Source organism: Prevotella sp. ICM33, from assembly GCF_000517825.1.
In the GTDB taxonomy this organism is placed as follows: domain Bacteria; phylum Bacteroidota; class Bacteroidia; order Bacteroidales; family Bacteroidaceae; genus Prevotella; species Prevotella melaninogenica.
The window spans coordinates 1-57,671 of the sequence record NZ_JACD01000001.1; the positions used below are offsets into that span (position 1 = coordinate 1).

62 protein-coding genes (1 of these 62 running past the window's edge) are annotated in these 57,671 nt (G+C 42.8%); 52 read left to right on the forward strand and 10 right to left on the reverse strand.

All coding sequences use genetic code 11. From position 1 onward, the window contains the following. Positions 1–420 precede the first annotated feature (420 nt). Positions 421–1,323 carry a hydrogen peroxide-inducible genes activator gene (locus tag HMPREF1505_RS00005; RefSeq protein ID WP_036920717.1) on the reverse strand — a complete coding sequence of 301 codons (903 nt, stop codon included), beginning with the start codon at positions 1,321–1,323 and terminating at the stop codon, positions 421–423. Between the two features lie 624 nt (positions 1,324–1,947). Here HMPREF1505_RS00005 and ahpC point away from each other — a divergent pair. Further along, positions 1,948–2,514: an alkyl hydroperoxide reductase subunit C gene (gene ahpC, locus HMPREF1505_RS00010; RefSeq protein WP_004361409.1), complete on the forward strand. Its 567-nt coding sequence runs from the start codon at positions 1,948–1,950 to the stop codon at positions 2,512–2,514. Positions 2,515–2,629: 115 nt separating this feature from the next. After that, on the forward strand, positions 2,630–4,183 hold the full coding sequence (gene ahpF / locus HMPREF1505_RS00015; RefSeq protein ID WP_036920719.1) for an alkyl hydroperoxide reductase subunit F: 1,554 nt from the start codon (positions 2,630–2,632) through the stop codon (positions 4,181–4,183). A 258-nt stretch (positions 4,184–4,441) separates the two neighbouring features. On the opposite strand, the gene HMPREF1505_RS00020 is transcribed toward ahpF, so the two are convergent. The 7 genes from HMPREF1505_RS00020 to HMPREF1505_RS00050 form a co-directional block, all read right to left on the reverse strand. After that, entirely contained in the window at positions 4,442–4,642 is a 201-nt protein-coding gene (locus HMPREF1505_RS00020) for a helix-turn-helix transcriptional regulator (RefSeq protein ID WP_025837777.1), read from the reverse strand. Further along, positions 4,632–5,123, reverse strand: coding sequence for a hypothetical protein (locus HMPREF1505_RS00025; RefSeq protein ID WP_036920722.1), 492 nt, complete (start codon positions 5,121–5,123; stop codon positions 4,632–4,634). Before HMPREF1505_RS00025 ends, HMPREF1505_RS00020 begins: the two co-directional genes overlap by 11 nt. Before the next feature lie 136 nt (positions 5,124–5,259). Continuing rightward, positions 5,260–5,853 carry a hypothetical protein gene (locus tag HMPREF1505_RS00030; protein ID WP_036920725.1) on the reverse strand — a complete coding sequence of 198 codons (594 nt, stop codon included), beginning with the start codon at positions 5,851–5,853 and terminating at the stop codon, positions 5,260–5,262. A 449-nt stretch (positions 5,854–6,302) separates the two neighbouring features. Beyond that, positions 6,303–8,180 (reverse strand): heavy metal translocating P-type ATPase, encoded by a 1,878-nt coding sequence (locus HMPREF1505_RS00035; protein WP_036920729.1) that lies wholly within the window; start codon positions 8,178–8,180, stop codon positions 6,303–6,305. A 113-nt stretch (positions 8,181–8,293) separates the two neighbouring features. Beyond that, the gene (locus tag HMPREF1505_RS00040) at positions 8,294–8,530 is read right to left on the reverse strand and encodes a hypothetical protein (RefSeq protein ID WP_036920732.1); all 237 of its coding nucleotides are present in this window, start codon (positions 8,528–8,530) and stop codon (positions 8,294–8,296) included. Then, on the reverse strand, positions 8,530–9,003 hold the full coding sequence (locus tag HMPREF1505_RS00045) for a DUF3990 domain-containing protein (protein WP_036920735.1): 474 nt from the start codon (positions 9,001–9,003) through the stop codon (positions 8,530–8,532). The genes HMPREF1505_RS00040 and HMPREF1505_RS00045 overlap by 1 nt, the downstream gene beginning before the upstream one ends. Then, positions 9,000–9,218: a DUF3791 domain-containing protein gene (locus tag HMPREF1505_RS00050; protein WP_036863052.1), complete on the reverse strand. Its 219-nt coding sequence runs from the start codon at positions 9,216–9,218 to the stop codon at positions 9,000–9,002. Before HMPREF1505_RS00050 ends, HMPREF1505_RS00045 begins: the two co-directional genes overlap by 4 nt. Positions 9,219–10,011: 793 nt before the next feature. On the opposite strand from HMPREF1505_RS00050, the gene dusB reads away from it, so the two are divergent. Beyond that, complete coding sequence (gene dusB, locus HMPREF1505_RS00055) at positions 10,012–10,971, forward strand: tRNA dihydrouridine synthase DusB (protein ID WP_036921019.1); 960 nt, start codon at positions 10,012–10,014, stop codon at positions 10,969–10,971. 313 nt (positions 10,972–11,284) lie between these two features. Here the strand turns inward: dusB and HMPREF1505_RS00060 are convergent, their stop codons facing one another. After that, positions 11,285–11,650, reverse strand: a complete 366-nt coding sequence (locus HMPREF1505_RS00060) for a helix-turn-helix transcriptional regulator (RefSeq protein ID WP_036855745.1) — start codon at positions 11,648–11,650, stop codon at positions 11,285–11,287. A gap of 157 nt (positions 11,651–11,807) precedes the next feature. Here HMPREF1505_RS00060 and HMPREF1505_RS00065 point away from each other — a divergent pair, with 157 nt between their 5' ends. The 48 genes from HMPREF1505_RS00065 (at position 11,808) to HMPREF1505_RS00305 (ending at position 56,964) form a co-directional block, all read left to right on the forward strand. Further along, positions 11,808–12,005, forward strand: coding sequence for a helix-turn-helix transcriptional regulator (locus tag HMPREF1505_RS00065; protein ID WP_036855742.1), 198 nt, complete (start codon positions 11,808–11,810; stop codon positions 12,003–12,005). Positions 12,006–12,122: 117 nt separating this feature from the next. Continuing rightward, positions 12,123–12,377 (forward strand): hypothetical protein, encoded by a 255-nt coding sequence (locus HMPREF1505_RS00070; RefSeq protein ID WP_036920738.1) that lies wholly within the window; start codon positions 12,123–12,125, stop codon positions 12,375–12,377. Between the two features lie 383 nt (positions 12,378–12,760). Next, complete coding sequence (locus HMPREF1505_RS00080) at positions 12,761–13,645, forward strand: recombinase family protein (protein ID WP_081722894.1); 885 nt, start codon at positions 12,761–12,763, stop codon at positions 13,643–13,645. Further along, on the forward strand, positions 13,633–13,998 hold the full coding sequence (locus HMPREF1505_RS00085) for a hypothetical protein (RefSeq protein ID WP_036920745.1): 366 nt from the start codon (positions 13,633–13,635) through the stop codon (positions 13,996–13,998). Before HMPREF1505_RS00080 ends, HMPREF1505_RS00085 begins: the two co-directional genes overlap by 13 nt. Before the next feature lie 38 nt (positions 13,999–14,036). Next, entirely contained in the window at positions 14,037–14,438 is a 402-nt protein-coding gene (locus HMPREF1505_RS00090; RefSeq protein WP_036920746.1) for a hypothetical protein, read from the forward strand. A 5-nt stretch (positions 14,439–14,443) separates the two neighbouring features. Next, positions 14,444–18,415, forward strand: a complete 3,972-nt coding sequence (gene dnaG / locus HMPREF1505_RS00095; RefSeq protein WP_036920747.1) for a DNA primase — start codon at positions 14,444–14,446, stop codon at positions 18,413–18,415. Positions 18,416–19,006: 591 nt separating this feature from the next. Then, complete coding sequence (locus HMPREF1505_RS00100; RefSeq protein WP_036920749.1) at positions 19,007–19,534, forward strand: hypothetical protein; 528 nt, start codon at positions 19,007–19,009, stop codon at positions 19,532–19,534. 53 nt (positions 19,535–19,587) lie between these two features. Further along, entirely contained in the window at positions 19,588–19,941 is a 354-nt protein-coding gene (locus HMPREF1505_RS00105; protein ID WP_036921025.1) for a hypothetical protein, read from the forward strand. A gap of 52 nt (positions 19,942–19,993) precedes the next feature. After that, on the forward strand, positions 19,994–20,983 hold the full coding sequence (locus HMPREF1505_RS00110; protein ID WP_036855706.1) for a S49 family peptidase: 990 nt from the start codon (positions 19,994–19,996) through the stop codon (positions 20,981–20,983). Between the two features lie 27 nt (positions 20,984–21,010). After that, positions 21,011–23,014, forward strand: coding sequence for a hypothetical protein (locus HMPREF1505_RS00115; RefSeq protein ID WP_036920751.1), 2,004 nt, complete (start codon positions 21,011–21,013; stop codon positions 23,012–23,014). A gap of 109 nt (positions 23,015–23,123) precedes the next feature. Then, positions 23,124–24,125, forward strand: a complete 1,002-nt coding sequence (locus tag HMPREF1505_RS00120; protein WP_036920753.1) for a hypothetical protein — start codon at positions 23,124–23,126, stop codon at positions 24,123–24,125. A 54-nt stretch (positions 24,126–24,179) separates the two neighbouring features. Then, entirely contained in the window at positions 24,180–24,707 is a 528-nt protein-coding gene (locus HMPREF1505_RS00125; protein ID WP_036920756.1) for a hypothetical protein, read from the forward strand. 32 nt (positions 24,708–24,739) lie between these two features. Continuing rightward, entirely contained in the window at positions 24,740–25,171 is a 432-nt protein-coding gene (locus HMPREF1505_RS00130) for a hypothetical protein (protein ID WP_197017479.1), read from the forward strand. 108 nt (positions 25,172–25,279) lie between these two features. After that, positions 25,280–25,774 carry an HU family DNA-binding protein gene (locus HMPREF1505_RS00135; protein WP_036920759.1) on the forward strand — a complete coding sequence of 165 codons (495 nt, stop codon included), beginning with the start codon at positions 25,280–25,282 and terminating at the stop codon, positions 25,772–25,774. Positions 25,775–26,136: 362 nt separating this feature from the next. Next, the gene (locus HMPREF1505_RS00140) at positions 26,137–26,364 is read left to right on the forward strand and encodes a hypothetical protein (RefSeq protein WP_036920762.1); all 228 of its coding nucleotides are present in this window, start codon (positions 26,137–26,139) and stop codon (positions 26,362–26,364) included. After that, positions 26,340–26,519: a hypothetical protein gene (locus tag HMPREF1505_RS13050; protein ID WP_155948895.1), complete on the forward strand. Its 180-nt coding sequence runs from the start codon at positions 26,340–26,342 to the stop codon at positions 26,517–26,519. The genes HMPREF1505_RS00140 and HMPREF1505_RS13050 overlap by 25 nt, the downstream gene beginning before the upstream one ends. A gap of 131 nt (positions 26,520–26,650) precedes the next feature. Then, the gene (locus HMPREF1505_RS00145) at positions 26,651–26,842 is read left to right on the forward strand and encodes a hypothetical protein (protein WP_155948896.1); all 192 of its coding nucleotides are present in this window, start codon (positions 26,651–26,653) and stop codon (positions 26,840–26,842) included. Then, positions 26,839–27,483, forward strand: coding sequence for a hypothetical protein (locus tag HMPREF1505_RS00150; RefSeq protein WP_036920771.1), 645 nt, complete (start codon positions 26,839–26,841; stop codon positions 27,481–27,483). The genes HMPREF1505_RS00145 and HMPREF1505_RS00150 overlap by 4 nt, the downstream gene beginning before the upstream one ends. Next, a complete protein-coding gene (locus HMPREF1505_RS00155; RefSeq protein ID WP_036920774.1) occupies positions 27,476–29,248 on the forward strand; it encodes a hypothetical protein in 1,773 nt (590 codons plus the stop codon). Before HMPREF1505_RS00150 ends, HMPREF1505_RS00155 begins: the two co-directional genes overlap by 8 nt. Positions 29,249–29,516: 268 nt before the next feature. Continuing rightward, the gene (locus HMPREF1505_RS00160; protein WP_036921031.1) at positions 29,517–29,834 is read left to right on the forward strand and encodes a hypothetical protein; all 318 of its coding nucleotides are present in this window, start codon (positions 29,517–29,519) and stop codon (positions 29,832–29,834) included. Then, positions 29,831–31,300: a hypothetical protein gene (locus HMPREF1505_RS00165; RefSeq protein WP_036920777.1), complete on the forward strand. Its 1,470-nt coding sequence runs from the start codon at positions 29,831–29,833 to the stop codon at positions 31,298–31,300. Before HMPREF1505_RS00160 ends, HMPREF1505_RS00165 begins: the two co-directional genes overlap by 4 nt. Further along, positions 31,297–32,175, forward strand: coding sequence for a hypothetical protein (locus HMPREF1505_RS00170; protein ID WP_036920780.1), 879 nt, complete (start codon positions 31,297–31,299; stop codon positions 32,173–32,175). Before HMPREF1505_RS00165 ends, HMPREF1505_RS00170 begins: the two co-directional genes overlap by 4 nt. Continuing rightward, on the forward strand, positions 32,175–33,143 hold the full coding sequence (locus HMPREF1505_RS00175; RefSeq protein ID WP_036920784.1) for a hypothetical protein: 969 nt from the start codon (positions 32,175–32,177) through the stop codon (positions 33,141–33,143). Before HMPREF1505_RS00170 ends, HMPREF1505_RS00175 begins: the two co-directional genes overlap by 1 nt. After that, positions 33,140–33,721, forward strand: coding sequence for a hypothetical protein (locus tag HMPREF1505_RS00180; RefSeq protein WP_036920788.1), 582 nt, complete (start codon positions 33,140–33,142; stop codon positions 33,719–33,721). The genes HMPREF1505_RS00175 and HMPREF1505_RS00180 overlap by 4 nt, the downstream gene beginning before the upstream one ends. Positions 33,722–33,971: 250 nt before the next feature. Further along, positions 33,972–34,919 (forward strand): amidoligase family protein, encoded by a 948-nt coding sequence (locus HMPREF1505_RS00185; protein WP_036920790.1) that lies wholly within the window; start codon positions 33,972–33,974, stop codon positions 34,917–34,919. Continuing rightward, entirely contained in the window at positions 34,913–35,149 is a 237-nt protein-coding gene (locus HMPREF1505_RS00190) for a hypothetical protein (protein WP_036920793.1), read from the forward strand. The genes HMPREF1505_RS00185 and HMPREF1505_RS00190 overlap by 7 nt, the downstream gene beginning before the upstream one ends. Before the next feature lie 230 nt (positions 35,150–35,379). Continuing rightward, positions 35,380–35,538 (forward strand): hypothetical protein, encoded by a 159-nt coding sequence (locus tag HMPREF1505_RS13230; protein ID WP_036920796.1) that lies wholly within the window; start codon positions 35,380–35,382, stop codon positions 35,536–35,538. Positions 35,539–35,601: 63 nt separating this feature from the next. Next, a complete protein-coding gene (locus tag HMPREF1505_RS00200; protein ID WP_036855650.1) occupies positions 35,602–35,856 on the forward strand; it encodes a DUF5053 domain-containing protein in 255 nt (84 codons plus the stop codon). Positions 35,857–35,970: 114 nt separating this feature from the next. Then, positions 35,971–36,516, forward strand: coding sequence for an HIRAN domain-containing protein (locus HMPREF1505_RS00205; RefSeq protein WP_036920799.1), 546 nt, complete (start codon positions 35,971–35,973; stop codon positions 36,514–36,516). A gap of 348 nt (positions 36,517–36,864) precedes the next feature. Then, positions 36,865–37,173 carry a hypothetical protein gene (locus tag HMPREF1505_RS00215; RefSeq protein ID WP_036921034.1) on the forward strand — a complete coding sequence of 103 codons (309 nt, stop codon included), beginning with the start codon at positions 36,865–36,867 and terminating at the stop codon, positions 37,171–37,173. Then, positions 37,170–37,631, forward strand: a complete 462-nt coding sequence (locus HMPREF1505_RS00220) for a hypothetical protein (protein ID WP_036920805.1) — start codon at positions 37,170–37,172, stop codon at positions 37,629–37,631. The genes HMPREF1505_RS00215 and HMPREF1505_RS00220 overlap by 4 nt, the downstream gene beginning before the upstream one ends. Continuing rightward, entirely contained in the window at positions 37,628–38,038 is a 411-nt protein-coding gene (locus HMPREF1505_RS00225; RefSeq protein ID WP_036920810.1) for a hypothetical protein, read from the forward strand. The genes HMPREF1505_RS00220 and HMPREF1505_RS00225 overlap by 4 nt, the downstream gene beginning before the upstream one ends. Beyond that, positions 38,035–38,373 carry a hypothetical protein gene (locus tag HMPREF1505_RS00230; RefSeq protein WP_036920812.1) on the forward strand — a complete coding sequence of 113 codons (339 nt, stop codon included), beginning with the start codon at positions 38,035–38,037 and terminating at the stop codon, positions 38,371–38,373. Before HMPREF1505_RS00225 ends, HMPREF1505_RS00230 begins: the two co-directional genes overlap by 4 nt. Then, a complete protein-coding gene (locus HMPREF1505_RS00235; RefSeq protein ID WP_036920817.1) occupies positions 38,370–38,765 on the forward strand; it encodes a hypothetical protein in 396 nt (131 codons plus the stop codon). The genes HMPREF1505_RS00230 and HMPREF1505_RS00235 overlap by 4 nt, the downstream gene beginning before the upstream one ends. Beyond that, entirely contained in the window at positions 38,762–39,055 is a 294-nt protein-coding gene (locus HMPREF1505_RS00240) for a hypothetical protein (protein WP_036920822.1), read from the forward strand. The genes HMPREF1505_RS00235 and HMPREF1505_RS00240 overlap by 4 nt, the downstream gene beginning before the upstream one ends. After that, the gene (locus HMPREF1505_RS00245; protein WP_231480307.1) at positions 39,052–39,324 is read left to right on the forward strand and encodes a hypothetical protein; all 273 of its coding nucleotides are present in this window, start codon (positions 39,052–39,054) and stop codon (positions 39,322–39,324) included. The genes HMPREF1505_RS00240 and HMPREF1505_RS00245 overlap by 4 nt, the downstream gene beginning before the upstream one ends. Positions 39,325–39,336: 12 nt before the next feature. After that, positions 39,337–39,612 carry a hypothetical protein gene (locus HMPREF1505_RS00250; protein ID WP_036920824.1) on the forward strand — a complete coding sequence of 92 codons (276 nt, stop codon included), beginning with the start codon at positions 39,337–39,339 and terminating at the stop codon, positions 39,610–39,612. A 118-nt stretch (positions 39,613–39,730) separates the two neighbouring features. Beyond that, positions 39,731–40,168 (forward strand): hypothetical protein, encoded by a 438-nt coding sequence (locus HMPREF1505_RS00255; protein WP_036920828.1) that lies wholly within the window; start codon positions 39,731–39,733, stop codon positions 40,166–40,168. Between the two features lie 2 nt (positions 40,169–40,170). Then, positions 40,171–43,824 (forward strand): hypothetical protein, encoded by a 3,654-nt coding sequence (locus HMPREF1505_RS00260; RefSeq protein WP_036920830.1) that lies wholly within the window; start codon positions 40,171–40,173, stop codon positions 43,822–43,824. Positions 43,825–43,844: 20 nt separating this feature from the next. Further along, a complete protein-coding gene (locus HMPREF1505_RS00265) occupies positions 43,845–45,941 on the forward strand; it encodes a hypothetical protein (protein WP_036920832.1) in 2,097 nt (698 codons plus the stop codon). Between the two features lie 148 nt (positions 45,942–46,089). After that, a complete protein-coding gene (locus tag HMPREF1505_RS12575) occupies positions 46,090–49,542 on the forward strand; it encodes a hypothetical protein (protein WP_051412279.1) in 3,453 nt (1,150 codons plus the stop codon). 17 nt (positions 49,543–49,559) lie between these two features. Continuing rightward, entirely contained in the window at positions 49,560–49,841 is a 282-nt protein-coding gene (locus HMPREF1505_RS00275; RefSeq protein WP_036920835.1) for a hypothetical protein, read from the forward strand. A gap of 13 nt (positions 49,842–49,854) precedes the next feature. Beyond that, a complete protein-coding gene (locus tag HMPREF1505_RS00280) occupies positions 49,855–50,352 on the forward strand; it encodes a hypothetical protein (RefSeq protein WP_036855613.1) in 498 nt (165 codons plus the stop codon). A 1-nt stretch (position 50,353) separates the two neighbouring features. After that, positions 50,354–50,806, forward strand: coding sequence for a D-Ala-D-Ala carboxypeptidase family metallohydrolase (locus HMPREF1505_RS00285; protein ID WP_036920837.1), 453 nt, complete (start codon positions 50,354–50,356; stop codon positions 50,804–50,806). A 42-nt stretch (positions 50,807–50,848) separates the two neighbouring features. Further along, entirely contained in the window at positions 50,849–51,451 is a 603-nt protein-coding gene (locus tag HMPREF1505_RS00290) for a hypothetical protein (RefSeq protein ID WP_036920839.1), read from the forward strand. A gap of 8 nt (positions 51,452–51,459) precedes the next feature. Next, positions 51,460–51,681 carry a hypothetical protein gene (locus tag HMPREF1505_RS00295; RefSeq protein ID WP_036920841.1) on the forward strand — a complete coding sequence of 74 codons (222 nt, stop codon included), beginning with the start codon at positions 51,460–51,462 and terminating at the stop codon, positions 51,679–51,681. A gap of 1 nt (position 51,682) precedes the next feature. Further along, positions 51,683–54,991, forward strand: coding sequence for a hypothetical protein (locus HMPREF1505_RS00300; RefSeq protein ID WP_231480308.1), 3,309 nt, complete (start codon positions 51,683–51,685; stop codon positions 54,989–54,991). A gap of 2 nt (positions 54,992–54,993) precedes the next feature. Next, positions 54,994–56,964 (forward strand): hypothetical protein, encoded by a 1,971-nt coding sequence (locus tag HMPREF1505_RS00305; protein ID WP_036921045.1) that lies wholly within the window; start codon positions 54,994–54,996, stop codon positions 56,962–56,964. On the opposite strand, the gene HMPREF1505_RS00310 is transcribed toward HMPREF1505_RS00305, so the two are convergent. Then, positions 56,955–57,353, reverse strand: coding sequence for a leucine-rich repeat protein (locus HMPREF1505_RS00310; protein ID WP_036920844.1), 399 nt, complete (start codon positions 57,351–57,353; stop codon positions 56,955–56,957). The genes HMPREF1505_RS00305 and HMPREF1505_RS00310 overlap by 10 nt on opposite strands. A gap of 150 nt (positions 57,354–57,503) precedes the next feature. Here HMPREF1505_RS00310 and HMPREF1505_RS00315 point away from each other — a divergent pair, with 150 nt between their 5' ends. Beyond that, a protein-coding gene (locus HMPREF1505_RS00315) for a hypothetical protein (protein ID WP_155948897.1) crosses the window boundary here: on the forward strand, positions 57,504–57,671 show its 5' portion. The gene runs 162 nt beyond the window's last position; 168 of the gene's 330 nt are visible here — the first part of the coding sequence; its start codon is at positions 57,504–57,506; the stop codon falls past the right edge of the window.

The following is a 57,671-nucleotide window of genomic DNA, read 5'->3' on the forward strand; positions in this document are numbered from 1 at the left end:
ACATGCTCTTTTGGCTTCTTAAAGACGCCTAATTGACTTGCAAAAGGTGCCCTTTTGAAGTCCAACTAACGCCCTTTTGAAGTCCAATTAAGCACCTTTTCTTCTACTATTTTATAACTAACTGATTTCCTGTTGGTTGCAGTCTTGCTCTTCATACGTATTTTTATCCCTATTCATAGATGATTTATTCGAAGTTGTGTAATGATTTTTCAAAACCTTATCAGTGGATTTTCGAGTATTAAAAAGAAAAAGGTTTCTGTGACGGAGGATGAAAAAAGAATAGATAATTGATGTCCTTGGCTATGCTTTTCTTTAATGAGTAAGTTCTGTTCTTCCGCTAACGCTATACGAAAAGTATCCACACGTTTAACGGAAGAACCTTTTTATTCTTATTACCTCCTATAGGAAAACTGCCAAGATTTAACTTTGGAAATCATCAGGTAAGGACTCTTTAATCCTTTCTGCAAGCATATGGAGCAATGTATGACGAATGAAGTTAGGCGATGTCATCAGTATTATCTCACGAGAAGGCACTGGATGGGCGAAAGGACGCACTAAACGATGCTGTTCCTTTGTGAGTTGTGAGAGTGCAAGCTGGGGTATAAAGGTTACTCCCTTACCATTCTCTACGATACGCATAAAGGTCTCTATGCTTCCTAAGTTATAACTTTTCTTACTTAAAGCAGCCGACTTTAGCTGGCAGAACTTCACCAACTGGTCACGGAAACAATGTCCTTCGTCCAGCAACCACAAGTACTCTCCCGACAAGTCAGCAGGACGAATAAACTCCTTTTCAAACAATGGGTCGCCTTCTGCTACATAACCGAAGAACTGTTCACGATAAAGCGATGTACACGACATCTCCTCCAGTCCGTCGACACGTGCCAAGATACCAGCATCTATATCGCCCCTACGAAGTGCCCTGCGCATATCCTCGGTTTTCATCTCCGTAATCCTCACATCCATCTCAGGATGTTCATTCATCAACTGTGGGAAGAATCGCGGAATAAGATAAGGTGCAATTGTCGGTAGCACACCCACCTCAAAGGTACCAGTAAGCACCTGCCGTTCCTCGTCGATTATCTGCTTGAGTTTCTTTGCACGATTAAGCACCCTCCAAGCCTCCTCAATCACCTTCATACCCGCTTGTGTAGGCTGTATCGGTTGACGCTTACGGTCAAAGATTTTCACACCTAATTCGTCTTCTAACTTTTGAATCATCGAACTAAGTGTAGGCTGTGTGACGCTGCAATCATCGGCTGCCTTTGCAAAATGTTTGAGCCGATAAACTGCCATTACATATTCTAATTGTTGTAGTGTCATTCTTCTAATACCATGTATAGACTATGACAAAAATAGATAAAAAAAGCCAAATAGCCGTCTTATCATCCTGTTTTTATGCTTTATACTCGTCTTTTTCATCCTTTATAGTGAGTGTATACACGCCCAATCACTATAAATAAGTATTATTCTTCACCACCTTATAAGTTTCATATCAGTGTTCCTCACCACCTAACATCTAACATTCACCACATGTGCGAAGGCTTAGCACCAATGGTGCGGACGCCTAACACCACGCGTGCTCACGGTTAACAGCCTTATTATATATGATTATGCTGACTACAACTTGTTACCACCTAAGGGTTATTTAAGCCAAAGTAACCTGCATTTATTAGTTTATCAAACTTGCTTTTCAACTGTTATACGAGTTTGTTTGATTGTAAAGAGAAGGTATCAAGTAGTTATTTTGTATAAGTTTTATCAGATGCTAATCTTTTAATCTACCAAATATAAGAACATAACTTATTGATAATCAACGCATAATACATCTTGATAGATTTTATTAATCAGCACATAGATTTTATCTATTGCTTGTAATGATTACAAATACTAACTTTGCATTGCAAAACAAAAAGATTTAATCACATAAATAGTTTTAAGTAAGATATGGAACCAATTATTAATGCACACGCACCAGAGTTTACCGTTCAGGCTTTCCAGGACGGACAGTTTAAGACCGTTTCAAGTAAGGATATCGAGGGCAAATGGGCACTCTTCTTCTTCTATCCAGCTGACTTCACTTTCGTATGTCCTACAGAGTTGGAGGATTTGGCTGACAAGTACGAGCAGCTCAAGAGTCTTGGCGTAGAGGTTTTCTCAGTAAGTACTGATACTCACTTCGTACACAAGGCATGGCACGATGCTTCAGATAGAATCAAGAAGATTAAGTACACTATGCTTGCTGACCCAACTGGCGTATTGAGCCGTGGCTTCGGTGTATACAAAGAGGACGAGGGTTTGGCTTACCGTGGTACATTCCTCGTAAACCCAGAGGGTCTCGTTAAGATTGCTGAAATCCAGGATAACAGCATCGGTCGTAACGCTGATGAGTTGGTACGTAAGGTTGAGGCTGCGTTGTTCGTTGCTTCTCACGAGGGTGAGGTTTGCCCAGCTAAGTGGAAGCAGGGCGGCGAAACATTGAAGCCAAGCATCGACCTTGTTGGTAAGCTCTAAGACTTAGTTTCTGTAATAACAGACATAAAAGTGTCATAGAAGTTATGGTGGAGAGATAAGTCTTCGGACTTTGTCTCTCCATTTTTTATAATATATAGAGAAATTTACAAGCCCCATGTTAGATTCAAGCATACTCGAACAGGTGAAGGGCGTCTTTGCTTCGCTCTCATCTGATATAACCCTTAGCGTTACTCGCAACAGTAATGACGAAAACTCAGCAGAGTTCTCGTCTTTCGTAGAGGATATTGCCTCTACTTCTGACAAGATAAAGACGGTTTATCAGGAAGGAGAACACTTCTCCTTCAGCATTCTTCGCAATGGTGAAGAGACTGGTATCAGCTTCCGTGGTATACCAAATGGTCACGAGTTTACCTCGTTGCTCCTTGCTATCCTTAACTCTGACGGACAGGGTAAGAACCTTCCAGACGAGGCGATAGCTGCACGTATCAAGTCGCTGAAGGGTGAAATCCGCCTTCAGACCTACGTATCACTCACCTGTACAAACTGCCCTGACGTTGTTCAGGCACTCAACGTAATGGCGCTTATCAACCCAAATATTAGCAATGAGATGGTTGATGGCGGTCTTTATCAGGATGAAATACAACGTTTGAACATACAAGGCGTACCTTCTGTGTACGTTAATGGGGAGCCATTACACACTGGTCGTGGTGATCTTGGTATCCTTCTGCAGGAGTTGGAGGACAAGGTTGGTACCAACCATGATGAAAATGCGGTGCAAACAGTACGTGAATATGATGTTATCGTACTCGGTGGTGGCCCTGCTGGAGCATCTTCTGCTATCTATTCTGCCCGCAAAGGCTTGCGTGTAGCTATCGTTGCTGAGCGCATCGGAGGACAGGTAAACGACACAACAGGTATCGAAAACCTTATCTCTGTTACCAAAACGACAGGTACACAGCTTGCTGCTGACCTCCGCACCCATATCAATGAATATTCAATAGATGTATTCGACAATCGTAAGGTGGTATCAACCAACTTGAAAGAGGCTATTAAGACTGTTTCAGTACGTGGTGGTGAAACCTTCACCGCACCTGCTATCGTAATCGCAACAGGTGCAAGTTGGCGCCGTCTTGGTCTACCAGATGAGGATAAATACATCGGTCATGGTGAGCATTTCTGTCCTCATTGCGATGGTCCTTTCTACAAAGGTAAGGACGTAGCAGTCATCGGTGGTGGTAACTCTGGTATCGAAGCAGCCATTGACTTGGCTGGTATCTGCCGCCACGTGACCGTACTTGAGTTCGCTGATGCTATGCGTGCTGATGAGGTTCTACAGCAGAAAGTAGCCAGTCTGCCTAATGTTGAGGTGTTCCTTTCTACCCAGACAACAGCCCTCTTGGGTGATGGTCAGAAGCTATCGGGTATCAGAGTGAAGGACCGCACCAATGATGAGGAGCGCGATATAGCCTTAGATGGTGTCTTTGTTCAGATTGGCTTGTCGCCAAACAGCAATGCTTTCAAGGATCAAGTAGAGGTTACTCCTCGCAATGAGATTATCGTTGACGCAACCAACCGCACTAATCTAAGTGGCGTATATGCTGCCGGTGACGTTACAACGGTGCCTTACAAACAGATTACAATTGCTATGGGAGAAGGTGCAAAGGCTGCCCTTTCAGCCTTTGATGACCGTATCCGTGGCGTGATTTAAGAATAATATCTTCTCTGACTTGAGTATATGTTGAGCCCGATGAGGCAAGTGTGATATTTCTTCACCTTGTCCATCGGGCATTTTTCGGTTAATTCTAAATTCACAATTCAGAATTCATAATTATGATTAGCCTTAATTCATAATTCACAATTCAGAATTCATAATTATGATTACTTTGATAATTCAAAATTCATAATGCACAATTCTGAATTATGATTAGCAATGATATCGAAAATAAGGGATTATAAATACAAGGCTTTAATCGCCTTCTTCCAATTCAAAAATATCATCTACACGCTTATCGAAAACACGTGCAATCTTTAAACTGAGAACTGTTGAGGGAACATACTTCTCGCTTTCGATAGCGACAATCGTTTGACGAGATACCCCAATAAGTTCTGCTAATTGCGCTTGGGTCATACGCTTTATTGCTCGTTCTACCCTTATACTATTCTTCATTATCTATTCTCCTTTTATGTAGTTCGTAAAGAAAACGGAAGTGAAACAGCAGAAATATGCTGAACATTGATAGCATTAACAACGTGATATAAACCATTCCAAAGCAGAACCACGTGAAGATTACAAAGAAAATCGTATTTACTTTCAGTGCCCATACTAATGAACGCATACGGAGATGTTCAACATATTCATCCTCAACACTTTCCTTTGAAAATGCTATCATATAGAGAGAGGTAAAGGTCAAACAGTAGACAATTTCTGAAAACATGTCTTCCTGCGCAAAATAAAAGAATGAACGTCCCTCTTGTTCAGAAGCAAAGAAATTCAGGTTTCCAATGTGTAAGGTAATAAAACTCAGTCTGTCATCATTAAACCAGTCATTAATACCTAACCAAGAAACCATAATCATGACACTACAAGGGATAAAAATAAACCAACCAACCTTCCTAAAGATGTGGGGTAAAAGATAATCTGTTTTCATAAAGTAGCTTTTTTAATTAATAAGTAAAGATATCTATCACACCACAAAAGTAATATTTACTTTTCTAAAAGTCAAGTAAACTATACAAAAAGGTTGCTTTAGTAATCTAATAATTAACCTATATTCACATTAAAAGCTATTTCTTCAGCTCTTTTTGCTCATTCTTTTTCTGAATAGAATCAGCTTTTAGTTCCTGCTGTGTTTGTCGGTAAGCTTTGAGGATAGGGTCTTCCTTATCCTCTAAACCGTCCATTTTCTTGAAAACTTCACGTAGCTTTTCAACATGCCTACGGTCTCTACGGTATCGTTTGTCAAGTATAAGACCTAAATCGAAACCACCAAGTCCACCAGACGGGCGTTTTTCTAAGATGTCTCGCTTCGGCATCTTCTTCAACAGTTCACGCCCATCAACAACCTGTTTACCTATCACCACCACCTCATCCAAATAATGTTCTGCAGGAAAAAGGAAAACCGTATCTCGCAATACCTCACTCCGAAATAACTTCTCTGGCGCATAGCCTTTCTTCTTAAAGGAGGCTGTTTGGAACGAATCAGGTAGGTTAATGATTCCTTGCCATGTAGTAAGTCCCACATTCTTCCCATCCACACTGACCAATACATCACGTATCGGAAAGCGCGTTGCCCCATCACAAACCAGCACTTTCTGTGCTTGAAGTGACGAGAGGGGTAGCAAAAGCCACAAGAAAAATAGAAATAATCGTATCTGCATAGCAATCAACTCTCTACTGCAAACTTACACAAAAGTTTTCTTATTCGGCTTTTTTCGTAATTATTTTTATCGTAAAAGCAGAAGGTTGTAACATTGTTTAAGAGTGAAAGAGTTCATGTTTTATCAACGTGCGAAGGCTCAGCACCAATGGTACGGATGGTGAGCACCAATGGTGCGGACGCTGAACACCAATAGTGCGGACGGCAATGTCACACCGAATCACTAAGCATAAGAAACCTTATTAATAACATAATAACTCAAAGGAAATCAAATGTTTGCATCACAAAAATCAATAGTAGTATCATTCGAAATGCCGGATAAGCCGAAAGAGAACACTCTATTGCTTTATCAAATTATGCTTTTCACACTATTAAAAAAGGCATCTGCGTAGCTACTTTACGACAGATGCCAAATTATTTTCATGAAAATAAATCACGAAGAACGCCTTTCTATCTTGCTCTCATCGCATTAAGAACGGCAAGAACCATAACGCCAACATCAGCAAAGACAGCTAATCCCATGCTTGCCATTCCAAAGGTGGCAAGAAGAAGGACTGCAACTTTAATACCGATGGCGAACCATGCGTTCTCCTTTGCTATGAAAATAGTACGGCATGAGAGTTCTATGGCAAGTGCTATCTTCGAAGGTTTATCGTCCATCAGTACGACATCGGCTGCCTCGATAGCTGCATCACTTCCCAAAGCACCCATAGCAATGCCCACATCAGCACGTGCCAACACTGGTGCATCATTGATTCCATCACCAACAAAGGCGATAGTTTCACCTGCATTTTTCTCTGCAATGAGACGCTCAACATGCTTTACTTTGTCAGTAGGGAGCAGTTCGGCATAATATTCCGTCACCTTTGTCTGCTCGGCAACTTGCTCAACAACTTCCCTCTTGTCGCCACTCAGCATAACTGTCTTACTAACCCCCAACTGCTTCAGAGACTCTATAGCCTTCACAGCATCAGCCTTTAACTGGTCAGAGATAACGATATGACCTGCATATTCACCATCAATCGCAACGTGAACAATCGTACCCGCATGGCTCGTACAACGCTTACAGGTAGGGATTGTAATACCTAATGTTGCCATTAAACGGCTGTTACCAACACTTACTTTCTGATTATTAACAGTGGCAGTAATGCCCTGTCCCGCTGTTTCTTGTATATCTTCAACAGTGCAATTATCCTTTTCATTCGCATATGCCATACGGAGAGCAAGGGCGATTGGATGAGTAGAATAACGTTCAACATGGGCTGCTAAATGGAGTAACTCATGCTCAGAGAGTTTCTCTGGGTGGATAGCCTCAACATCAAAAGTACCACGTGTCAATGTTCCTGTCTTATCGAATACTACCGTAGAGAGCTTTGCCAAAGCATCCATATAGTTACCACCCTTAATGAGGATTCCCTTATGAGAAGCCCCACCGATACCCGCAAAGAAGGTAAGAGGAATAGAAATAACCAAAGCACATGGGCAACTTACAACCAAGAAGGTCAATGCACGATAGAGCCAAACACCAAAGGCTGGTGCGTAACTATCATAGAAGAACGGAGGAATAACAGCCAAAGCAAGGGCAGCAATCACCACAATAGGCGTATAGACACGTGCAAAACGACGAATGAACGACTCACTGCGTGACTTGTTATCACCTGCCTCTTCAACGAGTTGGATAATCTTTGCAGCGGTAGACTCGCTATATGCCTTTTCAACTTGTACTTTCAACACACCCGAAAGGTTAACACAACCAGAGATAACTTCCATGCCTGCACTTACATCACGTGGCATACTCTCACCCGTAAGGGCTACGGTATTAAGGCTGGAGCTGCCCTCAAGCACCCTTCCATCTAATGGAATCTTCTCTCCCGGCTTAACAATCACAGTCTCACCAATCTTCACTTCCTCTGGACTTACGCTCGCTACCACTCCGTTTCGCTCCACGTTAGCTACATCGGGACGGATATCCATCAGCTCAGAGATGGAGTCGCGCGCCTTATCTTCCGCATAATGTTCAAAGAGTTCGCCTAATTGGAAGAACAACATCACGAAGACTCCTTCGATAAATTGTGGTTCGGCACCAGGAAGGAAACCGATGAGCAATGCTCCAATAGTCGCAATACTCATAAGGAAATTCTCGTCAAAAGGATCGCCTTCCATGATTCCCTCAACCGCTTCACCTAATACATCATAACTGATAACCAGATAAGGGACCAAATAAACAAGCAGCACCTGCCACATTGGAAGTGCTGTGAAATGCTCTACTAACCATGCTCCAGCGAGGAGTACAGCCGTAAGAATGATTCTTATAAGTTTCTTTTTCATAATCTAAAACCTGTTACTGCATTAATATTCTGCTGCAAAGATAAAGATTATGTTTTGCAACTCAGTTGCAAAGATGGCTGTAAATTAAATTTATATAATCGTTTTAATAAAGATTAGTTGACTTGTGGCAACTGTCCAGTCTTATACTCTTTCTTGAGCAAATGATACACATAGCCTGGACTCTGGTCATAAAGTCCAGTCCGCTTGTTCTGCAGAAGTTCAAGTGTCTTTGAAGAATAAACAATATTCAAAGCTTCTGCTGTATCCAAATGGAAGTCTTCTATAAGATAAGTTGTCAGCTCATCAATAGTGAAATTGACAAGGTGATTAAATCTTTCTTGTTGTGTCATTACTTTATTCTATTTAATAATTTTACAGCCTTTTCAGTACCAAAGAAATACTGATCACTGAGCTTCTTAAACTTAAGCATCCTTGTAAACTGTGCCAAAGTGACTGCTCCCGTCGTGTATTGGTTAATAAGAAAGGCTACTCCGTCATCTGCTATAGGTCCGACAACGATATCATAATCATGATGATAGTTTTTGTTTCTTGACCTATTATTAAAGATAAATGTTGCCCATTCAGGGGTAGTTCCTTCAAAAATCAGCACTTTCAAATCACCTTTATGTAAGAAACTCTCATCGAATTCATACTCTTGTACAATGGCTTTGCCCCCCAACGCTTCGTGTTTTCGTTTCGCCATTCGTTCTGCCTGCTCACGTATTGTCGTCAAGTAAAAGCCTTGTCCGAAGTCTTTTAGCGGGAAAGACTTTGCAAGATCAATCTCTGAAAAATCAATATTAGTACCATGATAGAGTCTCATGCTAATTCTCCTCCATTCTTTTGACAAACTTTGATAAGGTCATCTACCGTATCATCTATAGACAATGTATGTTCCACGTCATAATACTCTAAAAGAAATTGTATTCCTTTAAAGTTATAAAGATAGCGGAAAGATTGCTGTACCGTCAAGTTAAAGCGATTGCCAAACGTTCTGATAACAGCGTTCAAATAGGGGATTTTATACTGATCATCCATAATACGTGAACTTTATATTGCAAAAATACTACATATTTTGTGTAGTACAAAATATTTAAGATTGAAAAATATCATTCCCTTTTTCTTCCCTTTCCTTTTCATTTCCCTACCCTATTAGCTTTTAAAAACAGTTCTTCCGTTAAATGCGTAGATTGTTAACAGAATGAGATTCATCCGCATACATAGTATGATTACCTCTAATTAGATGGTTTTACAAAGGGGGATAAACTACATGATAAATGTAATTAGCTGCAATGTCTATCTGTCATCTACTATCAACGCATTCCCTTATCAGTTGAAATTTGTAAATTATTTTCGTGCTACTCAAAACCAATACATGCTCTTTGGGCTTCTTAAAGACGCCTAATTGGCTTGCAAAAGGTGCCCTTTAAGACCCTTACTAACGCCCTTTTGAAGTCCAATTAAGCACCTTTCATCATACCGTTTTATAACTAACTGATTTACTGTTGGTTGCAAACCTGCTTCTTATATATGTTTTTGCCGTTAGTTATAGGAGTTTTCTTTAAAATCATGTAATGATTTTTCAAATCCTTATCTACATATTTTCGAAGTCTTAAAATGAAAAGGTTTTCAATAAAAGAGGATTATAATAGGATAGAATGTTGACAGTCTTAGCCAAGTTTTTGTTTAATGAGTAGCTATGGTTCATACGTTAAAGCAATACGAAAAGCGTCCATACATTTAACGGAAGAGCCTTAAAACTTTCCCTCCTTTTACTTTTTTGCCTTCTTACTCCTTTACTATTCAAAGCCTTTTCGTTACCTTTGCACCTATGAAAATAGGAACAATAGATTTGGGGGAACGCCCACTATTCTTGGCTCCAATGGAAGATGTGACAGATGTTGGCTTCCGCAAGATGTGTAAACGCTTCGGTGCAGCCATGGTATATACGGAGTTTGTGTCGGCTGATGCCGTCATCCGTAGTATCAAGTCGACACTTTCAAAATTAGTCATTGACGATAGTGAGCGTCCTGTAGGAATACAGATATATGGCAGGGATGTAGCTTCAATGGTTGAAGCAGCTAAGATTGTTGAACAGGTAAAGCCCGATGTGATTGACATTAACTTTGGTTGTCCAGTGAAGAAGGTGGCAAACAAGGGTGCTGGCTCTGGTATGTTGAAGAACATCCCACTGCTACTTGACATCACAAGAGAGGTCGTAAAGGCTGTCAACACACCAGTCACAGTAAAGACCCGATTAGGTTGGGACAACGACAACCTCATTATCACCGATCTTGCTGAGCAACTGCAAGACTGTGGTATACAGGCATTAACCATTCATGGACGCACTCGCGCACAGATGTATACAGGCGAAGCTGACTGGACACTGATTGGTGAGGTGAAGGACAATCCACGCATTCATATCCCCATCATTGGCAATGGTGACGTGACAAGTATTGAGGAAGCGCACGAGAAGTTTGACCATTATGGTGTTGATGCGGTGATGATTGGCCGTGCAACCTTCGGTTGTCCGTGGTTATTCAATCAAAGTGAGAAGCAGCTGACTATCGATGATAAGATCGATATACTTGAAGAAATGCTACGCATTAATGTGGAGCGTATCGACGAGCATCGTGGTATTCTACATACCCGCCGACACTTAGCTGCATCGCCAATCTTCAAAGGAATCCCCGATTTTAAGAAGACACGCATCGCTATGTTGCGCACAACAAAGATGGATGAGTTGATGGCTATCCTTGAAGATTGTAGGGAAAAGCTAAGAGAAGAATGAACAATTAGGCTTATAAGGCCAATAAACCTAATAAGGCTAATTAGCCCAATAAAACCAAAAAGGGAAGAAACCAAACGGCTTCTTCCCTTTTTCTGTCGGGATGACCAGATTTCAGATTTCTTTTTTTACATTTCTAACTTGCTGATATTCAATAGGACAATTTTTAGTTCTTAGTTAATTTTCACCGAGTTTTCACCGACAATATAAATCTTACATTGTCTTCGCTATCAAACATTTGAGTGATTTTTTAATTAAAATGTTTGAATAAAAACACCGTAAAAACACTCTTAAACACCTCTAAGGCGCATCTTGATTATACGGCATTTGCCACTTTTTTAACAGAATCTTCAGATACATTTTCAACGAGCTTCGCTGTTAATCGGTCTATTGTTCTCTGTTGATTCTCTATGGTTTTCTGTTGCATCGAAATAACAGAATAAAGTTTATCCTCATTAGTTTCTTCTCGTCTTTCCTGCCCCATTATCAACCAGTTAGCATCAATGTTTTCAAAACTCGTTAAAATCTTAACTATGGTTTCATAGTTAGGTGCGTTGCGACCAGTGATGATATTATTAGCTGAAGTCCAAGAGATATTCAATTTTCGAGCGAACGTATTTATCGTATGTCCTTCTTTGTTCATCAATTGAGCGATGCGATTAGTAATAGTTTCTTCTTCCATTTTCATTATTTTTTTAATAAATGAGAGAAATAATCTCTCATTTATTTTGTTATTTCAAATAAATGTTAGACCTTTGCGCTACGCAAGTATTACTTGCGCCACGAAAATAATAAAAATATATCGAGGGCGCAATAAAAAGAATATAAAAAAAATAAAAATGAGATTCAAAGAGTACATATATTCTCTTCCTAATCAGCGCAAAGAAGAGATATCAAAGATAATGGAGTTATGCCGTGTTAATGAAAGTACTGTCTATAGATGGTTAAGGGGCGACTTTACTCCAGCCCCACAGAAGAGAAAGGTAATCTCAGACTATCTTAACATACCCGAACACGAGCTCTTCCCAGATGCATAGAGAATGTCTACAATGCGATTCTCATCGCATGTGCATAAATGGTATTTACTGTAACTTACTTGAAAAGTATGTTCAGTATTCTACGGAAAAAGAATGTAAAACAAATAAAACAATCTTATGAAAACAAAGGAATTTGAAAAAGCAATTGACGCATTAAACTTAGGTATCGTAATCGACGAGATGAAGCTAAACCATTCGAATGTTCGTCAAGTAACTGGTCACCTTGAGAATGAAGGTGTCATTTGGAATGAGAAAGGAGAGGCTTTCTCCACTGATTTTGAATGGAGAGAAAATAAAGAAGATGGTGACCTCGTTGGAGTCTTTGGTAGCTCGCTGGAAAGAAATAAATTGTATGACCTTAAATTTGAATAACTATGCCCAGCATTAGAAAAGTTAGAAAAAAGGCTATCCGCAAAATGGGATTTAGGATGTCTTTTCAGTTTCATTATAAGGATCCTAATCAAAAGTTAAAATTAACACCAACGACACGAAAGAAAATCAGACAGGGAGTAACAGAATATCTAAGAAAGAAATGTTTATAGATAAAGATAAGTGGGGAAAATTCTCCATACAAGACCTTTCAGAGCGAGAACTTCGATTATTACACGAAGCACTTCGAGTATATGTTCAGAGTCAACTTGGGAGTCTTCATCCAACTGACAACATAATGATTATGCGGTTTGATAGTGAGTATATAGCTATATGTTTGCAAGGAAAAAACTTTCCAAAAATGGTTTGATTTAAGATATATAAATATGATATACGGATATTTAAGAGTGTCTTCTGATGAACAAGATGTAAATTCCCAGAAACAAGGGGTTGAGTCATTTTGTATGAAAAACGGATGGGTTATAGATAAATTTATTACTGATGAGGGTGTTAGTGGTGGCAAAGACCCTGATAAGAGAAATTTAGGACCACTTCTTAAGCTGGTCCAAAAAGGCGATAAAATTGTTTGTTCTGAGATTTCTCGACTTGGACGTGATTTATATATGGTAATGGATATTCTTCATTTTTGTATGGAGAAAGAATGTGTTATATATACAGTAAAAGATAAGTTTGTTCTTGGCGATGATATAAGTAGTAAGGTCCTCGCCTTTGCTTTTGGTTTGTCTGCTGAGATAGAAAGACAGATGATTAGACAGAGGACTAAGGAGGGCTTGCGTCTTAGAATGAAGATGGGCGTATTGCTTGGTCGTCCTATCGGGCGATGTAATTCTGAGGAAGCGCAGAAGTTTGGAGCGTGGAAAGACAAGCTAAAGCAGATGGTTGAATGGCAGATGAGTCCACGTCAGATAGCTGCTGTTATTGGATGTGATAGGAATACCGTCTCACGGCTTATCCAACGGTGGGGATATTCTAAGGTGTGGAAATATAAGTCAGATTGGGCAAAATCTGAAAATAAAGAACGAGGACATAAAAGAGTTCCTACTTATAAGGATGGAGATTATGCTATTGTCGAATTAGATAGAGATAAGGTTGTTTCGCTTATTAAGGCGGATTTAACGATTCCGCAAATAACGGATGCGATGCCTAACTTTACGTACGAGCAAATTTATGATACTATTTTGTGTGATAGCGAGTACAACGCATTGTATAGAAAACACGGACAATTAAAGGTAAAAAAATGGAAACGTTAAGAGACTTATGGAATAAAACGTGCATGTCGGCTAATATCCCAGCAATAAGTATGGATACATGTGCGAGAATTCTTGCAGTTGTATACGTACATGGTAATAACGAATCTTTTGTTTATAACAAGTCTTTCCTTTCGGATTTACAATATGTAAAAGAAAGATTTAGACTGCAAGGGGGAGAAATTCCCGATGCTGATTTTTGCGAGTTAGTAAAAAAATATGTGGCTAAACTTGAGAGTTACATAGAAGATCATAAAAGTGATAATTGTAATAATTCTGCGATATTCAAATCACACATACCCAATTGGGCTGTAGAGCTTTTTTATGATAGGTATAAGATTAAATTAATAAATTAATCTTTCGAAGAAATATTCTAACTAAAAGTCGTAAAATTATGAAAGCTGCTAATAAACGGTGGACAGAAGAAGATGCTACCTTTGTTAAGAACAATCTTGGTAAACTGTCATTTGAACAGATGGGAAGAGCATTGAACAGAAGTGCTATGTCTGTTCGCCTCTTTGCATTACGCAATCGCCTTACTGTCGGATTGCAAGTCAAGCGCAATATCCTTATGGAGATGTTGAAGATAAAGTTTCGCCACCCAGAAGACTTCACACCAACAAGAACCTTTTACACGGAAACAGGAATAAATCAACGTCGATTTTGGGACTTGTACTATGGACGAAAAAACATCAGCAGCAAAGAGTATGCTGCGGTAGCTGAATACTTAGGCGTAACCTTACAAGAGGCACTTGAATCACGCCAGTTGGATTTGTTCGAGGAAAATGAAGAATAAGGAATATGATAGATAAGAATTTCATTGAAAAGGTAAAGTCAGCTCTAAACATTGTAAATGTAATAGAAACCTTTACTCGCCTGCACAAGACAGGTGCGAACTATAAGGGTGTATGCCCTTTTCATGATGACCACTCACCATCTATGGTCGTCAGTCCATCAAGACAGACTTATCACTGCTTCGTGTGCGGAGCAAGTGGAGATGTTATATCCTTTGTACAGCATCACCTAAACCTAAGCTTCATAGAGGCTCTGCGCTGGTGTGCTAATCAAGCAGGCATCGAGTTTCCTACCAAGGAACTCACACCTGAGGAAGAAGCTGCCTACAAGAGAAAGGAAGCGCAACGTATCGCAATAGATGCTGCTGCAAAGTTCTTTCAGAAGAACCTTGGACAAGCAGAGAGTTTCCTTGCATCACGTGGATATAGTCTTTCTGACAAAGCATTGACCGACTTTGGTGTCGGTTATGCTCCAATGGGTAACCTTGCTCTTGCAGAACTTTCAAGAGCCGGCTATTCGCAAGAATTACTGCAAGAAGTAGATGTACTTGGAAATAGTGAAGGTCGCTTATACGACAGATTCCGTGACCGCTTAATGTTTCCTTTCTACGACATGCAAGGTCATATCATAGGATTCTCTGGTCGAATCGTGACTCCAAACGATAAGACTGGTAAATATGTAAACACAGGCGAAACACCTCTATTTACGAAAGGTAAGCACATCTTCGGATTATACCAGGCTCGCAAGAGTATTGGTAAGACAGGCTTCGCTTATCTTGTCGAAGGTCAGTTTGACGTAATGTCTCTGCATAAGGTAGGTGTCGAGAATGTTATAGGTGGAAGTGGTACCGCATTCACTGAAGATCAAGTGAAATTACTACTTCGCTTCACAGATGATATCATAATGATTTACGATGCAGACCCTGCTGGTGTCAAGGCTTCGTTAAAGAACTGTGAACTGCTCTTGAAAGCTGGGGCAAAGGTACGCTGCATCCGTCTTGAAAAAGGTATGGACCCAGACGAATTCGCTAAAGCACACGGCAGCCTTACAAGCAAGAAGTTAAAGGAACTCACAGAACCTTTCCCAAAAGCGTTCAAGCGTATGATTCTTCCACGAGGCTGCAAGGATGAGACAGTTATCACAGACTGCTTAAATTCCATCTGTTCTCTCGTAGCGTGTGTACAAGACTCTGTTCTGCGTTTGGAGTACATCAAATCAATTGCAGAAGATTTCCGAAGTAAAATCGGACTCATCGATAATAAGGTGCGAAGCATTCGTACTCAACTAAAAGAATCTGTCGCTAATACAAATACACAGGCTGGTATCTTCGGTATCGATGCGCTAAAGGAGAATATTGAAAGCGACCGTCCTGCGATTATTACCTCTGTTATGCAGGATTTTCTCGATGGATATGGAGAAGAACCTATCGTGTATGTGTCTGGTCGCCCGTCAACGAATGATATTCAAGAATTACGACGTGTCTACTGTTATTTTGTTTCCTCAGAAACTGGTTGTGATATTACCGATGATGGCGACGAAAACAATTACTTGCATACTCTCGCAGAGATGTTTCGTGCAGGTATTAGGATAGACATGACCTTCAGTGATAGTACAGGTTCGTTCCTTGACTATTACATAGCGTTGCACGGTAAGTTCTTCGAAAACTTCAACGGAGACCGAGTTCCTCTTGTCTCACGTTGTATCGAACTAACATCCTACGCTGACGATACTGTTATAACCATAAACAGAAATCATTACTGCTCCTTACTCAAGCTAACTAAGGGGCAGTTTGACGAGATAAGAAAGCCATTCATTCTCAAGCGTAAGTCTGCTATGAAGGTTAGTATGCAAGCAGACAACCTCGACGATGAGGAATTCGATGTGAACGAACCACCAGAATATGTACAAGAGAACGAAGAGTACAGGAGGATGTGGAAAGAGAGTGGGTATTACCCACGCCTCAATAAGAAGAGCGAACCTGTGTGCTACATGTTTCGCAACAAGAATGGTAATGGTATGACACAAGTTGCGGACTTCTTCATGACACCATTACTCCATATCTTTTCAGATGATTTCGAACAGAATAAGCGTGTGCTGCGTATCAATCGTAGATATTACGAGACACCTATATATATAGAAATACCTTCTAAAGCTATGCTGAAGATGTCTTCAATCGAGGAGGTTTTAATCAACTACGAAGCTGTGAACTTCAATGGTGAAGAGTGGCAATGGAAGGCTATCAAAACATATATGAGTCGCCACTTCGTAATGTGTTCGGAGGTAAAGACCTACGGTAATCAGCAGAGCGAAGGTATGAGTCGAAAGACAGATGAACAGTTCTTTGCCTTTGCCAATGGTATCTTTCACAACGTCGACGGTCAGTGGGTGTTCGACCCTGTTAACGAACTGGGTGTGGTTACCCATAACAAGAATAACTACTACCTCCCTGCTTTCTCTACCATCTACGCAGGAAGCGGTAAGCAATCAGATAAGTACGAGCTCATCAGTCAGCTTGTATACAAGGAGGTCCCAGCTGAGAAGAAGGTCAGCTTCGAAAAGTGGGCTTCGTTAATGGACCAGGTATATAAGATTAACGACAATGGTAAATGGGCTTTAGTTTTTGCAATTATGTGCGCCTTCAGAAGCAACATCCACTGCATCGATAGACTTTTCACCGCTCCATTTTTCATGGGTCCGATGTCGTCTGGTAAGACACAGATAGCAATTTCAATCCGCTCGCTGTTCATTTCTCCTAATATACCTATCTTCAACCTTAACACAGGTACCGATGCTGCGATGTCTACCATCATGGGTACATTCAAGGACGTTCCTGTGGTTCTTGATGAGTATAACAACAAGGATATCAGCGACACCAAGTTCCAAGCTCTAAAAGGTATCGTATATGACGGTGACGGTAAGCAAAAGAGAAAAGGAACCTCTGGACGAGAGATTGAGAACGATAAGGTGTTTGCCCCTGTAATCATCTGCGGTCAAGAGACACCACAGCGTGATGACAACGCACTTATGAGTCGTGTGATTGTTTGCGAGGTGCCAAAGCCTCGAAACCGCACACCAGAAGAAGTGCGCCTCTTCGAGGAACTGAAGACTATTGAAGACCCAAACAAGATAGGTCTTTCAAATGTACTCCTTCAGATCCTGGAGCTTCGTCCTATGTTTATGGACCATTTTAGAAGCCTTAAGCAAGAAGCGTATAACGAACTAAAGCAAGACCTCATCAACTCTGGAGAAATGGACCGATTGATGAAGACAGCATCCCTCTTCTTGGGAACTGTCAAACTGATAGAGCGATATTCTAACCTTCGCCTACCGTTTACCTACGACGAGTTCTTCAAGATAGTTCAAGAGAAGGTACAATTCCAGTTATCACTTATTCGTAGTACTGATAAGCTGGCGATGTTCTTCACAGCTGTCAACAATATGATTGACACGAGACAAATCATAGAAGGACGTGAATTCCTTATCGAGCAACCCAAGAAGGTCACAGGTAAAGATTCACGTGGAGATTCAAAGACCTTCACCTTCGAAGCAGGTGCGAATATTATGTTCTTACGCTTGAGCGCAGTCTTCAGTATCTTCGATAGAAGCGGTTATAACAATGAAAATAGCACGCTGTCAACGATTGAACAAAACCTACGTAGTCATACTTCATACGTCGGTACTGTTTCTTCGAGAAGATTCATATGGGAGGAGACGGTCGACGACGCAGACCTTCGTGATGGAAGTATGGTTAAGCTACGTAAGCAGAAGAGCACATCTACAAGTGCTATCATTATAGATTACGACAAGTTTGTCGAGTCATACAATATAGACTTTAGAAGAGACTATGCTGACGACAGTAATAAAGAAAGCAAGCCTGTCGAAACTAAGGTAACTAACACAACTGAAGAACCACCGAAAAAAAACCTTCCGCAAGACTTGCCATTTGAGCCGTCAGACGGAAGTGATGAACCTTTTTAATGAAAGTATCAAATTCCTTTAGAGCCGTGCCAGTTCGGATGAATAGGCACGGCTCATTTCTTCTATCTATATCACATATCATATCAATACCGTATCATATACCATATCATATACCATATCATATACCATATCACATTCTTTATTACTGAAGGTGGCGAAAAATCCCCCGTACCCCCAATTTTCAGAAAAAACCTCGAAAACATGACTTTTGAAAATAAATTTTCAGAAAAACACCGTCCTACAATCCTACAATCCTACAAATTGTTTTTCTTTTCAAACCTATAATATACATATATACCTATAAATCAAATAGTTATATTATTATTATAGGAAATAGGATTTAATTGTTTATTTGTAGGATTGTAGGACGTTGTAGGAAATAGGATTTTTCGTGTTTTTCTCTGTTTTGGATTCGTCGTCCTACAAAATATGTGTTTTTGTAGGATTGTAGGATGAAAAAAGAGAGTGAAATAATAAAACTTTTGAGTGATAAAATTTTGTTATCTCACTGATAATCTGTAACTTTGCGTTAATTAAGTCTAATTTTGTAGGAATGTAGGACGGTAGGACGGCTAAAAACTAAAAAAGGATATGGAGAAAAAAAAATGGTCTGCGAAACGAGTTGTCACAATTCAAATTGAACAGTACCTTGCAGAATATATAAGTGCAAAATATTGTAAAGACACAGTTACTGGTGGTGTCAAGATTCCAAGCACCACAGATCTATACTTCTGCGTATGGGAGAATATGACCAAGCAACGCAGCAATCAACCTGATGTTGTAAATGGCAACCTCCGTATTCACCTACCTCAACGTAAGGCTGGTGTTATCGCCAGCCCTTGGAAAGATCCTGCTTATTACAATTACCTATCTCCAGCAGCAGCTAAGGAAATAGAAGCTCAGATACGAAGGATGTTCAATTTCGAACTCCATCGTATTCTGTTGGAGAATGAAGAGTTCGGTCGACAGAAGAGAAACCTCGATGTTATCTATGACTTCATTCGTAGCTATCAATTGAAGTCTATATCTTCAGATGCATTATTGAAGAATTACTACCGCTTCCGCAACCGACTTAGACCCAAGAAGGTTCGTAAGTATCAAAAAGTTGCATGTATTTAATATTTTTTAATACATACCAAACTATTGTTTTTGTCACTCAAATGTTTTATGATATGTTAGAGTTTTTAAACACCGTACAAGTGAGACTTGTAAATCCAAATAGAGAAGGAAAGAAGAAAGTGTATGATTTCGTTGCAGACACATTCTCATATATACCACAACTTACTGACAATGAAGCTGGTAATTATTGGAACTGCGATAAAACCATAGTTATAGACTTACCCGACGGGGAAACTCGCAGGACCTTCGCAATAGAGAGAAGTGCTATCGTTACAATCAAAACATCTGATAGGAAAACTCATAACATCGGCACATCGGATATTCCTGCACGAGTTCAGATATCTTCAAATTTGAACTCTGCAAACCTCGTAATCAAGTGTAAAATGCTCACAGACCCCCTTCTGTAGGTCTTTTGCCTACACCTTATTATATAGTAAATTCGCATCAAAAAGAATATTGATGAAAGAATTACAGTCTCTACTTGTCTCAGGGAAGCCTCTATTCATAACTATTGACGGATTTCGACAGGCTATGTTAACAGCCTTTCCGCTCAGTGGTAAAGCACCAGATAAACCTGAGGTAAACTCATCGTTCAGCATGACGAAAGATGAAATGCTTGCTTACCTTAACACCCATAGTTGGTATCAGCTCGAGTCACATCTTGCTCTCTTGGATATTCAGAAGATAACGAATCAAGAAAACACCGCTCCTATTACACTTACTGATGAGTTCAGTGATGAGCAACTGCCTGATAACAGTATTGCTTATCATCGTGTATTCGGTACCGTGATGTCTGATTCGTATTATTACTTCTCAAGTAAGCAGTTGCAATCAGACCTGCTTGCAGCTGAAGCTAATCCACAAATCTCTTGTCACTTCCTTCACATCAATTCACCAGGTGGTGAAGCGTGGTACCTCGACCGCTTGAGCGAAACACTACGCAGTTGCGAGAAACCTATCCTTACATTCTATGAACAGATGTGTTGCTCAGCTGGATATTACATCGGATGCCACGGTCAGCGTATATACGCACTGACCCAGAATGACTATGTAGGTTGTATCGGAACGATGTGCAGCTTCTACGATTTTGAAGAATACTTTGCGAAGCTCGGTATTAAGAAGGTGGAAGCAAAAGCAACTAAGTCTGACTTGAAGAACAAAGTCTTCGATGATCTTCGTCAAGGTAAGGATGAGCAATTTGTGAAAGACATCCTCGACCCAATGAATGCACAGTTCTTATCAGAGGTTCGTTCACAGCGTAGTAAACTTGCTGACCTTCCTGACGATACTCCTGTCTTGCGTGGTGAAACCTTCTACACTCCTCAGGCTGTGGAACTCGGTCTGACAGATGGTAGCAAGACGATGGTAGAAGCTATCGTTGAAACTGCTACGATGGGTCGTGAATATACTGAGGCAAAGAAACTTAAAACTGCCGTTTACAACATATAAATGTATCATTTTAATTTTTAGTTATTTATGAGTTTAAAAGAAAAACTTACAAGTGTCATCGAATTCCTTGGATTTAAGCAGAAATTCGAAGACAAAAGTCTGTCACAGGATGAGTTCAACTCAATCGTAGCAGAGTATCAGAAGAAGTACCAGAGTACGCTTGCTGATGACATTGCTTCTGAACAAGCTGCACAGAAGACAGCTCAACAGGCGGATGAGTTTCAGAAGATGCTGAACACCATTCAGTCTGTTCTGAATGGTGGTGAGCCTTCAGCATCAGCTGATGATAATGGTGGTCAGCAGCCTACACAGCAAGGCAACGCAACTCTTGAGGGTATCCTTGAGGGTATTAAGGGTATGCGTGCTGATATTCAGGCGATGGGTTCAAACCCTGCACCTGATGTTCCTGCGCAAACAGTGAATGCTGTTCCTCTAAGTGTTAATGGTTTCGCTAATACAGCTGATTATCTCTTCGGTGTTGAACATCCTTTCTTCTCAATGAAGAATCGTTGGAATCAGATTGCAGCTAACCCACGTGCAGCAGCAGCTCTGCCAGAGGTTGACGAGCAAGTAGATGGTGCTGCCTTCTATAAGGAGGTTCGCAATTATGCTAATTCACTCAAGCACCGCTATCAGTACCTTCAGCAGAACAAGATGCTTGATGCAGCTGCACTTGCAAAGGGTACTTACGCTACTAACTACGATGGCGTAGACAATGCTGGTCTTGGCGATCAGTTCGTTGTACTTCGTCAGGATGCACTCATCGCTCGTGTTCTACAGGTACGTGACCTTACTCAATTTTTCCCTGTCGCTTACGGCTACCAAGACCGTGGACTCGTATTCAACGCCTTCTTCGATGAGGTTTCACAGGCTTACCAGTCTGGTGAGGTCTTCAAGGGCGGTATGAAGATTGAGAACCACTATGGTTACGTTGACGACGCTATGATTAAGATGGAATGGGGTCCAATGAAAGAAATCGAGCGTAAGTACATCGGTTATCTCAACAAGGAAGGCTCTGACCCTATCAAGTGGTCTATGATTGAGTATCAGTTGCTCAATACCCTCCGTGCTGCACAGGTTGAGCAGAACAAACGCCGTATGCGTGGTATCTACGTGAAGCCTGATAAGGGTGTTGCAGGTAGCTACCTCAATGCTGCTACTGGTGTTCTCTACACCTTGCTGCGTTATGTTCATCAGTACGACATCAAGCCACACGATGATGGTACATACCGCACCTATACACAGGCAAGTTTCCTCGCTTCTGTTCAAGAGTTCATTGCTGACGTTCGTGCCTCTATCACAGAGGACATGGACCTCGACAACCACTTCATTTACTTGAATAAGAACCATCAGGCATGGTGGATTAAGAACGTTCGTTCTACCTATGGTAAGGACACAGACTTCGCTGGACCTATGGGTGCATTGAGCGTGGTACCAGACACTACGATGCGCATCATTTGGTTGCCTTATCTCGGTCAGACTCCATTCATGATGCTTCACGAACCAGGTAATATTCAGTTCCTTGAGTTTGTACCAGGTGAGATGCTCTCTGTGAAGATGCAGGAAAGCATGGAGCAGGTCCGTGCTTGGAGTACATGGAAAGAGGGAACTTCTGCTTCATTCACAGGTCGTCGCTTCTCAACTAAGGATGAGATGGATAAGAATAACTACGAGTGGCAGCAGATCTTCATCAACCTCTTTGCAGCAACTATCACCGATAAGGTTGACGGTAATAACGGCTTCTGGCAGATTACCGACAGCACAACAACACTGACAACTATCACCGACATCGAGAATGCGAAGGCTGGTGTAGCTTACTGCATCGAGTGTGGTGACAAAACTAAGTTACCAAAGATTACCAATAGTGGTAAGTTCGATAGCATCACGGCTGCCTTCACCGCTACAGCTGTAGGCGACTACATCATGGTTATCCTTGGTGCTGATAACAAGTTCCGTGAGTTGGAGCGTTGCGTCGGTGGCAAGCGCACCATCAACAAGGAGTTGCAGCCTAACGTACCAGGTGGACGATAGATGAATGACTAAGGAACTGGGAGGAAAGTCGATGGAATTAAAAGCTCGGGACGGCTTGACCTCTTCAGTTCCTTTCTTAAATCAATAATTATCATTAATAGAAATAGAAATGAAAAAGCCCAATATTCAGAAACGCTATCGTGCGTATAATCCTATGAAAGGATTTAACTACGCAAATCGTCAGTCACGCAATATGTTCATGGCTACGTTTGCGATTTTTGGCATCCTCATGCTCGTAGCTGCGCTGCTTGACCACTCTCTCGGTGCTGCTGCTGGTTCAGGTGTCACCTTCGCCTCAATGGCATTGCTCGGTCACGTCGACGATGTGTCTGATAGAGATACACACGGTAGTGCTATCTCTTACATTGTTTATCTTATTGCGCTCGACCAAATCGACCGCACAAAGGAGTTCCCACAACCTAACGCTAACCGTGAGGTTGCGCCTGTTCCTTTGAAACCGAATGAGATTCCTCATTACTTCGAGGCACACGATATTCCAACCTTCACTGGTACCACAGAGAAGGGCGACATCACTACCACAGGTGAAAATCAGCTTGTAATGGTAATGGGCGGAGCTCGTGCGAACCTCTATAACTTCATTGAGGAGTACAGCGGTGGTAAGTTTATCGCTCTTTACAAGCACATTAAGAAGAAGGAGTGGTACATCGTTGGTGAACTCGAGCGTCCTATCATCCTCTCTAACACAGAGACGAAGGACGATAAGGACGGTCGTTATACGACCCTTACCTTCAAGCGCAGCTCTGTCGACCTTCCACTGATTTACACTGGCAATCCAGCTGTTACTGCTGCTACTGCTATCAATGCGGATGCTACAGATGTAGCTATCACAGCAGGCAGTAACACATACACGATTCCAAACGGAACGTCAGCAGCTGCTGCTATTGCTACGGTTAGTGGTCTTAGCAAGAGCGATAAGGGAAGATACATCACACTCGTTGGTGCTGGTACCGATAAGGCAGCCACCATCGCTGACGGTTCTACCTTCGTACTGGAAGAGGGTGCAACCTGGACAGCAAAGACAGGTGCATCAATCACTTTCCGTGTTCTTGACACCACAACACTTGTCGAGGTCTCAAGAACTGAAGCCTAACTTATTCCCCTCCCTTCACGGGAGGGGACTTATTCACCATTTTATATTAAGAATATGTACAGCGCAAAAGAGAAATTAACGCACTTCCATAAGCTGGTCAGCCCCACGGTTGTGGAAGCCGACCTTGCCCTGCTGCACAAGAAGGCACCACACCTTACCGATTTCACACGCTTCGACCTCTCGCCAGAGAAGAATCACGAGGAGATACTCTTCATTCTTCTCGATCATTGCGAGCACGACGAAATCGTACGTAACAGACGTGAGTTTGCAGCCAAAGCAGCCGACGAGGATAATGATAACATCAACGCCAACAACTCTTCTGAAGATGGCGACGAGAATCCTGAAACACTCAACAGCAATGGAGATGAAAGCCCAGACACTGACGGTGGCGAAGGCAACGAGGACCCATCGGAAGGAGAGGGTGGCGATGATTCATCTGAAGAGGGTTCTGAAGATAACGATCCTACAGAGCAATCATCAGAGGAACCTACTGCCCCTTCAGAGGATAAGGACGACGATTCTTCTAAGCAGGAGAAAGCGAAAGCAGCTCCAAAAAAAAAGAAGAAGAGTACCCGAAAATAGACTGGGAAAACCTTACTGATGCGGACGTGCAGATGGCAACCGTCATCTATAACGACCGCATCAACACTTGGCGAAAGATGAAGCAGCTCGACAAATTGCTGGAGACAAAGCCAACCGCACAAGCCGTAGCAGAAATGGCAGAACTGCGCATCCGCAATCTTCAAGCATTTGCCGAGCTGCAATCATTAAACGACACTGGTAAGTTCCTCTGTAAACACCCGATACTCTTCGGACGCTCAGAGATAGCCCAGCTCATCAAGTTGCTCCGCACTGACCCAGCAGAGTTCCTCCGCCAGCACAAGAACGTTCTCGACAACATCAAGCGTTATAAGTCGTTCGTTAAGCGCAAGGATCGTAAAGAGAAAAGAGATGCTGATAAGCGGAATCTCCAAAAGTACCAAGAAAAGGAGCGACTGTTCAGAATGGTTCTTGAGCAGCAGCAGGAACAGAAATCCAAAGCATAGCTTTCTATCATCCAAAGCATAGCTTTTGATCGTCCAAAGCATAGCTTTCTATCATCAAAAGCATAGCTTTATATAAATCTATTTATTAACCCTTAAAATCAATGTATTATGTCAGTAAAATTTAAGATTTACCAAGACGTTCGCACAAAGAGTAAAACCAAAGGCAAGTTCTATGCACGTGCCGTTGTCAGTGATGTTGCCGACCTCGAGTCTATCTCTAAGGAGATTGAGGAAAACACCTCTGCCAAGCAGGCGGATGTCTACGCAGTTCTGCGTGAACTCGTCAACGTAATGGCTCGCCACATGCGTAATGGCGACCGAGTGGTACTCGACGGCTTCGGCTCGTTCAAGGTTGGCTTGAAAACCAAGCCTGCCGATTCGGTTGAGAAATTCAACGTAGCCAAGAACATTGTCGGTACGCGCATCAACTTCCAGCCTGAGACCCACTGGAAGGCAGGCGACATCGGGCGCACACGTGCTTTCCTCACGGGCATCGACTTCAAGCCTTACGAGGTGAAGAAGAGCGACAATGTTGGTAAGATAAACCACAAAACAGAAAGCAATCCAAGCGGTCCATCCGTTGACCCAGACTATCATCCATAAGGATAGTCATTGATTTTCTAATCTTTAGCCGTCCCCTGCCTCACGCTGTGAAGCAGGGGATTTCTTATGAAATACTTGCGTCACGCAAAAATTATTTGCGTTTCGCTTGCACGATTCAAAACGAATGCTTATCTTTGCAGTGCTATAAGAATGATAGTAGACTATCCCGGAGAGCATCGGTCATTGCTCAACGTTTTCGGCTGGGCATTTTTTTTTGCTCATAAAGATATTGGCGGTTGCCATTCCGTAGAATTTTCAAAGCCCTTCGGGTAGAGACATCATTCTTATAGCAGCGGGATGTGCAGCCGCTTCTCTGTGTCTCTGCCACGGCAGTTCCGTGGATGCTATAAGAATGATGCAATATGCAAACAACAACCCTCCGCACAGCGCAGCGGTCGTTCACGCTCAAGGATTGGGCAAACGAAAGGCGCAATAAGTTTTCACAGTGGTTTAATGGCGAGTCAGCTACTTTCTCACGTCTATGCGGTGAGCGTTTCACGCATAAGGAAGTCTGCTACGCTCATCTGTTCCTCGTAGTTCTCTTGGCTGCCTGCTTCGTAGCTGAATGGTTGGAAGGAGGTGCGCTATGACTATTGCCCTCACCCTTACGCCCTCTGTAGCTTATAGCGCAGTGCGCACAGCGTGGAACCTATTCAAGGCAGCACCCACCGACACGGCAGCCATCAACAATTACCTCGAAGCACTCGAACAATACAACGGCATACTCGAAACGATTGCCGTCTGAAGATATAATTTTTTTTTAAGCATTTCTCAAATTGTGAAGCAGTCTGCCGTGAGGCACGCTGCTTCTTTTTCCTGACGTCAGGAAAATGGTCTGTCTTTTGTTTGTTTTTCCTCTTTGATTATCTTTGCGTTATGGATTCAGATATTCAGAAACTTCTTGCAGACATCGCATTGCTCGTGAACGTCACAGAGGATATGCGTGCAATCCTTACCAAGCTCGTTGAACTGGCTAAGGAAGGCAGCACCGAAGCCGTGAAAGAACTGCGTGAGATTATTCAGCAGGCAAAGGAAGAGCAGTTGCGAAAAGACCTTTTTGGCGTATGACACAACTTGACCGTATCGAACAGATACACCCCGACTTAATATCGCAGTTCTTTGCCACTGGCAAGTGCGACGCTATTCCCCAAGAGCTACAGAAGTTCTTGGAGCAATTGCAGTGGGCAATGGAAATCTACGAACACGAACGCAACATAACTCGTGCGGCTCGTAAGCTGCAACAGCGCATCAATGCTAATCAAGGTATCAAGATAGAGCAGCGCACCTGTATGGCTCGACTTTACGAAGCCATCAACTACTTCCAAGTAGACAACAACGTACCTATCAAGATATGGGAGAATCAGTACGCTAACCAGTTTGAGAACCTTGCTAAACTCTGTGCGCTGTCTGGTGACTATAAGACACAAGGCAAGTGCTATGAACGTGCGCTGGAGTGTCGTCGTCGTGCTTCTGAAATCTCCGAAGCCGATAGAGACCTTGGTGTTACGTTTATTATCACACCAAGCATCACAGCCGAGGAACTTGGCTTCTCGAAGAAGAGTCTCAAGGATATTGCTGCCAAACACAACCAAGGTTTTTATGTTACGCTTATCGACTCGCTGCCTATCGAGCAGAAGGAGAAGAAACGACTGCTGCGTGATGCTGACATTCAAGATGCTGAAATAGTAGAGGAGATTCCAAATGACTGACGAATTAACAACACAAAACAACGAACAGCCAACAGTCGATTTTGAACACTACTATATGAATCGTGTTCAGCTGTTGGCAAACATCATCGACCCGAATATGCTCTATGCAGAGTGGGCTCGTGCAACGGGTAAGACGGAGGGCGTTATCGTTCCCCGACTTATCCGTGTGACGAACGATATGCCTGGTGAACTCTCGTTCCTTGTGCATAAGACTTACGTTGCACTGATGACAAACGTCTGGCCTAACATTCAGGCTTCATTCTCTCGTCCTGTCATTGTGAATGGCAAGCAGCGAGCAATGTTGGAGTATGGTATCGACTATGTGGTGGGCGAAGCGAAGCTACCTTCTCACTTCCGTCGACCACGCTACCCTATTGCCTACGCTAAGCACTCGGTCATCTTCCGCAATGGTGCGCACCTTCAGTTAGTATCTTCTGATCAGCCTGAGAGTGTCGCAGGTCGTAATGCCGTGCATGCATTCGTCGAAGAGATGAAGCACAACAGCGGTGAGAAACTCAAGTCACGACTCTTCCCTTCCCTCCGTGGCGGTTCAGCTGACATCCGTCGCTCTGCTTACTATGAAGGTGTGACAGGTGTGAGCGATACGGCACGTGTCGACCTTGGTGAGGACGATTGGTTTGAAGAATACGAAAACAAGATGGACCGCCAACTCATTGAGGAGATAGCCAGTGTCTCGCTCGCTATCAATCAGTCGCTTTATAAGCAGTTTATGCTTCAACAGGACCTTCGCAACACGAAGAACCCAGTCACAATGGAGAAAATCAGACTGGAGAATGAACGCCTTAACGCCTTTGTTGCCCGATGGAAACCACGCTTGGCGGATATGCGAAGGAACGCAATCTACTATATCCGTGCTTCATCATTCTGTAATAAGGATATCCTCGGTCCTAAGTTCTTCAAGACCCAGCTCGACACGCTCGATATGGATGAGTTCTTGACCGCTATCTGTGCTATTCGTCACAAAGAGGTGACTAACAAGTTCTTTACCACTTACGACCACGAGCGACACCAGTTCAAGGATAGTTACATCTATGACCAGATACTTAAGCTGAACCTCAAGGACCACTTCACCCTCACCGCTCGTTATCTTCGCCACTACGATAAGCGTGAACCGCTCTACATTGGTTATGATCCTGGTAACTTCCAATCGCTAATAGTCGGACAGAAAAAAGACTATGGCAGTCGTTTTGATATCATTAAGGAGTTTTGGGCATACATACCCGACGACCAGCAGAACCTTGCACAGCAGGTGTATTCTTTCTTTGGTACTGATGCCGTGAATAAGGTTATACATCTCTATCCTGACCGTGCAGGTAACAAGACACGTGAGGAATTAGAGCAGATAACTACTGACTCACTAACGATGAAGGCAGCCTTAGAGAGTTACGGTTTTTCAGTTATCCTCTACAATGAGGGTGCACCTGTTATTTACCACTGGCAACAGTTCCGCCTTTGTCAGTTGCTCTTTGGTGAGAAGATTCCTTCACTTCCGAAGGTGCGTGTTGATGAAAATGAATGTCCAAACCTTTGCAGTGCTATCCTTATCAGTCCATTGAAGAAAACAAATGGCAAAATAGAACTCGATAAAGCTTCAGAGAAGAAGGAGGAACTGAAAAGAAGACCAGGACTAACAACACAGCTTCCAAGTGCAATGATTTACCTTTTATACGGTCTTTATTCCGACCTAATCAAGAAGGAATTAAGCAGTTATCCTGATGATTTGCCCGAAAATCTTACTATTTAACGGCTAATAATGGGTTAAAACGAAAACAAAACGTACTTGAAAATAGGCAATAATGAGGGGTGTTTTACATCGGTGAAAATCTTACTTTGCTGTGTTTCAATGGTTTGCGTTCTGAAAATCAAAAAATAAAAAAAACAAACGACGGCGGTGTTACGCCCCCGCTGAAAGTCGGTAAATCGGTGCAAAATCCAAAAAGTCGGGAAATATGACAGGAAGGGGGCAAAATCGTCCTTTGTTCCCACAGCGATTTTCAGTAATTTCGCACGTAATGGAGAAGACGATTGAAATGACTGGCATCGAAGCGATGCAATGGGCAAGGGAGATGAGTAAGATACCACAAGGTGACTTCACTATCTGCTTCTTCCCCTACTCTCGCATACAGGGTATGGCAGGTGAGCAGATGATAGTTAAGGAACATTGCAAGTGGCGCACGCAACTACCGCAAGACTGCTTCAAAGTAGATGCCGAGAACTTCTTTCTTTTCGAGGACCAAGAGGGAAACCCCAAGATGTGCTATCGTATCCTCATCAGATATATGGGGTTCCCACAAGACGGATATAAACTACATAAGATAAATTGGTTATGACAGATAGTATTGAACTGCACGGCAACGCTGGACTCTACGTCATGGACGGCAATACCTTCTCCTTTCAGATTGGAGAAGGGAGAGAGCTATCGACAAGCCCAGGGCTACTCGTACCACAGGGTAGACAGACTTGCCTACATGAACACCAGTGGATGAGTGTGAATGGATACCAGGTGTGTATGCGTGGTATGAACAACGCACTGTGTGAAGAGGTAACGATGGAGATAAAGCAGAACCGCCTGCTGCCTCGCTTGTATAGCAAGGAGATTAAGATGCTCTATGGTAATGGACCATGCGCCTATATGCAGACAGTAGAAGGTGGTAAGCTGCGACGTGAGTACACCGCACTGCCTGCGTGGGATGAATGGCTGAACTCTTGGCAAGAGCGTGGTATGGAAACATCCGCACAGGAGTTCGCTAAGACTTGTATCAAGAACTACTACTGGTTCGGTGATTACTTCGTTAAGTGGAGATTTTCCCGTGGCAAGCGTATTGGTATGCCACCAGTTGCTGGACTTGAACCATTAGAGAATAAGCACTGCCGTCTTGCTACCACTCGTAAGGATGTAGCCTACGATCAGATTAATTATGGCGACTTCAACAATATAGCTGTAGGACGCTGGACATACGGCATGGGTAACTATAAGATATACCCTAAGTTCTTGTTGTCAGAGGTTGACAACTATCTATTCGCTGCCGTATCACACCACCGAGAGAAATCAGTCGATGAGTTCTATGGAGTGAACGAAACCCACCAGGGCGCACGTCCATATATTCAAGGTAGCAATAAGACCGCCTCCTACATTAACTCCTTCTTGCGTAATTCCCTTGCAGCGAAGATACACATCATCATTCCTTTTTCGTGGGTGTCAAGTAAACGCAATCAGCTAATGAAGCTATGCGAGGAGAATAAGATTCGCTCATCTAAGAAACAGGACTTGGTTAAATATAACGGTATCAGTATCGGTACTGAATACCGTGAATCGTTACTTGTAGAGTATATGCGATTGGAGCTGCGCAAGATAGGCGACTATCTGAGCGGTGCTGACAATCAAGGCAAAGCCTACTCTTCTATTTCATTTATGGATAACTCTGGACACGAGCAGCAATGGAGAATCGAGACTATCGACCTTAAGTATAAGGAATATATCGAATCTTTGATTTCGTACGATAAACGAGCAGAAGAAGCCTTACTATCAAGCGTTGGTTTGGATGCATCTATTACAGCGGTTAGCAAGGATGGTGTTATCAGTAAGTCGGGTTCTGACGCTTACTATAACTACCTTATCTATATAATGTCGCTCACACCAGAGGACGAGATATGTGCAGAACCGTTCAATCTCGCTCTTCGCTTGAACTTCCCTGAACTCTATAAGCAGGGTTATCGTATAGGCTTTTATCGTGAGGTTCCTCAGCGACAGGAAGACGTCGCACCGAAAGACAGACTAAATCAGCAGCAGTCATGAAGAATGTATTAGTAGATATTTTCAAGAACTTCTCCACCTTCAGTCTTTATGCGCCTGGAGTGGAAACTAATATGGACCTGAACGATTTGCGTTCGTCTGGTCTTACGGCTCGCAAGCGTATTGAAATCATCATCAGTCGTGCGGTGTTCGATGAGCTTTTAAAAGAGAAAGAAGACTCTCCTCTTATAGAAGCTCTGCGTGCTGCTATGGCGAACATGACCATGGCAACTCAAATCATCTTTGATAGTGTTAATCGAAGGAAGGGCGAAGTCAATGTGTATAAGTATGAGCTGGAGGCGATGAAGCGTTCTTATATGGAAAACTATTGCAACGCTATCGATACGCTTGTGCAACTATTGTCAGAACCAACCGAAGGTGAAATCGCTGAGTTGTGGAGCAAAACACCTTACTACCCTATTTTGGAACGTTGCGAAATAAAGACTATGGATCAGATGGATGCCATCTACCCTATCGATGCATCTTATCTTTACTTCTTCAGAACTGTTCCTTTGCAAAAGGAAACGCTCGATGAAGTTATGTCGATTTACTTCGAGAAACTTACAGATGACAATAGAGAGCGCATTCGTCCTATCTTGTTGCTTGCCCTGGTGAAGAAGACAATAGCAAAGTCGCTCCGTAGGTTTGATATCCTCGAGTTCCCTTCGACGATTCGAAACCTCTTCGATGATAGTCACGCTGCACGCTCTGGTAAGGATGAATCCAGTGCTATTTTCGCACTTGCCGACCGCCTCGATCGTGAGGCGGAAGAACTCCTCTCGAATGCTGATACGCTGCTCTCCTCTGAGTCTGTTTCTGACTTCTGCTCAAACTCAGCGTACAATCACCCTGATGATAATATTATAATGTTGCCATAATGAAAGATATTGAACTAATATATAAAGGTGAGACCCATAGCATTCCTAACCGTTGGGATGCTATGACCGATCGCCAGTATATCCGCCTTGTGGGCGACTTCCTTCGCATGGCAGCAGGCGAACTGTCCGCTGGAGAGGTTCGGATTAACTGGTTATGCGACATCATGGGTTGGGATAAGCGCAAGTTCCATTCGGAGGAACAGATTGCTAACCTCGTAGCAATCTCTGAACAGCTCACGTTTATGTTTCAAATTAACTATCCTGATAACAATAGCGTTCTGGACGGTGTCGACGAGGATACTTACGAGTTATGCCGTCGTGTAGATCCTTATCGCTTGAATATTCCACTTGCACGTGTGTTACGCAGGCTTGATTACCAATACGTAATCGACCTCTGTTTCTGTGCGCAACTCATCCCTTCAGTTCAGATTGACGGACGTTCTTTTTCTGGATATCGGATTGAGACAAGCTTCGGTACACTCACCTGCTCACTTACAGCACTTCAGTACGTCGAAGCACAGGGGCTTATCGAACGAGGCGAGGAGTCGTTGCCTTTGCTCGCTGCCATTCTCTATTATCCAGAGAAAGAGTACAATTCTGAGCGTGCACACGAATTAGCTAACGATTTCTCTAAACTTCCACTCGAAACGCTTACGGCTATATCGTTTAATTTTCAAGCATTTAACAACTATCTATTTAGTAAAACTTCATTCTCTCTGCTGTCTAAGTTTGCTCATAAACCCAAGCAGCCTATCACCACCGATGCCTCTGATGCACTCTATGACCTCTCCAAGGAGGGGCTTGGAAATGCAAAACAGATAGAGCAGATGAACGTACTTACTTATCTAAAGGTGCTGCGCAAGAAGACTATCGATGCGGTTAAGGATATGAAGGGTTTTGGATGGGATAAATTAAAAATCAGTGAAGAGGTAGGGCTGCCTATCTCTGTAATCGATAAGATATTATGATTAAAGATCAGTTTCTCTATTTCGCACAATACCCGTCAAAAGAGGGTGTTCGTGCTATACTTACCAATGGTGCAAGCGACTTCCCTGGTTATAATGACCTTGCGGAGTCTCTCGATAAACTTCCCAATGTGTCGCGACTCCCTGAGATAGCCAACTATGTCTATGGTCAGTCATTCGATGAATTGAAGCAGCGTATCGATAAGTTAGTGGGCTCGTTCCTATTCGTGGATTATGGCGAACTGAATATGTCAGCGGATGGACGCAACTCTTACCAAGTAACCCAGCGTATCGCTATCACTGTAGCAAGCAAGATGACGAACCGTGCTGACGCTGCTGAATATATGCTTGCCTCCGATTCTGCACTTCGCCTACTCTCTAAGATTCACGCTTGGATGATTGCCGATGCTGAAGAAGGCAAACTCGATTGGATATCTCGAGGCGAACTCGACAAGGCGGAGATGATTCCTTTTGTCGCCACAGAACTCTCCTCGGTTGGTTGGACCTTAATGCTCAATTGTGTTGCGCCTGACACGCTTGGAACGCACCTTTTAAGTCGGTCCTTTGCGAAACAGCCTTAAATCCTTACCTTTGTATCGTTAATAAGTTGGTAGAATTATAGTTTGATAGTTAATAGTTTTTTCAGATTAAAGATTGTTTAGGATGACGGGCTAACGCAGTGATGCGTTAGCCCTTATTGTATCGTTTTTTATCATTAGATAATTACTTCTAAATCGCTGATTATAAGGGCGATAGTACTTGCGTGTTCCTTATTATAGTGTTACCTTAGCAGTACAATTAGAAACAAAGAACATTCAAAAAACAAAGATTATGAACGAGCAAATTCAGAACATTCTTAACGAGAACGGAACAAAGACTTCTAAGATACAGAAGCTCCTTAGCCTTGGACTTACACGCAGACAGGTTGCAGACCTTGTCGCAAACGGAAACTACGGCTTTGTGCAAAACGTCTACAAGCGAATGATGCAGGGAATCACACAGAGCGCAGCGCAAGCAGCGACAACAGTTCTTCCACAACTCGACTACACTTTTAACCGCAACTTCGGTATCGAGATTGAAGCTTACAACTGCACACGTGAACGCCTCGCAAGAGAACTTACAGCAGCAGGCATCAGAGTTAACGTTGAGCGTTACAACCACAACGACCACAACGACCATTGGAAGTTGGTTACCGACAGCAGCCTTTCAGGCAACAACACCTTCGAGCTTGTTAGCCCAATCCTCCACGGTGAGCAGGGGCTTGAGGAACTTGAAAAGGTCTGCTGGGTGCTCGACCTCTGCAACGCAAAGGTTAACGACTCTTGCGGTCTTCACGTTCACATGGACGCTGCGGAATTCGACCTTCAGACTTGGAAGAACCTTATAATAACTTACAAACGCCTTGAGAATGTAATCGACCACTTTATGCCTCGCAGCCGTCGCAACAACCGCTACTGTAGGACCATTGCCACCATTTCAGAGATAGCAATCAACCGAGCTTCTAACATTAGCGACCTTAGAGCTGCTTTTGCTCACAACCGCTACCACAAGATTAACCTCGAAGCTTACGCACGCCACCGCACGGTAGAGTTCCGCCAGCACGGAGGTTCAACGAACTTCACAAAGATGTCTGCTTGGATTCATTTTCTCGCAAAAATGATTACCTTTGCAAAGCAAGGCAAGGTGAAAAACAACACCACCCTACAGGATGTACCTTTCCTTACCGAAAGCGAAAAGTTATACTTCAGATTGAGAACTAAAAAATTAGCAGCATGTTAACAACCTACAGGCTGAAGGATGGCGACAAAATTGTCGCCACCTCTCCAGCCGACTTCCTTCACCAGCTTCGCACAGGCAGTCGCTTCGATAACGAAGGTACAGACGAAGACTATATGGTGCGCTTCGCTCACCGCTTGCAAGAACTCGAGGGCTACCTTGTTTCGACTAACAGTCCCGATGCCTTTCTTACCGACCTAATTAACAACGGCTTCGTGACCGTTGAAAAATAAAACACGATGCTCGTTTCTTTGTAGCCGTAGCAGTTTCCGAACTGTTACGGCTTTTTTATGTCGAATATTGAGAAAAAATAAACTTTCTATCAATAGTTATCAATTTCGTTAAGTCACGAAAATGTTTTAAATGTTAAATTTTCGTTCTTACTACGATTTTTTATAGTAAATATTTGCATACTACAAAAATTTGTAGTACCTTTGTATTGTCATAAGAAAACAATGAGAATATGAAACAGAAAAAAGAAATGATGGAGGTTACACCTGAAGAAAGGGAACTCCTTGAGAGAATGAGAAATTATAACAACTCTTATCCGAATGGTTATCCACAACTCCTATGGGATTTACAGGAGTTCTTCGACAAAATGGTCCGACAGCCATACGAATAAAACAAAAGACCTCTCCCTTACGAGGGAGAGGCACAATAAAGTAAAACTATAAACACAGCAACAATGGAAACAGTTATGACAACCCCAGTAGTAGTTACTGATATGAAAAGAAAAGTACAAGACATCTTAATGTCAGTTTCATGGCGTGATTTTGCCAACACCTACTTTCAGAAATCTTCCTCTTGGTTTTACCACAAAATGGATGGCATTGACGGCAACGGAGGTGCAGGTGGTTTTAACCAGCAGGAGACCGAGCAGATGCGAGGCGCACTTATCGACCTATCCAACCGCATCCGTCGTGCAGCAGAAAATATTTAGGCGAGGTTCTCATTGACCTTAAGACAAAAGTCACTCATCGCCTATGGGTGCATATTAGCCTCTCGCAATGCGAGGGGCTTTATGCGTTGAATATAACTTAAAAACTTAATTATAATGAAAACCTTTCTTATTGCTTTCGGAACATGGTTCCTCACAAACCTTATTGGTGCATTCGTGTTGAAATTTTTAGGCATTCAAATTTCTGAAGGACTCGTGCTGGTATTGAACGTTATAACGATTTCCTTCGCTATTTTCGTTGCACTCTCTATCAGAAGGAGACAACTAAAGAAACGCAAAGAGGAGGAGGAACTTAACTCCGTGGCAGCAGAAGAAGATGTTTCTTCAGAACCAACACCTCCGACTCAAGATATTCTAATGTTTGAAGTAGCAGGTCTATCATATCGTTCTAAGGAAGCACAGGAAAGAGCTGAAATTCTAATGTCGAATGAAAGTGTATACCTTGAAAAAGAACCTACTAATCCGTATGATTCTAACGCTATTAAAGTGTACTCCTCTGATCATGTTCATTTGGGATATGTTCCAAAATACCTATGTTCGGAATTATTAGAAAAAATGGACGACGACACCGTTATTGCTTATGTTGATTATGTCAAGAGTGGAAAATACTGCCCCTTTGTTCACTTGTATATGTATTGTTAATCTATTCTTCAGCATTGGCTTATTCCTTTTTTTTTGCGTGGCGCAAAAAATATTTGCGTTTTTATTTGGCGGTTACAAAAATACTACTTACCTTTGTAACCGTCAAAACAATGCGAGGAGACTCGCTAATAAGGGTGAGAAGAAATTTCAAGCCCCGAACTTATTAAATTTCGATGGGCTTATTTTTATGCCCATACTTGCAGACTACTGCAACGAAAATATGGCGGATGCCTTCCAGTGAATTTACCCTTGTGGCGAAATCGCATTGTTTTGACGAACAGGAAGAGCATCCGCTTTTTCTGTATCCGTACCTGACGGATTCAGGTAACAGTCAAAACAATGCGTATTATGCAACAAGTAATCGAATTCGAGAGCTCTGCAAAACAACAGCAGCCTATCGACGTACGTGCTACGATACAGCGCAAAATTAAGTCTCTTAATCTTTGGCTCGACGCTAAAAGCGAGTTCTACAGCCGTATCTGCGAGTTCTCTGTTACCCGTCGTTTGGTAATTCGAGTTAACCTTGTATCTTTGTGCGTGATTGTAGCAGCTGTAGCCATCGAGCAGCAGCCTATTACATCCGTAGTTTCAACCCTCTGTGCAGGCTACTTAGTTTATCGTATGAACAAATCTGAAAAGAAAGGAGGCAAAAAATGAAAGACTTAACCCCAGCAGAAATGGAAATACAAATGGCTTTTCCCGATATGATGAAAATGACCGTAGAATTTGAAGTTGTATTTTCTAAGAAAGAAGTGGAAGAAAAGGGCAGAGAAATTGCTACCAGTTTACAAACCTATTTATTGCGGTATGAGCATCATGCAAGATCAGCAACGTTTTACTTTAGCGAAGAAGCAAAAAATATTGTCATAAATATGAAAGAAGGGCAAAAGGTAGAATTAGTGCAAAGAAATGTTGCTGGAAATATAATTCCAAGTCTTTGCAAAACAGGAATACTGGATGGCTTAAACGAAGTCGTAAATGTAGGGTATATAAGTGGCGATGCGTGTGTAAAAGTAAACTTTAATGGTAGTATAGATATGTATGCTATCTACTGTCTTAATTTTGGTAACCAACGCTCTTTAAATAAACAAGAAAAGAAAGGAGGCAAGGCATGATATTCATTTATAATTATTTCAAGGTTCCTGATGTTCCAAAAGACCTTGAACCGCTTTCCGAATTTATAAAGAAATATAACAAGGTTCTTGTAGCAGACATTGATACGTTTGCAGCATTTATCGATGAGGTGTATAAGAAGTTTAACTCGATTCCCAATGTGAATAAAAAATATACGCTCAATCTTTCTGATAGTTCTATCGCTATTGACGACAACGAAATTCCATTCTCGGTGATAAGTATAAGTTTCTCCGACATACTTGGCTTATGGGGTTTTCAGACTTTTGATAGTTCTACCCAGTGCGAACAGCAGAACCTTGAGATTTTTCCTGTCCCCGATAAAGGTGAAGCAATTTTCACTCTCCCAGATCATTTAAAAAGTATAATTAAGAAAGGAGGCAAGGCATGATATTCTTTGATTATTATTTCAAGGCACATTCTACCCCGAAGTACCTTGAGCCTGTTGTTATGTGTATGGAGCGACGTTACCAAGTCCTTATGGCAGATGACTCGACACTAAAGAAGTTTGTTGCAGAACTTACATCAGAATTGAATTCCATTCCAAAGGCAAAGGAAAGGTATAAAATCAAAGTCGATAAAGGCTATATCCATATCATTACTACTCACGAATTCACTGAAGCCGTTATACGTCTTCACTATAAAGAGGTTCTTTCTTTGGAAGGTTTCAGCGAGGACCTCTGTGAGAACCTTAATGAAGTGGCTGAGAAAGGAGGTGAGAAATGATATTTTTTGATTATTGCCTTATAGATTTTTCAATCTCAAAAGAGCTCGCACCGCTTGCTGACTGTCTGAAGAAATACCAAGGAGTTCTTGTAGCGGACGAAAAAGCATTCAACAAGGTTGTTGAAGACTTGGAAGAAAAATATCGTGCTATTCCAAAGGCTGAAGAAAGATTTCTTTTCAAGGTTAGCAAAGATCCTATCGGAGTTATCTCTGTTCGCAGAAACAACTCTACGAAGAAGTGTGTATTGCGCATCTATTTCACACCAGTACATGGTATGTTTGGTTTCGACTCTTCTCAAGAGTCTATTCAGCCAGTACCAGACGATGGCGACGAATATTATTCTTTGCCTGATCACATTAAAAGTAGTGTTCAGAAAGGGGGTGCGAAATGAAAATCATAACCGACCCTGCTGTTTATGACTACCATGCTGAAAAAGGCTTGTTCATACCGTTGGATGACTTCTGTTCAACACCAGGCCTTATAAAATCATTAAGAGATAATGTTAAGCGTCAACTCACTAAGGCGACATCTTATCTCGAATATTATAGAGGTGTTCATGAGGCAGGCGAAGCTTCTTCACGTCAACAAACAGCTATGGATAGTTGGGAAGAGCGAGTGAATAATCTTAAGAGTTCTTATAACACTCTGTCTGAAGTAAAGAAAATAATTGATTTAAAATGAAATACAAAATGAAAGCGTCTATCGTTAATCTCGACGAACAAACAACTGAGACCCTTCGAGCAATGCTCGACCCTGGTTATATCTCTGAGCGCACAGAACGCTTAGAAGCCATCGAGGGTTTTCTTATTGATCAATGGAGGGATGCTGGCAATATAAAGTCTGACACCGTTCTCACATTCCTCGACACTCTACGCTCACTGCGTAGGGATCTCAACTCATTTCTCACCTCGGTTGACCCGCACGGAGATACCGATAATCAAAAACAATAAAACCTTAAGACAATGACAACGAAGAAAGAAAACGACGAGCAGCCTATAACAGACATTAGTATATACATAGCTGCTTTATCAGCGACATATCGTCCAGCGTCGACACCAGCAGAAACAACTCACTTCTTCTCTACCCCCGAGGTAATAGATGCTATTCGCAATTTAGACCCTTCTGCTAAGGTGTGTGCAGAGCAAATAACCACAGCTCTTCTCAATGCAGGATATAAGTTCTGCAATCGACCTGGTGCGCAAGGGTTGGAATTCAAATGGATGTTCCGTGAAATATAAGTCTTTATAGTTATAGTTGTATTTTAAGTTATGGTTTTTGAGGGCAGTACGTCGTGAGACGTGCTGCTCTCGCTTTTTTGTCCTTTTCCCATTATTTTTCTCGTGTTATCTTTGTGTCATGATAACAGATCAATTCGTAAAGGATGAGTTCGTCTCTGAGATTCTTCGTCGTGATATCGGCATCATCTATAAGACGCAGGAAGAAGTTGCTAATCGCTACTTCAAGGAGCACACTGGAACTCTTCGAGACTTCTTATCTCGTCGTGCTTTCTCTCTTCAAGAATCGAACGGAAAGTTCACCCTTTATATCGGGGTTCTTTCTTATCTACGTTTCCTCGATATGCAATACCGCATTAACTATGCAGGCTTAAACAGTAAGCGAGCCAAGAAGCAGCGTGCTAAGTATGCTGTTTATAATAGAGTTGTATGGGGTGTTTTGTACAACGAAACTTTCCCTGATATTCAAGCAGGATTTACAAATGAAGTTCGTGCTGCTTGGCGAAAGAAAATGGAGGATGCACTTTCAAATCACATATTACCCACAGATAATCAATAGATATGAGCAAAATCAAAGAAGACCACGTTGCCTTGGTTATCGATGCTAAAACAGACAAGGCACAGCAGGAATTACGACAGCTTGAGCGTGCTACGCAGGACCTTAGTAAGGAAATGAAGGCTCGACAGAATCGAATGCTCGACCTCGAGGCAGCAGGTAAGAAAGAGACCGCTGAGTACAAACGCTTACAAGCAGAGGTGAAGAATTATAGTAATCAGATTGCTGATAATAATAAGAAACTGCGTGAACTTCGCTCTGCAATGGATGTCAATGCTATGACGATGTCACAGCTCAAGAAACATGCCAAGGAACTTCAGGCAGCACTGAATAATACTTCAAAGGCAGCGAATCCTAAAGAGTATGAGCACTTAGCGTCACAGCTTCGTAGCGTGAATGGACGTATATCAGAATTACGTCGTGATGCTTCTGGACTGACTGATTCTATGGGGAAACAGTCGTCTGGAATCATGGGCAAGTTTGAAGGTATGTTCTCATCTATCTCTGGTGGTTGGACAAAGCTCGTTGGTGTGGCTACCGCTGCTGTTGCTTCTATCTCTGCCGTGATAGAAGGAGCAAAGTGGTGGTATAATTACAATGTAGAGATTGAAGAGGCGCAGCGTCTGACACGTGAGTTCTTTAACATACAAGGTGACGAACTCGTCCACACACAGAGTCAGATATCAGCACTCGCTTCACAGATGGGTAAAGACTACAAGGAGGTTCTCGGTACAGTTGAATCTCTCACCAATCAATACGGTATATCTACGACTGAGGCTATTAATGCTATTAAGGACGGATTGCAGGCTGGTGCTGACCTTAACGGAACATTCCTCAGTCAGATTCAACAGTATGGACCAGCCTTTAGTGACGCTGGAGGTGCTGTTAATGACCTTGTAGCCAGTATCACACAGACACGCTCAGGTATATTCAATGAGGCAGGTATGGGTTTAATACAGACCGCTACAAACCGTATTCGTACTATGTCTTCAGCTACACAGAGCGCACTTAATTCTATCGGTATCTCAAGCAAGCAACTCGAAGCTGACCTTATATCAGGAAAGACCAGTATCTTAGAGGCTATTAAGATGATTTCAGGTAAGATTAAGGAGCTGCCTGAAAACTCTATGCAGGTGGGTCAAGTCATGAAGGCGGTCTTTGGCAAAACAGCGAGCAACGAGGGTATGAAACTCGTGAAGACCTTAGCAGATATGTCTACTAATATGGAGGAGCTGAAAGGCGTAACAGGCGAATACGGAGAACTCCAGCGTGAAGAGGTCGACGCACAAGCAGAACTTAACGAGAAGATGTCTAAGTTCTTCGGTCTTGGCGAACATGGCTTTGATGAACTTACAATGAAAGCTAAGATATTCGGAGTTAAAGCCTTGTCTAAGATTATCGACTACACAGTTAAAATCATTAACTACTTCATTGATTTATATAATGAATCTAAGGTGTTTCGTGCAGGCATTGAACACATTAAAAACAACTTCAAGAGTACATGGGAGGTATTCAAGTTTGGAGTTTATCTCGTAATTGATGGCTTCAAAGGTATGGGTCGAATGGCAAAGGCTTGGGCAAAGGTTATTGAAGGTGCTTTTTCGTTTGACGTCGATAAAATTACAACAGGTATCAAGGGACTTTGGGATGCCTACAAAGACACGTGGGTAGAAATTGGTAATGATGCCAAGAAGATGGCTGCAAATGTTCGTGACAATTTTATTGAAGCGATAAAAAACACTGGAAGCAATAAGAAGGTCGCTCATCTTTCAGTCGATGTAACACCCGATGTAAAAAATCATGCTGCAAATAAAAGTGGTTCTGGCGGAGGCAAAAGCACCATTGAAAATGGAATCAAAGATTCTAAAAAGAAAACTAAAACAAAAAAGGATAAAACCAAGAAGGGTCCAGACCCTGATGAAGTAGCAGCTAAACTTTTTTCTCATGATCGTGCTCAAGATATCGATGTTGAAAAGCGAAGTTATGATAAGAGTCTGAATGCCCTGAAAGAAGCTCTTGCGAAAAAGAGTCTTACGCAAGAGCAATACAGCGCATACGTAGCTGCTCTCAATATTCAGCATCAGAACAAACTTCTCGACATAGAGAAGGCATATTTGCAACGCTCTGAGAACTTAGTCTTCAAGGACGCTGCGAAAAAGAAAGCATTGCAGGAAGGTCAAGCTAAGGCTGTCGCTGATCAGCAGCAGGCAGCGAATACCGCTTATATCGAGGCTGAAAAAGAATACTACGAATCTCTTGAGAAGATTCAGGAGTCCGCACCTGCTAAACCACAGACGCTTAAAGAAGAATGTGATGCAAAGCTACTCCTCTTGGATGGATATTACCAGGCTTCCTTGCAAAGAGCAAAAGAGAATGGCGAACGTGAGAAGGAAGTTACAAAGGCTTACGAAGCTGCTAAGGCTGCAATCATCGTAGATTATGCGAAGAAAGCAGAGGAACAAAAGGCACAAGCACGACAGGAGTATGGGCTTGACACATTCGAAGACCAGTATGCCGCACGTCGTAAGAAGATAGAAAATGATAGTGTACTCAATGAGCAAGAACGCCAGCAGGCTCTTACTCTTCTTGATCAGCAGGCAGAAGAACACCGCCTTCAGATACGTCAGCAGTATGGTCTTGCTTCACAACAGGAACTCTATAATGCAGAGTTGGACCAGTTGAAGATGCACCTTCAGAATAAAGAGATATCTGAAGAAGAATATGAAGAGGCAGTGAAGAATATGAAGATTGCCAAGATGAAGGAGGCATTCGATTTTTACTCTAACCTCTCCAGTGGAGCTGTTCAGGCACTACAGCAAGCGGAGGAAGCGAACGTTGATGCGAAGTATGATGCGGAGATTGAGGCAGCAAAGAAAGCAGGTAAAGATACTACGGAGCTTGAGAAGAAGAAGGCTAATGAGAAGCTGAAGATACAGAAGAAATATGCGGATGTTAACTTCGCTATTCAAGCAGCGCAGATTATCGCATCAACTGCTTCTGCAATTGCTAAGACATTCTCTGAATTGGGTTTCCCTGCTGGTATTCCTGCTGCTGCCTTGATGGGTATCACGGGTGCAGCACAGCTTGCAGCTGCTCTTGCAGAGCGCAATAAGGTGAAGCGAATGACGCTAAGCGGAGCAGGTGGTTCTGCCTCTGCTTCAGGTGCACGTGTCGCAACAGGTCTTGAGTCTGGTGGTAGTATCGATGTAGAGCGCAAGCAGGATGGCAAAATGTTCCGTGCGGACTACGACCCCGACAAACGTGGATTCATCGATAGACCTACCGTCATCGTAGGAGAAGGCGGATACGGGCATAGTAAGGAGTGGGTTGCTTCGAACGCAGCTGTAGAGAACCCTACGATAGCTCCATTCATTGACATTATCGACCGTGCACAGCGTGCAGGAACTATCCGCACCCTCGATATGAATAAGTTTCTCATTCAGCAGGCGCAAGGTCGTGCCTCTGGTGGATATGTCACGCCAACAGTTAATGATGTGCGTGGTGTGGTTAAAGATTCCTACAAGGATACACTCATTGAGCGATTAACCGATGTTCTTGACCGATTGTCTGTTGACGGCATCCCTGCATCAGTCTCTCTTAATGAGATAGAACAGAAGCAGCAGCTACAAGACAAGGCACGAAGATTCGGAAGTAAATAGACTTAACACCTTACATAGTAATGAAGATAACTAACATAGAAAAGGGCGAAGACTACAACCTCAAGCCCGACACACAGATCCAGGTTGAACGAACCAATCCATTCTTCAATGATTACGGAGAACAGACGACACCGCTCGAACTCCCAGCATCCGAGCGTAACCGCAGGATACTTGGTTTCCCTGACTCGTTCGGTCGACGAGTGAAGATGACTGCTACAGATGTCGCGATACAAGATGGTGAGTACTTCGCTCAATGTAGGCAGGTGGTGCTGTCAGCTCAATACAAGGGTGGAATATCAACCTCCTTCTACATTAACGATGGCTCCTTCTATTCAAGGATTCAGAAGGTGAAGCTCAAGGACATCTTCAAGGGGGAGTTTATTCCTGGTGTGAACACTGTAGAAGAAGGGATTAATTTTTGTCGTAATCTTCGCAATAACTCTAATGAGCATTACGGTATCTTTCCAGTGCTTTTCACGGATGATTCTGGACAAAAGGAAGGTCTTAATTATAAGGTGTTGAATGGGTTTGGTAAGGAAAAGGTGTTGAGATACGACAAAATCTACGACTTCCTTCCAGAGGTACCTTCAGTTACATCGTTTCACCCCGATATGAGCGGTGAGGGCTGTGACTTCTATAATGCTGTACAGCGCACAGAGTATGTCAATGACGTACCTATCACGCTCGCACCAGGATATTATATGTCGCCATTCATCCGTGCGAACTATCTTCTGAAGCGTGTCTTCGCTTACTTTGGGTATGATCTGCAAGAGAACTTCTTTACTCGCACAGAACCATTCAATAAGATGGTGGTCGTAAACAATGTTATGGACGTGCTGGTAAATGGAAAGATAAAGGTTGCTGACCTTGTACCTGATATTACTTGTGCGGATTTCATCTCTGTTTTTCGTAAGAAGTTCTGCTGTGAGTTCACCTCTGATGAAGGTAAGCGCATTGCAGATATCATCTTCTTGCGTGATGCGCTGAACGAAGCTCCGAACACCGACCTTACGCATTGCGTAACCCAAGAACCTACGCTCTCTTATAAGTCAGAGAACGACTATAAGCGTGTTACACTCTCAGCGGAGGAGAAGGTAGACTCTGAAATATCAGAATCCTACGATGATATAGACAGCTTAGTCAAGGCGAATCCGAACGCTTACTTCGACCCTGTCGATGGAGCTATTTATAAGACTGGATGGTCTGGTGACTTCCAAGTGACGGTGAAGATAGGCGAAGCATCGCAAGACTACAACACTGGCGAAACACTTGAAGCAAAAGAGATAAAGGTTCCTGAACTTATACCAGAGTTGCGCATCCTTAGCTATAAGGCTACTATCAAGGAGGAAGACTTTATCTATGATATGGGTAAATTCCTCTACGTAGGTTCGTACATGTCGCTCAATTCGAAGATGGTTGTTGCAACAGAACCAAAGGAGAACACCTCGGAATCTGCCAACAAACAAAAGACGATACTCGCCTTTAGTTATCTTTCAGACGGTCGTCCAGCAGGAACTATCTCTGCTTACGATGTGAATGCACCTTCACATCCTCGAATCTTCGATTATGCTTTGCATTACAATGGTCCACAAGGCATCTTCGAAAAGTTCTACCGTGAATATGACTTGCTGCTGCGCAATTCACTTCACGACATGAAGGTGAAGCTACTGCTCTCTCAGTCGCAGAAACAGAACCTATCCTCTTATGCTAAGGTTGTTATTCGTGGTGTGCCGTTCTTTTTCAATAAACTCAAGTTCACACTTGGAGGAAAGAATGAGCCTGTAGAGTCAGAGCTGTACACGGTATCGCTTATGGAACCGACCATCACCGCTCCTACTATCAATGAGCAACTCAAGGCTATGGATGTGAAGTATAAGTGGGTGGGAAAAGAGAAACGAACATCTGTCAGCTGGGAAGAATACAAGGCTGCTGATCGAGAACGATACAAATCCTTCGTCACGGTCTACCCTCCTCTACCTTCAGCTGAGTATGTTGGTGTGCAATATGGTAAGCAGCGTTCATATACTGAGCGAATAACTCGAGAAGGTGGCTGGTTCAGACACGGAGAGTACGAATACACTCGAACGGAGGTGTGGTTGGAGTGCGTGCCGATATAGAAAGCATAGCTTTCGATGATCAAAAGCATAGCTTTGGATGATAGAAAGCATAGCTTTGGACGATCAAAAGCATAGCTTTCGATGGAGCGTGAGTCTGTCCTTTATCCTTTCTTATTTATATCGTACTTTTGCGTTAAACAATTCGCACATGGATATTATTCTTAAACCTGATTCACTCAGCCTGACGGGCTCAATGAATCACTTTATCATATCAAGCACGCAAGAGGTTACATTCATTCTGAAGTATGCAGACTCGAATGAAATCATTGTGCAACATACCTACACGCCAAACAAGGCTAAGCGCATAGAGATAGACTTAGAGAACATCATCACTCCGCTGCTATCTTTTCAGCTCCAGGAGTCGACTACAATTTATCGTCAACCGAATATTGCTCGTGAGTTCCTTGTTAATCTCATCGAAGATAAGACAGCTGCTCAAGAGTCATGGCAATTCACGGTACTCCGTGCTGGTATCGACAACTTCGCTGACACCGCTTCAAGTTGGTTGAAACGTAACTTCTTGACGTGGCAGCCTACCGTCAAGCCTGTTACCTATTACACACCAGAGTTTCTTAGTTACTACGCTGTCGAGGACTGTGTTGCGAAGTGTCGTGCGTATATAGAAGAGAACGGTAGTTATGTTCAGACAGACATCGAGCTCGGCAACCTCTCTCACGGTAAGGTGTGGACGATTCCGATGCAATATGGTGTCATCGCTGGCAAGTTAGGCAAGATGCCAAGCTACTATGACGTATGGATAGAAGATGCTGCTGGAACTCGACTCACCTACATTCAGAGATACTATGCTTCAGATATTCGTAGCGAAGAAGAACAGTGGGTACTCTTTGAAAACTCTCTGGGTGGTATCGACACCTTCCGTGCGTATGGTGATGCAGAGAACACAGCGAAACACACGCACAACGTAGCTGAGATTGAGAACGACTCAGAAGAGTATCGTGTTGACACAGTCAGAGAACACAAGAAGAATACTGGCTTCCTCTCTAAGGAGGAGCGCAAATGGTTGCTCGACTTCTTCCCTTCCTTGGGCAAGTTCCTCTACACAGGCAACTATGTACGTCGCATTGTCGTTACAGAGAGCGACGTAAGTTGGCAGACAAAAGACCTCCCTTCATCTTATACATTTACCTATAAGTACGCAGATGCACGTCCTTACCTGAATATTACCAGGTCAGAGGACGCTGCACCTGCAATGTTGGATATCAAGATACCTGATGTTGGGTCTTTTACCATCGCCCCACGCTTAGTTGAGCTTGAGCGACTACCGCTGAGCAGTGGGGCTTTATTTCCAGTTCAGAGTCCTTACTCTGACAAGTGGAATATTACCACAGCTGAAGCTATCCTTGAGTGGTTCTCTCGTGAGGTTACCGCTGCTTACAAGGGTGATGGAGCGTTCGGACACCGCCACGACAATATGTCGGTACTGAATGCGCTCGATCGTATTGGTGGTTACCTTACCTTGGATGCGCAGAAGATACTCGCTGGATTAGCTGACGAAGCAAAGTCTGCTCGCACGCTTGACCCTAAGAGTGTCGACTGGGAGAAGATCGTTCGCACCGATCAAGATACCATCGTTAACTCACTGACTACATTCATGAAGGGTATCGTGTTTGGTAAGTCGGTGCGTGGTGAGTCTGGTATATCCATCTATCAGGATGAAGAAGGTAACTGGCATCTTGATGCAGAGTATCTGCACGTGCATCGTAAGCTCACCGCAGAAGAGGTTGAGATAATGAAGACCTCACACATCAAGGGTAAGATTGTGAACTCTGCTGGTAGCTTCGTGATATCTAAGATAGAGAGGATTGTAGGTGCATGGCGATGCTACTTCCGTCAGCAGGATAGTGAGGGTCGTAGGGTGTATAACTCTATGCAGGTGGATGACCTCGCACTGTGCGAGACATTCAACTTGATTGATGCAGACGGTCAGTTGTCTAATCACTATTGGCATAGGCGTGTTGTTGAAGTCGGTGTTGATTATGTTGACATCGCAGACAATACGAATGTTGATTACTACGCAAGTGGTAGCGATACTCCGCAGGTGGGTGACGAGGTTGTGCAGTTGGGTCACCTCACAAATGAGGAAAGACAGAGTGCTATCATACAATCAGCAGCAGGTGAGGGTGCGCCTTTCTTTAAAATCATAAAGGGTATCAATAGCTTTACCCTTCCTCGTCCTATATTCTTATTCGACAAACAGAACTTCGAAATACGTGTTGAAAACCCTGCTAATCGTAGTGAGTATATCCGCCTGCAAGACTTCTTAGAGTCTATGCAGGGACGTATTAGCTCGGTTATGCAGCAGTCAGATAGGAATATCACCTTCTACTTCGGTGATGCTGTTCCTTCATTGACGAATGAGCCGGCTAATGAGTGGACGGACGACGAAACGAAAGAAATGCACGAGCATGATGTCTACTATAATCGCTCTTATGTCGAGACAGGTGGCGGTCGCTCATACTCATTCGAGAAAAACCAAGATGGGTCTTTTGCCTGGAAAGAAATAACCGACGCAGACGTATTGAAGTCTCTTGAAGCAGCACAGCGTGCGCAGGACACAGCAGATGGTAAGCGACGAGTGTTCGTGCAAGCTATACCAGTTCCTCCATACGATGCAGGCGATCAGTGGACCAATGCTACGTTCGGTGATAAGTATCGTAACGACTTGCTTGTTTGCATTCAGCCAAAGAAAAAGGGTGAAGAGTTTAGCATCGAAGATTGGCAGTCTGCACAACATTATACTACTAAACAGTTCGAGGCTGAGTTTAATGTTGGTGGTAAATCAATCTCCGCCTTTGTGAAAGACTTGCGTACTGGTCTTGAAGCTGTAGGTATGCACATGGATGGTGAGAATAGCTCTTTCACCGTCAATGCAAAGAACTTCAAGGTTCAAACTCCAGAGGGTAAGGTTGCGTTCGTAGCTTCAGATGGAACGATTGATGCTTCTCGTGTACGTATGCGATGTGAACACGGTTCAATTTACTTCGGTGAAGTTGACGGGTATCCGAACATCATTCTTACGAATGAACTCGGACAGCCGCAGATAATGCTTAATCATCGTGGTATAGTGAATAAGTATGGAGTAGATATGGAGTTGATTAATGCCAGCAGATACTTCGTTAGCAAGCGTGATGGTAAGGCTTATCTCGGTGTTAATATCATTGTAAAAATCACCAATAGAGGTTTTCAACAGAATACCTATGGCGGTGGTGATATTAAGTTGACTGCTACGCTTGATGATAAGTCACATGAATATATAACCTTACAGTTAGGAAAGCAGTACACAGGCGACGATAAGGCTATAGTTGCAGCTACAACTCCGATCACACTTAAGATTGGAGAGAGTGGAGAACTTATTTATGGCGGATTGTTCGAGATTGGCTCTACAAGTGGAGGTGCGGTTGTAGCTCAAAAGATGTCTTACTCTGTGCGGTCTGTTTATTACGACACGGTTATTACGAAGTCGTATGTTTCAGAATTAGGCGGAAATAACTTCTCTTCTGATAGTGGTGGAAATCTAATCAACCCTTCGAATGGCGACGAGCCACCAGCTGTTATACCAGCACCTAATATGGATGTTTAACTAAATAAAATAGTGATATGAAAAGTTTAGATTGTATTTACAGGATTTTTGAAAGGCTCGCTGCCATTGGTAGCGATAAGTATCTGCACATGTTTGCTGGTCTTGTCGTTTCTATGATTGTGTGCAAAGCCTTACATGCTATTGATGTGTACTTAATCTTCGCATTGGTACCAGCATTCTTCGTCATGACAGGAAAAGAGAGTGTCGATTACTACTACAGAAAGGAGCAGTTCGATTGGCTCGACGTCTGTGCAGGTATGCTTGGTGCGATCGTGGGTGTTTTTCTTTTCCTATTGTAAAGGAGGTGTTCGTATGGATATAGTTGAATTACAGTTTACACCAGAGTTTATTCACTCTGTAGCTACACATCTTATAACATGTGTCGTGATGTGGGCTTTGGTTGTTAGCGCAGCCTTCATCGACTTGTGGGATAGGGTTTATACGCAAAATAAGTTGAAGAAGCCTTTGACTTCGCACCTTATGCGCAAGACGCTTGGTAAGATTGGTGAGTATTGGCGATTTCTTCTTATCGCCTTGATTATCGATGTCGTGATTTTCACGTCTTGTTCTCTGTTAGGTGTTAAGACTTTCCCTATCTGTACATTACTGTTCTCTGCTTCCTTACTCATCATAGAAACAAAGAGTCTCATTGAACATGCAAGAGAGAGAAAGAGTACTGCTGCTGATATGCAGCGCATCATTCAATCAGTCGTTAGTGCAGCTTCAGATAGAGATGCAAAGAAAGTTATTCAGTATGTCGCTGACTACATTGGTGAAGAGAAAAATGTAAATCAAAAAATAGAAGAATAGTATGGCAAATTTTTCAATAGCAGAGCTGGTACAATCCAGCACTGCTGAACAACTCAAGATAAACAATAACCCTCCTTCTATTGTGAAGGTTCACCTTACAGAAACGATTACTCTTTTAGAGAGTATTCGTGTAGAATGGGGTAAGTTTTGCGAGGCTCACAAACTCGAGAACCCTGCTATCCGTGTAACAAGTGGCTACCGCTCACCAGAATTGAATAAGGCTGTAGGCGGTGTGAAGACCTCCGCACATGTCGAGGGCTACGCTGCTGACTTGCAGCCTGTCAATGGTAAGCAGACTGAGTTTGAACGATTCATGGCTAACGAGTTCTCCAAGATGGGGTACTCCTACGATCAAATTATCGTGGAAAGGAGTAAGACTTCAAGGTGGGTGCATGTTGCCTACAAGAATACCGACGGACGACAGAGGAGACAGTGTTTCAAACTTAAAGTGTAACAAAGTGAGGGAGAAAAACTCCCTCACCTAAATCGAAAGAGTATGAATAGATCTATAAATACATCTTGTAAACTATTAATTTGCGTCCTTGTAACAATGTGCGTTGGCTGTCGGACAAAGAAGTCGGTCGCTATTGAAAGCGTCAAGCAAACGTATAATAGTGAGCAGGTGACAACAGAGCGAAACGAAAAGCATATATCGCTTATCGACACAACTAACATAGACGAACTAACAAGTGTAATACGTGAGTTTGTTTTTGAAGTTCCTTGCCTGGAGGATAGTTCTGCTGCCAACGCAAATGTCGGGAGCAAAGTGCCAATGGTTGAATATAAAGCCGACGGCAGAATCATAATTAATCGTGGTTTGAAATCGATTAAAGAGCGAATTGAAAGCCGCAGAAACGAAAAAAGAGGGCTGTCAGAGAAAAAGGATAGTGCTGCTAACAAGCAGACTAATACGAAAGTCAACTTCTCTGAAAACAAACGACATAAAGATAAGCACGTTGAGCAGGTGCAGATAGCAGAGCCTTTCAGATGGTGGCAAATTATAATGGGCTTGCTGGTGTTGTCTATTGTTGTCTTTGGACTAAAATTTAAGCCAAGTATAAAAGGCTTCCTTCTCAAGATTTTCAACAGAATAAATTAACGTGTTGAATGAAGCACATCAAGGTCTATATAACAGAGAGCCGTACGAAAAATAACCGCTTCGCACAAGCTTCTATCCGTGGCATCGAAGATAATACGGGTGAGAGTTATTCTTCCTCTCACCCTAAACTACTTCAAGACATCATATGTCACGCTCTATCTCTTGCACATGGAGTTGATATAGAAGGCAACAACGGTTTTACTTATACATTCCCATTCAAGCTATCATAATATGTCAATAGAAAAACTCTACTTAGAACATAAACGGACAGGCGGACGACTGACCGCTGACGAATTTAACAAGTTGCCCGAGAAGGTCAACGAGTTAATCGACGCACAGAACTCCGAGGAGGAACGTGTGAAGAAGACGATTGCGAAGAACCGTCCATCGCTCGGACAGATTTCAAACGTGAACACAGAGGTTGACGAACTCACATCTGAGACATGTGTACTCGTATGGAATGGTGATCAGTGGGTCCCAATGAAGTTATCTGAACTTAATATTGGGCAAGGTGGTGGAGGACAGCAGCAATCTATTCTCTATTACTTACGTGCTGTCAATCAGTCTCCTTCTACTACTCTCTCTGCATCTAAGTCAGCAGGTGAGTGTACGATTAAGTTTATGTTCGTGTCAAGAACTAAGGATGTAGGACAGGCGGATTATATTGATAGCGGTGAGTGGGGAACGTACGAAATTTTCGCTAAGGCAGGTGATGGTACGTTCGTATCTAAGGCTCGTGGTAGATGTCAGTCGAACACCATTACAACTGTTGATGTATTCAAGTTCCTCGAATCAGGACAAAACAATATCATGGTGAAGATTACAGGTGAAGTGACGGGTCAGACCTCTCCTGCTTTAGTATATTCAATCACACTGTCGGCTCTATTCCTTTCAATATCAGAGTTCAACTGGTGGAAGGCATACCAAGGTGATATTGTATTACCTTGCTACATCAGCGGTAACATCAGTAAGACACTACACGTGAAGATTACAGGTGAAGGCTACGAGCAGACGTATGAGCGACAGTTCGGTACCGCAACTTATACCTCGTCGCCAGTGGCATATACCGTGCCATTTACGAATAAGACGGGTCTGTTTCATCTGTCTGCTTGGCTATCTAATGAAGACAACACCGTTCAGACTACTCCAGTAGGTTACGACTTTATGGCGGTGGCTAATAACGAAGCTGTGAAGATGGTAGTCGTCAATAACAAGGCAGAGAAGCTGCTGAACTGGTATGAAAACAAGGTGTTGGAATATGCTGTATATGACGGCAAGGCTGTTACGACACCACTGTCAATCTTGATGAAGAAAGATAACGAGATCCTTCAAGAGAATGTGTCTAAAAACACACTGACACAAACCAAGATGCAATATACCTTATCTCTTGAGGTCGAGACAATCGATAACTCTGACTTTACAGCGTTAATCGGATTCAGAACTCTCCCAACAGACGAGGTGCGTTTGCGTGATGCAATTCCTTTCCCAGTGGATAACTCGCAGGGTTACTCTGCTACTGCTGGAGCGGTGTTTTATTTCAATGCGAAGAACAGAAACAACACTGACACCGACCGCAACATTCTTCGCAATCTCATCAACTCTGATCATGTAGGTTCTAATTGGCAGAACGTAGCCTTCTCACGTGACGGCTGGGTGACGGATGATGAAGGTGCACGCACATTGCGTTTGCTCGCAGGTTCTCGCCTTACTATCGATTACAAGCCTTTCGCTAAGGAGGCAGCACAATCGGGTAAGACCATCGAAATTGACTATCAGATTAACAACACATCTGATTACAATGCAGAGTGCATCTCGATATCTATGCCTTACCAGAAGGGTTATATCGGATTAAAGGTTAAGCCGTCTTCTATTATGTTCGCAACTCGTAGTGAGCGTAATGCTGATGTGCAGGCAATGAATACAGATGATGGTGTGCGTATTCGTCTGGCACTCGTAATTAGTCCTAAGAAGTACACGTATGTACTCAATGGAAACACCTATTACTTGAACCTCGTCTATCTCTACATTGACGGTATCGAAGCTCGTAAGTTCGCTTACTTGCTTACCGACTCCATGCAGATAGGTTCAGGCGGTGGCATCGTCATAGGCTCTGATAAAGCGGATGTTGATTTGTATTCTATTCGTGTGTATGACAGTGCAATGGACGCTGCTAACGTCCATCAAGATTATATCAATGCCTTGTCGACCGTAGGTGAGAAGAGTGCTGAAAAGTTAGACAATGACATCTACGATACGCTCGGTACCACGGTAGACTTTGACAAGGTGCGTGGTAAGGTAAATGTCTTTACTTTTGATAAGCCATTGCCTGCGTATGAATATGGTAAATCATACAAGCCTAAAGGCACGTTGGAAATCTATCCGAAAGATGGCAATACGAATCTTCTTCGTTTGACGATTACCAATTTTCAAATGCAAGGGCAGGGTACGTCGTCAATGCTTTACTACTTTTGGAACTGGAAAGGGAAATTGTCTTATGATTCGACTGTCATCTATGAAGATGGTCAGACCGCTCAAAAGAAGTTCAAGTTTTTCATGAACCTTTCAAAAATATCTAAACTGACAGGAAAGAAGAACACTGCATCTTCTATGCAATACCACAAGATGGGCTCTGTGAACTCATTTACCGACTTATGGAAAGCTGTTGGCTTAACTAATGAAGGTGTCGAACAGAACAGCGAAGCAAGAGTATCTATCTATCAAGAGACATTCGTTGGATTTGAGAAGCAGACGGCAGAGGACGGAACAGTTACATACAAGTTCGTCGGTCTCTTTACACTCGGACCCGACAAAGGTGATGCTGCGACCTTTGGATATGACAAGGACCTTTTTCCAGACCTCTTATCTATCGAAGGTTCTGATAACTCGCCACGCTTGACTCTCTTTCAAGTACCTTGGGACAAACGAAGAATCCGCTACAATACGGAAGAAGAAGCCTATCAGTACCAAGTCTCTGAACTCTCTTGGGAGAACTGTTGGGATTTGGATTACGCTAACCTCCCTGCAGATGATAAGACTACAGCAGACAATGAAACCCGTCAGCGAGCAGAGCAGCTCGTAGAGTCGTATATCACAGCTTATAATATTATCTATTCGTGTAACACATTCATTGAGCCATTCAATGGTACACTTGACGAGTTAAATGCTGATCCACACTCGACGCACATTGAGTATTGGATTGCGAAAGAAGGTGATCCTAATCAATACAACCTATACTATTACGATAGCTTGTATAAGAAGTTCTGCCCTTCAACACTCGACAGCGGTGTGTCGGTGGTTAATCTCCGTCAGCAGTTAGTCGGAGATAAGTACGGATTGCCAGAGTCTGTGTTCAACTCGATTAGTGACGCAGCCCAGCTCAATGAGTTATTCAAGGCAGCACGTATTCAGAAGTTCCGTGCAGAGCAGTCGCAGTACTGGGATATCAGTGACCTACTTTATCATCAACTATATGTTGAAACGGTGGCAGCGACCGACAACTGCGCAAAGAACATATACCCGTATAACTTTAATGCAGAATGAACATGTCAAAGAGCAAATGGCGATTTAGACAAGATGACCTTGATACAATTCTAACGGTCATCAATCAGGGCTTGATGAAAAAGCCCTACCATGTAGAATATCACGACACCTACGAGGACGGCACTCCTGTTTGGAACGGAGAGAAGTCCGTACTGTGGAACCTGATGGAACAAGCGTACCCAGAGGAGCGTGCGCAAATGATGCGTCGAATGCTTGCGAAGATGGAGGAGCTTGGAGGACTACAGAAAGGTACGCACCAGCAGAAGCTCTTTGCATTTTTCGAGAAGTATTACTTCTCTGTGATTGACAACTTTTCATCTATGCTATACAATGAGGATGGCAAGATGTATGAAAAAATGAAGCTCGCAATGCTTCAAGGTACATATACTAACGATACCGACCCACTCGGGCAGTCGCTTGGTGATGGTAAGTCTCCCGAGGTGGCGTGGGTAAAGAAGCGCATCCAGTACCTTATGTCTAAGTATTCCTTTGGTGACTACGACGCAAAGACCGCTGAAGGTGCAATTACCGTCCGTACCTCTGCACAGGCTGATGCAACAACGAACTCAATCGTTCTGCGCCTGACACCAGCAATGAAGTTATATCCAACCATTGCGTACGGTACCACAATCATGCGTGGTGCTCGTACAGATGCAGGTAAGCCTTGCGAGATAGTCGTCGACATTAACGGTACGTCTGACCAGCAGCTATCTGTCAAGTCAGCTGACTACCTGCTCGATATTGGCGATTGGAGTTCGTATGTAATTAACGGTGCGCTTTCAATCATTGGCAAGCGACTCAAGCGATTGAAACTGGGTGATGAGAACGAGCAGAATGTGAAGATACTTATATCTTCTCTTACGCTCGGTAATACATCTTCATTAGAGGAGATTGATGTGCAGAATATATCCACGCTCGGAGGTTCTCTTGATATGCGTGCTAATTATCGTCTGCGTAAGTTCCTCGCTGGTGGTTCATCACTATCAGAGGCACACTTTGCTGATGGTGGTGCGCTGGAAGAAGTCGACTATCCTGCTTCCACGTCATACGTGGAATTAAAGAACCTTGACAAGCTCACCAATGAGAAGTGTAACACGGAAGCCTGCGCTCCGAATGTGATGAGTTACTTCGTGAGTGGCTGTGATAACCTTCAGCCTGTCAAGAAACTAATCGACATAATGGATGCGCAGGTAGGACAAGTTCCTCACTCCCTGCGTTACGTGCGCTGTGTTGGATTTAATGAGACCTTCACGGACGGAAGGACCTTTGATAAGCTTTCCCAGCTTGTCGATGGTACATATCAGGGTATCGATACGGAAGGTCAGTATGGTAATGACCCTTACCCAGTTCTCGACGGCACAATCAACCTCACCACTGGAGCGTATCGTGACACCTACGATGCTTTGATGACCCACTATCCAAAACTTAAATTGAACATCGCTAAGTGGTGGATAAGGTTCGAGGACCCAGAGGTGAAGCGCATTTGCGTGGAAAATTGGGACAAGGACGGTGACGGTGAGCTCTCTATGGAGGAAGCTGCTGCCGTTAGTTCCATCGGGACTAATAGATTTCAAGGCTTAGATAGAAAGAATGGTATATTAGACCTATCTATCTTTAAAAATCTAACATTTATTAATAGTGGAGATTTACGTTATATAGTGCACCTTAATAAGTTAATATGCCCACCATCTGTTACAATATATGATACTTGTTTCTATGGATCAACGATTGATACTATTATCGTTGAAAATATGGAGCAGCAGACTTCCTTATTATGGGGACTCTCTTTTAAAAACTTTATCATAAAAAGTAAGAATCCCCCTAAACAAGGAACGAGAGCTTCCTATGGTTGGAATAATAGGAAAGGGGCAAGAATCTTTGTCCCAGACGAGAGCGTTAACCTATACAAGGCAAGTTCTTCATTCTCAGACATAGCAGAATATATCTATCCACTTAGCGAGTATCACGAATGATACTTACTAAGCGGTTCATATTCTAACCATGGTGCGAGATTAGCAGAACGGTAAGAATCTACACTTTTATCAGGAACATATATGTGTTTTATCTTCGCTCCGAAGAACTCCCAATATCCAAATATTCGAGGGGGCTGAGTTCCATGGAAAATCAGATTGTCGATACGTGCTTCGTAAAAGCAAGTACCCGAGAGAAAAGATACAGTAGAAGGTAGCTCTATCGTTCTTACTGTGGCTTTTTCAAAGGCTCCTGTCGCTACGTCCGTACAACCTTCAGGTATTACTATAGACTCTTTTACTGTTATTTTTTTGAAGGCTCCACCGCTCAGCTTGACAGTTCCAAACATAGCAAGTTCTTTCAGCGATTTAAACGATCCGCCTCTAAACATAGTCCCGATGGGATTAAAACACCATTTAAACACCGTTTTAATCCCATCGGAACTATATTCGTCGGCAAAGACTCGATCAAGAATTTAGACCTAAGTTTTCTACACCATTGGGAACGGATTAACTTTACCCATATCAGAGACTGTAAGGGTTTGAAGCGTGTAGTTTATCCGAGTTCTCTAAAGGAAGTAAATGGTGGATTACTTATGAATTGTTATGATGTCGAAGAAATAGTTATATTAAGTAAGGATATACGATTTACCTTCGGAATGGTAATTAATGGCGCTCGTTCGTTGAAGCGAGTTATACTACATGCAGAA

Bases quoted from the DNA above. Each gene is read 5' to 3' on its own strand.
- HMPREF1505_RS00005 (WP_036920717.1), bottom strand. From the start codon at position 1,323: ATGACACTACAACAATTAGAATATGTAATGGCAGTTTATCGGCTCAAA.
- ahpC (WP_004361409.1), top strand. From the start codon at position 1,948: ATGGAACCAATTATTAATGCACACGCACCAGAGTTTACCGTTCAGGCT.
- ahpF (WP_036920719.1), top strand. From the start codon at position 2,630: ATGTTAGATTCAAGCATACTCGAACAGGTGAAGGGCGTCTTTGCTTCG.
- HMPREF1505_RS00020 (WP_025837777.1), bottom strand. From the start codon at position 4,642: ATGAAGAATAGTATAAGGGTAGAACGAGCAATAAAGCGTATGACCCAA.
- HMPREF1505_RS00025 (WP_036920722.1), bottom strand. From the start codon at position 5,123: ATGAAAACAGATTATCTTTTACCCCACATCTTTAGGAAGGTTGGTTGG.
- HMPREF1505_RS00030 (WP_036920725.1), bottom strand. From the start codon at position 5,853: ATGCAGATACGATTATTTCTATTTTTCTTGTGGCTTTTGCTACCCCTC.
- HMPREF1505_RS00035 (WP_036920729.1), bottom strand. From the start codon at position 8,180: ATGAAAAAGAAACTTATAAGAATCATTCTTACGGCTGTACTCCTCGCT.
- HMPREF1505_RS00040 (WP_036920732.1), bottom strand. From the start codon at position 8,530: ATGACACAACAAGAAAGATTTAATCACCTTGTCAATTTCACTATTGAT.
- HMPREF1505_RS00045 (WP_036920735.1), bottom strand. From the start codon at position 9,003: ATGAGACTCTATCATGGTACTAATATTGATTTTTCAGAGATTGATCTT.
- HMPREF1505_RS00050 (WP_036863052.1), bottom strand. From the start codon at position 9,218: ATGGATGATCAGTATAAAATCCCCTATTTGAACGCTGTTATCAGAACG.
- dusB (WP_036921019.1), top strand. From the start codon at position 10,012: ATGAAAATAGGAACAATAGATTTGGGGGAACGCCCACTATTCTTGGCT.
- HMPREF1505_RS00060 (WP_036855745.1), bottom strand. From the start codon at position 11,650: ATGGAAGAAGAAACTATTACTAATCGCATCGCTCAATTGATGAACAAA.
- HMPREF1505_RS00065 (WP_036855742.1), top strand. From the start codon at position 11,808: ATGAGATTCAAAGAGTACATATATTCTCTTCCTAATCAGCGCAAAGAA.
- HMPREF1505_RS00070 (WP_036920738.1), top strand. From the start codon at position 12,123: ATGAAAACAAAGGAATTTGAAAAAGCAATTGACGCATTAAACTTAGGT.
- HMPREF1505_RS00080 (WP_081722894.1), top strand. From the start codon at position 12,761: ATGATATACGGATATTTAAGAGTGTCTTCTGATGAACAAGATGTAAAT.
- HMPREF1505_RS00085 (WP_036920745.1), top strand. From the start codon at position 13,633: ATGGAAACGTTAAGAGACTTATGGAATAAAACGTGCATGTCGGCTAAT.
- HMPREF1505_RS00090 (WP_036920746.1), top strand. From the start codon at position 14,037: ATGAAAGCTGCTAATAAACGGTGGACAGAAGAAGATGCTACCTTTGTT.
- dnaG (WP_036920747.1), top strand. From the start codon at position 14,444: ATGATAGATAAGAATTTCATTGAAAAGGTAAAGTCAGCTCTAAACATT.
- HMPREF1505_RS00100 (WP_036920749.1), top strand. From the start codon at position 19,007: ATGGAGAAAAAAAAATGGTCTGCGAAACGAGTTGTCACAATTCAAATT.
- HMPREF1505_RS00105 (WP_036921025.1), top strand. From the start codon at position 19,588: ATGTTAGAGTTTTTAAACACCGTACAAGTGAGACTTGTAAATCCAAAT.
- HMPREF1505_RS00110 (WP_036855706.1), top strand. From the start codon at position 19,994: ATGAAAGAATTACAGTCTCTACTTGTCTCAGGGAAGCCTCTATTCATA.
- HMPREF1505_RS00115 (WP_036920751.1), top strand. From the start codon at position 21,011: ATGAGTTTAAAAGAAAAACTTACAAGTGTCATCGAATTCCTTGGATTT.
- HMPREF1505_RS00120 (WP_036920753.1), top strand. From the start codon at position 23,124: ATGAAAAAGCCCAATATTCAGAAACGCTATCGTGCGTATAATCCTATG.
- HMPREF1505_RS00125 (WP_036920756.1), top strand. From the start codon at position 24,180: ATGTACAGCGCAAAAGAGAAATTAACGCACTTCCATAAGCTGGTCAGC.
- HMPREF1505_RS00130 (WP_197017479.1), top strand. From the start codon at position 24,740: ATGGCAACCGTCATCTATAACGACCGCATCAACACTTGGCGAAAGATG.
- HMPREF1505_RS00135 (WP_036920759.1), top strand. From the start codon at position 25,280: ATGTCAGTAAAATTTAAGATTTACCAAGACGTTCGCACAAAGAGTAAA.
- HMPREF1505_RS00140 (WP_036920762.1), top strand. From the start codon at position 26,137: ATGCAAACAACAACCCTCCGCACAGCGCAGCGGTCGTTCACGCTCAAG.
- HMPREF1505_RS13050 (WP_155948895.1), top strand. From the start codon at position 26,340: ATGGTTGGAAGGAGGTGCGCTATGACTATTGCCCTCACCCTTACGCCC.
- HMPREF1505_RS00145 (WP_155948896.1), top strand. From the start codon at position 26,651: ATGGATTCAGATATTCAGAAACTTCTTGCAGACATCGCATTGCTCGTG.
- HMPREF1505_RS00150 (WP_036920771.1), top strand. From the start codon at position 26,839: ATGACACAACTTGACCGTATCGAACAGATACACCCCGACTTAATATCG.
- HMPREF1505_RS00155 (WP_036920774.1), top strand. From the start codon at position 27,476: ATGACTGACGAATTAACAACACAAAACAACGAACAGCCAACAGTCGAT.
- HMPREF1505_RS00160 (WP_036921031.1), top strand. From the start codon at position 29,517: ATGGAGAAGACGATTGAAATGACTGGCATCGAAGCGATGCAATGGGCA.
- HMPREF1505_RS00165 (WP_036920777.1), top strand. From the start codon at position 29,831: ATGACAGATAGTATTGAACTGCACGGCAACGCTGGACTCTACGTCATG.
- HMPREF1505_RS00170 (WP_036920780.1), top strand. From the start codon at position 31,297: ATGAAGAATGTATTAGTAGATATTTTCAAGAACTTCTCCACCTTCAGT.
- HMPREF1505_RS00175 (WP_036920784.1), top strand. From the start codon at position 32,175: ATGAAAGATATTGAACTAATATATAAAGGTGAGACCCATAGCATTCCT.
- HMPREF1505_RS00180 (WP_036920788.1), top strand. From the start codon at position 33,140: ATGATTAAAGATCAGTTTCTCTATTTCGCACAATACCCGTCAAAAGAG.
- HMPREF1505_RS00185 (WP_036920790.1), top strand. From the start codon at position 33,972: ATGAACGAGCAAATTCAGAACATTCTTAACGAGAACGGAACAAAGACT.
- HMPREF1505_RS00190 (WP_036920793.1), top strand. From the start codon at position 34,913: ATGTTAACAACCTACAGGCTGAAGGATGGCGACAAAATTGTCGCCACC.
- HMPREF1505_RS13230 (WP_036920796.1), top strand. From the start codon at position 35,380: ATGAAACAGAAAAAAGAAATGATGGAGGTTACACCTGAAGAAAGGGAA.
- HMPREF1505_RS00200 (WP_036855650.1), top strand. From the start codon at position 35,602: ATGGAAACAGTTATGACAACCCCAGTAGTAGTTACTGATATGAAAAGA.
- HMPREF1505_RS00205 (WP_036920799.1), top strand. From the start codon at position 35,971: ATGAAAACCTTTCTTATTGCTTTCGGAACATGGTTCCTCACAAACCTT.
- HMPREF1505_RS00215 (WP_036921034.1), top strand. From the start codon at position 36,865: ATGCAACAAGTAATCGAATTCGAGAGCTCTGCAAAACAACAGCAGCCT.
- HMPREF1505_RS00220 (WP_036920805.1), top strand. From the start codon at position 37,170: ATGAAAGACTTAACCCCAGCAGAAATGGAAATACAAATGGCTTTTCCC.
- HMPREF1505_RS00225 (WP_036920810.1), top strand. From the start codon at position 37,628: ATGATATTCATTTATAATTATTTCAAGGTTCCTGATGTTCCAAAAGAC.
- HMPREF1505_RS00230 (WP_036920812.1), top strand. From the start codon at position 38,035: ATGATATTCTTTGATTATTATTTCAAGGCACATTCTACCCCGAAGTAC.
- HMPREF1505_RS00235 (WP_036920817.1), top strand. From the start codon at position 38,370: ATGATATTTTTTGATTATTGCCTTATAGATTTTTCAATCTCAAAAGAG.
- HMPREF1505_RS00240 (WP_036920822.1), top strand. From the start codon at position 38,762: ATGAAAATCATAACCGACCCTGCTGTTTATGACTACCATGCTGAAAAA.
- HMPREF1505_RS00245 (WP_231480307.1), top strand. From the start codon at position 39,052: ATGAAATACAAAATGAAAGCGTCTATCGTTAATCTCGACGAACAAACA.
- HMPREF1505_RS00250 (WP_036920824.1), top strand. From the start codon at position 39,337: ATGACAACGAAGAAAGAAAACGACGAGCAGCCTATAACAGACATTAGT.
- HMPREF1505_RS00255 (WP_036920828.1), top strand. From the start codon at position 39,731: ATGATAACAGATCAATTCGTAAAGGATGAGTTCGTCTCTGAGATTCTT.
- HMPREF1505_RS00260 (WP_036920830.1), top strand. From the start codon at position 40,171: ATGAGCAAAATCAAAGAAGACCACGTTGCCTTGGTTATCGATGCTAAA.
- HMPREF1505_RS00265 (WP_036920832.1), top strand. From the start codon at position 43,845: ATGAAGATAACTAACATAGAAAAGGGCGAAGACTACAACCTCAAGCCC.
- HMPREF1505_RS12575 (WP_051412279.1), top strand. From the start codon at position 46,090: ATGGATATTATTCTTAAACCTGATTCACTCAGCCTGACGGGCTCAATG.
- HMPREF1505_RS00275 (WP_036920835.1), top strand. From the start codon at position 49,560: ATGAAAAGTTTAGATTGTATTTACAGGATTTTTGAAAGGCTCGCTGCC.
- HMPREF1505_RS00280 (WP_036855613.1), top strand. From the start codon at position 49,855: ATGGATATAGTTGAATTACAGTTTACACCAGAGTTTATTCACTCTGTA.
- HMPREF1505_RS00285 (WP_036920837.1), top strand. From the start codon at position 50,354: ATGGCAAATTTTTCAATAGCAGAGCTGGTACAATCCAGCACTGCTGAA.
- HMPREF1505_RS00290 (WP_036920839.1), top strand. From the start codon at position 50,849: ATGAATAGATCTATAAATACATCTTGTAAACTATTAATTTGCGTCCTT.
- HMPREF1505_RS00295 (WP_036920841.1), top strand. From the start codon at position 51,460: ATGAAGCACATCAAGGTCTATATAACAGAGAGCCGTACGAAAAATAAC.
- HMPREF1505_RS00300 (WP_231480308.1), top strand. From the start codon at position 51,683: ATGTCAATAGAAAAACTCTACTTAGAACATAAACGGACAGGCGGACGA.
- HMPREF1505_RS00305 (WP_036921045.1), top strand. From the start codon at position 54,994: ATGTCAAAGAGCAAATGGCGATTTAGACAAGATGACCTTGATACAATT.
- HMPREF1505_RS00310 (WP_036920844.1), bottom strand. From the start codon at position 57,353: ATGTTTAGAGGCGGATCGTTTAAATCGCTGAAAGAACTTGCTATGTTT.